Genomic DNA, 51396 nt, shown 5'->3' with positions numbered 1-51396 from the left:
TATACGATCGGTGCGGTGGAGCCCAGTTACGGGGCATGGGCGGATCGCCTCCATCCGGAGGATCGCGTCCGAACCGAAGCGGTGGTTCGCTCCGCGTTGACCGGCGACGGCACGTATCGACACGAGTATCGCATCGTGCGTCCCGACGGCACTATCCTCCGGATTCTGGGGCACGGCAGCCTTTCTTATGATCGCGCGCGAAGGCCGATCCGCTTGATCGGCGCGATGATCGACGTCACCGAACGCCACCATGCGGCGGCATCTCGGAGCATGCTGATCGGCGAGTTGCAGCACCGCGTGCGCAACCTCCTCGCCGTCGTGCGATCGATCTTCGCGAGAACCGTCGAGGCCGGCGGGCCGATCGAGGACATCGCGCTGCACTTCAAGGGTCGCCTGGACGCCTTGGCCCGTACGCATGTGATCGCGACACGCAACCCAGGCGCGACGCTCGACCTGGAAAATCTGTTGCGCGAGGAGTTGCTCGCCGCCGGCTTCGGTAGCGACCCGCGGGTCCTCTTGGACGGTCCCGATGTGGCGCTTGATTCCAGGAGCGCGGAAATCATTGGCCTCGCGCTGCATGAGCTGATCACCAATGCCATCAAATATGGTGCTTTCAAGTTTCCGGCCGCCCGCATAGAAATTCGTTGGTCGATTAACCTGCGATATGGTTCCGAGCCGCATTTGCTCTTTAAGTGGATGGAGCAGGGCGTTCCCATGGTAGGAGTTCTTCCTGGCCATCAGGGATTTGGAAGTGAATTCATTCGTGAAGGCCTTCCATATCGGCTGGGCGCAGAGACGGAGCTTGTCTTCACCGGCGGGGGTGCGCGCTGTACGATTTCCCTGCCGTTGCCGGGCAACCCGGCATGATCCGGCGCGCGATGGAAAGCACCTTTATCATGGATGATACGCTTTCGGGTCTGCGTGTTCTGGTCGTGGAGGACGAGTACTTCATCGCAATGGACGTGGCGCGGGCGATCACCGATGCCGGTGCCCAAGTCGTCGGCCCCGTGCCGCAACTTGATCAGGGATTGGCACTGGCCGATGGCGAGCACCTCGATGCCGCGGTGCTCGACGTCCATCTGGAAGGCGGATTTTCCTATGCTATCGCCGAATCGTTAACGCGGCGTAGCGTGCCCTATCTGCTGTTGACCGGCTACGACACCTGGGCCTTGCCCGAGCAGTTTCGGGACGTTCCCCGACTTACCAAGCCCATCCAGCTTCGTACGCTAACGGCGCACCTCCGCGCGCTCTTGGGAGATGCCTTGTGTCCATGATGTTCGCGAAGCCTGTGTCCACCTTCGATTCGCCGGCTCTCCATCGCCTGTCCCGCATCGCGCCGCTCGGGGATGCCGCGCGTGACCTGATCGCCCTTGCGGTGCGGGAGCCGCGGCGCGTGCCGATGCGGCGTGAACTGCTGATCGAAGGGCGAGCGGTGCCAGAGCCGATGCTGCTTGTCAGCGGATGGGCTGCGCGCGTTCGAATCCTGGCGGACGGCCGTCGCCAGTTCCTGAGCTTTCTGCTTCCGGGCGACCTGATCGGCTTGTGCCGGCATGACCGGCCGCTGGCGGTGTCCACGGTGCAGACCCTGACCGACGCCAAGGTAGCCACCGTGCCCGACGTGGACCTGCCCGAACTTCGGCAGGCATATGCGGCAAGCAATGCCTTGGAGGAGGCCTATCTCCTTGCCCAGATCACGAGGCTGGGGCGGCTCAATGCACTCGATCGCATCTGCGATCTGATGCTGGAAATCCACGAACGGTTGGCGCTTGCCGACTTGGTTCAGGGCGACAGTTTCGAGGTACCGCTGACGCAGGAGATGCTGGCCGACGCGCTCGGCCTGACGCCCGTCCACATCAACCGCATGCTCCAGCAGGCGCGACGAGACGGGGACCTGGAATGGCGCGGCAGCTTGGTGACGCTTCTAGACCCGGCTGCGCTTTCACACCGACTTGGCCGAACGCCCGCTCGCGTGACTGCCTGAACGGTTCGTCGCACGGCCTATACAAGGTAAGCGCGCACGTAGACACCATCAGGCAAGCTCGTCGTCAAGACAAGCGGAGACGATCATGCGCGATATCGATGATTATCATTATGCCCGCGCGGTTGCCGAACTCAACGCCGCGCAGCGGTCTCTTTGCCCGGAGGCGGTGCAGGCGCATTGTGCGCTCGCCGAACTGCATCTCGAGCGATCCAGCGCCGGGCATCCCTCCGATGTGCTGGATCTTCAAGAAGATCCGCGTGCCCCAGCAGCATGGTGTGCCGAGTCACCGGTGATGCGTGGGACCGTCTTGCCGCTGAAAGGGGATCGAAAGGACGATTGAAGGCCGCTTCACTCGGCATGACCTGCTGACGAGAGAGGCATAGGGCGGCCGGCGGGCGGGTAGCGGCTCGCAATGCGCAGCTCGATGTCCGATCAACAGCCTCTGCGGAACATCGCAGACGCCGCCGCGCGCGTCGCTGCTTTGACAACAGGACGCCCCTCCGCCCTTGCCCGCCATGGCGGAAGAGGCGTCGGCACACGGCGTCACTCGGCCGCTACCCTCACCAACTCCGATCCAAAGCCAGGCCCTTTGACGGTTGCTGCGAACCAGTCGAACGTCCTCTGCAGGCCGATCGCGAGCGGTATCTTCGGTTCCCAAGCGAGAAGCTCCCGCGCGCGCGCGATGTCGGGCCGGCGCCGCCGCGGATCATCCGTCGGCAGTGGGCGATACTCCACCGCCCGCGGGGTGCCTGCCATTGCCGCGATGTGTTCCGCCAGCTCGCCAACCGTGATCTCGTGCGGATTTCCAAGATTGACGGGTTCGAGGCCGGTCACGTCGCTGTTCATCAGCAAGATCAGGCCCCGCACCAGATCGGAGACATAGCAGAAGCTGCGGGTCTGGCTGCCATCGCCGTACAGGGTCAGCGGCCTGCCGGACAGCGCCTGGACGATCAGGTTCGATACGACCCGCCCGTCATCGACGTGCATGTGCGGCCCATAGGTGTTGAAGATGCGCGCAACCCGCACCTCGGTCCGGCCTGTGCGGCAGAAATCATAGGTCAGTGCTTCCGCTGCGCGTTTTCCCTCGTCGTAACAGGCGCGGGGCCCTGTGCAGCTTACCCAGCCGCGATATTCCTCGCGCTGGGGATGCGCTTCCGGATCGCCATAGACCTCCGAGGTCGAGGTGAGCAGGAACCGCGCACCAGCTGCGGAGGCCAGGCGCAGCAGGCGATCGGTACCCACCACGTTGGTGAGCATCGTATGCTCCGGATCCACCTGATATTGCGGCGGCGAGGCCGCGCAGGCGAGATTGTAGATCTGCTTGAAGCGGTGGGCGCGTTCCAGAATGCTTGCCGGCAGCGCATCGACGATGTCGCCGCGCACGAACTCGAAGCCGGGCCGGTCTTCCAGCGCACACAGATTGGACAGGTTCGACGTTTGCAGGCTGTCGAGACACACCACCTGTTCGCCCCGATCGAGCAGCGCCGAGCAGAGGTGCGAACCGATGAAGCCGGCGCCTCCGGCGACCAGGATCAGGGACTTTTCTTGTTTCGTCGTCATCGGGGCATTCCTCTCTGGACGCGTGTTGCGGCGGCGCGCCCTCGCTTCGTCGAGATGCGCTTCCAGTTCCGCCGCGCGGTGGGTGGCGTCGTGGCGTTCGAGCAGGCGGCGGCGCGCGGCTTTGCCGATCGCCTCGACGTCGCCATCCAGGGCTGCGAGGGCGTCCGCGGTCGTGTCGGCAAGCAGGATCTCGTCGTCGGGTACGAACAGGCTTTCAATGCCTTCCCAGCGGTCCGAGAGGATCGGCGTGCCGCACGCCGCCGCCTCGAACAGCCGCACCGACGGAGACCAGCCTGCCGCGATCATGTCAGCGCGGGTGACGTTCAGCGTCATGCGCGAGGCGGAATAAAAGCCCGGATGTTCGGCCGGCGGCAAATGTGCGATCCGTTCGACATTGGCCGGCCAGTCGATCTCGTCCGGATATTGCGGGCCCGCCACCGCGAACCGCAAATCCGGGCGGCGGCGGGCGGGTTCCAGCAGCAGCCTCTCCAGCGTCGGCTGACGATCGGGGCTATAGGTGCCGAGATAGGTGAGATCCCAGCGCTTCGGCACCTGCAGCGGGCGGTAGGCCTCGGTGTCGACGGAACAGTAAAGAGCGCGCGCGGCCGTGCTGCCGAACACGCGCTCGATCCGATCCAGTGTCGGGCCGCCGGTGAAGCTCAGATACACGTCATAGCCGGGGATCAGCGCGGGCGTGAGATACTCGAAGTCGCCGCGGGCGAGCTTGGCGAGGGTGACCGGCGTGTCGATATCGTAAAAGGCGGTGGCGCCCTTGGCGATTTTCTGGACGAAGGTTCCGATCTCGACGCCGTCGGGCACATAGGATCCGACCATCACGGCATCGGCCTGCGCGATCTGCGCGCGCCAGCCGTCGAGATCGGCGAGCGTGCGGTAATATTCGAGCCGACAGAAATCGGGATCGACCAGGTCGCGATGCGGACCCGCATACCAGGGCACTTCGCGTTCGAGGAAGAGCACCTCATGGCCCCGCGCGGCAAAGGCGCGGAGCAACGCCCGGAAGGTGGTGGCATGGCCGTTGCCCCAGGAGGAGCCGAGGCTGAGGCCGAGGACGACCAGCTTCATGCGGCCTTCCTTTCGCGAGCTCGGCGCGACTTGAGGATTGCATCGACCTGCGCGCCCCGCAGGTCGTAGCTGTGCTCCGCCAGCACGCGAACCCTCGCCGCGGCGCCGATCGTGCGGGCGCGTTCGGGGGTCAGGGTGGCGAGATGCTCGGCAACGTCCTGCCCGTCGCGGGCGATGAGCACTTCCTGGGGCCTCAGGAACAGTTCGATGCCTTCCCATGCATCGGTGATCAGGCAGGCCGCCGCGCCCGCCGCCTCGAACACGCGGGTGGCGGGGGAGAAGCCGATGGCCGCCATCGAATCGCGGGCGACGTTCAGTACCGCCCGGGGCGCGCTGTTGAAGGCGTTGTGATCGGCGGTTCCGACATGGCCGATCGCGCGGACGTTCGGCGGCATTGCCATGTCATGCCAGCCATTGCCGCCGAGCAGGAAGTTGCGGCGGGGAGCGAGCGCGGCGGCACGGAGGAAGAACTCCTCGATCCGCGCCTCGCGATCGGGCAGGCGGTTGGCGAGCAGCGCCAGATCGGCGGCGAAGCGCGGATCAGCAGGGGCCGGGTGGTGCGTTTCGGGATCGAGCGCGTTGTACACCGGGATGCATTCCCGCGCGCCCATCGCCGCATAGGCATCGATCACAGGCGGGCCGCCGCCATAGGTGAGGACCAGGTCTATTTCGGGAAGCATGGCGCGCACTGGATGGGCCGGATCGCTGCGCATTTCGTCGAGTGTCGCTGCGGCATCGACGTCCCAGAAGATGCGCAGCGCATCGGCGCGCGGGGCGGTGCGCAGCGCCTCGATAAGCTCGCGATCGAAGATGCCGACGCCGCTTGCCTTCACCACCACATCCGCATGGTGCGCCTCGGCGAGGACGCTGCGAAGGCCCTCGTCCGTGGCAGGATAGACGACGACCTTGGCCCAGGCCGGTGGATCAATGTCCCGGTGCTGCTGGCGGTCGAAGGCGTCAGGTTCGTAGAAGCGGATGTCATGGCCGCGTGCAGCCAGTGCCTTCAGGATGCCGCGATAATAGGTCGCGGCGCCGTTCCAGTAGGAAGAGAGCAGGCTGGATCCGTAGAATGCGATCTTCATGCGGCTTCCTCGATGGGTTTGTGGGGCGCTAGCCGGGCGACGATGGCGAGCAGTTCGTCGACGCGGTGCGCGCAGCTGTGGCGGGTGCGGATCGTCTCGAGACCGTTGGCGACCAGCGAGGCGCGGAGACCGGCATCGTCGCGGAGTGCGACGAGGTGGCGGGTCATCTCGGCACCATCGCTGGCAACCAGGTAATCGGCGCCCGGCCGGAACAGCCCTTCGGCATCGTTCCAGGGGGCGGAGACCAGCGGGATGCCGCAGGCGAGCGCCTCGAATACGCGGATGGTCGGGATGCCCGGCAGGATCGTCGCATAATAGCGCCGCGGCACATGAACGGTGGCGAGATGGTGCGCAAAGATCTCGGGCGCGCGGGCATTCGGTGCCCAGCCATGGTACTGCGCGCCGTGCCGGGCGAGCATTGCCCTGGCGTCGTCGGGATAGCGGACACCGTAGATGTCGAGCGGCAGGCCCGCCCCGGCGGCCGGCTCGAACAGGAAGCGCTCCAGCTCCTCGGTCCGTTCGCCATCGCCCCAATTGCCGATCCAGACCAGGCCTTGGCGTTCGCTCTCCTGCGTTGGCGGCCGGAAGCGTCGGAGATCGGCGGCCTCGTGCCACACCCAGACGCGATCGCCCCAGCCCCAGCCGCGATACACCTCGGCTAGCGTCTCGCCAAAGGCTAGTACGCCGTCATAATCGTTCAGGTCATAGGCCCGCATTGCCGTGGGCTCGCTGACCGCGCGGTGGTGGGTGTCGTGAAAGAACAGGGTGAAATTGCCGCCCATCGCGCGGGCATGGCCGATGCGGGAAACCAGCCTGGGATCATTCCACTCATGGACGATCACGAGGTCCGCGTCCCCGATCATCTCTGCGGGTGTGCACATGGGAGTGTAGGTGCGGGACTTCAGCTCGGGATAGGCCTCGCGATAGGCCGCCAGGCCTGGCTGGCCATGATCGGCGAGCAGGTTGTTCAGGCTCCAGGCGTCCTCCGGTTCCCAGACTATCACGTCATGGCCGCGGGCGATCAGTTCGCTGAGTACGCCGCGCAGGAAATGCGCGTTGCCATGGTTCCAGCACGACGCGAGCGAATGGGTGAAATAGACGATCTTCATGCCGCGACCTTTCCGGCGGGCGCGCGCTCGGCGAGGCGCTGGCGATAGAGGGAGAGCATGGCGTCGGCCATGCGGGCGGGCGTGTAGCGGCCCGCCTGCGCAGCAGCGGCATCCCCCAGGCGGCAGCGCAGCGCGAGATCGCCGATCAGCCGTTCGATCGCGCCGTAATATCCGGCCGGGTCACGCGGCGGCACGAACAGGGCGACGCCGTCCCACAGTTCGCGAAACACCGGAATGTCGGCCAGCACCAGGGCGCAACCGGCGGTAGCCGCCTCCAGTACCGCAAGGCCGAACGGTTCGAAGCACGCAGCGGAGACGAACACCGGGCGTGCCGCAAGCCGCCGCGCGAGTGCCGCGCTGTCGAGCTGGCCGAGCAGGTGCAGATGGTGCAATCGTGCCGTCTCGCCATGCGGTCCGGTCGTGGCGCCGGCGGCGTGAAACGGGACCGAGAGTTCTCCTGCAACCCTGTCGAGCAGATCGGCACCCTTCACCGGGTCCCACAGCCGTCCGACCGTGAGCACGCAGTCCTGCACCGGTTCGCGCCGCGGCGTCACCAGCGGCGTTCGGCCGTTGTGCACCACGCTCGGCACTGTCGGCAGCCCGTACTGGCGATGCACGACCTTGGCATACTCGGCCGACGGCGCGATCACCCGGTCGGCGGCGCGCAGCCCCTCTTCGGTCAGCGCGCGATGCCAGGTGAAACCGGAATCCAGCGGCACGCCGGGCCGGGCATGCTGCCACCAGGTGGAAACGCAGCCATGTGTGACCGCCAACACCGGCACGCCCGGCGCCGCCGTCGCGGCGAGCGTGGGCATGTTGCACTGTACAAGATCGGCCCCATGCAGCCGCGCCAGTCGGCCGATCTCCACGCCGGCGGCACGCACCGGGCCGGGCCCGTCGCTCAGCCAATCGAGCGGCAGCCCGGTTTCGACGAGGGTCACGCGGTCGATGGCCTGGGCCTCCGCCCGCTGTGCATCGCTCGGCCGCGGCCCGAGCTGGACCAGCAGCGTGTCCACGCCCTGCTCGGCCAGCGTGGCGGCAAGGTCGATGCTGTACTGCCATACGCCGCCGACCGCGTCGGTGGTGAGCAGCAGTCGCAGCGGCGCCGGGGCGATCACAGCGCGGTTGCCGCCAGCGGCGCCCGCGGCATCGATCGACCGAGGGGCAGTCCGCGTTGCTCGGCCAGCCAGCGCGCGAGGGCGGTAACGCCGTCCCGCCAACCGATCGGGGTGCCCAGTTCCAATAGCGTCCGCGCCCTGCTGGTCTCAGCGACGAAATAGCGCTGGTCGCCCGCGCGCCAGTCGTCGAATCGGAGATCGAGCGGACGATCGGTGATGGCCTCGACATGCCCGAGCAGCGTGCGGAGGCTGACGGCGTTGTCCGGCCCCCCGCCGAGGTTGAACGCCTGTCCCGAAAGCCGACCGATCCGTCGCCATGCGGCGATATAGGCATCGACGGCATCGGACACGTCGAGAATGTCGCGTACCTGGTGTCCGTCGCCATAAAGGGTGATCGGCGCCCCCTCGATCGCGCGGATCAGGAAATGCGCGACCCAGCCTTGATCTTCGGTTCCCATCTGCCGCTGGCCATAGATACAGCTCATCCGCAGCACGGTGGCGGGCAGGCCGTAGCTGCGCGCATAATCGAGCACATATTGGTCGGCGGCGCCCTTGGAGCAGCCATAGGGGGTGTGGAAATCGAGCGGCCGCCCTTCGCCGATGCCGTGCGCCCGCACGCCCGGGTCGACGGGCCGATACCCCTTGTCGTCCAGCGCGAATTGCAGATCGGCAAGGTCGCCATAGACCTTGTTGGTGGAAGCGAAGATCACCGGCGGGGGGGGCGCCGAATCACGGGCGGCTTCGAGCAGCGCGAAGGTCGAGGCGAGGTTGATCTCGAAATCTTCGGTCGGATCGGCGAGACTGGTCGTCACCGCCACCTGCGCCGCGAAGTGGAACACCGCGCGGGCCGAACGGACCGCCTCGGCGAGCTTCGCCGTCTCGCGGATATCCGCGATCACCGGGCGGATGCGGTCGCCATGCTGCCCTTGCAGCCAGGCGAGGTTGCGCTCCACGCCGGGGCGGCGCAGCGCGTCGTAGATCACCACCGTCTCGCCCTGTCGCGCCAGCCGATCGGCGAGGTTCGATCCGATGAAGCCGGCGCCTCCGGTGATCAGAAGCGGCCGCTGGTCCACGTCGTTCATGCGACCAGACCCCGCTTCTCCAGTTCGGCGCGTGCCTGGCCGACCCGGTCCTCCGCAGTCTGCTGTTGTACCCAGTCGGCGAGCTCGGCGAGCCCTGCCTCGAAATCCTGCCGCGCCTCGAAGCCGAGCGTCTCGCGCGCCAGGCTGGTATCGCAAAAACAGTGGCGGATATCGCCGACCCGGGTCTTCCCGACGATCTCCGGCGCGGCGTCGTTGCGACCCATGGCGCGGGCAAGGGCCTCGGCGACCTGCGTGACCGAGCGATCCTTGCCCGAACCGATGTTGAAGGTCTTGCCGGCGGCTTGCGGCAGGGTCAGCGCGTCGGCAAAGGCGCGGGCGACATCGCTGACATGGACGAAGTCGCGGCGCTGCTCGCCATCTTCGAAGATCATCGGCCGCTGGCCGTTGAGTAGCCGCGAGGCGAAGATCGCGAGTACCCCGGTGTACGGGTTCGAAAGCGCCTGACCAGGGCCATAGACGTTGAACAGCCGCAGGCACGTGGTCTCGATGCCATAAGGTGCACCCATGATGTGGGTGGTGCGCTCCTGGACATATTTGTTCAGCGCGTAGATCGAGGCGAGGCTGGGGCGCTTCCATTCGGGCGTGGCGACCGGCGAGAGGGGGCGGCCCTTGACGTCGAGCGGGTTCCATTGCTGCTGGCCGTCGCGGACGATGCCACGCTCGGCATTCTCGACCGTATTGCCGTCTTCGTCGCGATACAGGCCCTCACCATAGATGCTCATCGACGAGGCGGTGACAACCCGGCGCACCGGGGCGTCGATCAGTCGCTCGAACAGCACGGCGGTGCCGACGTCGTTGGCGGACGTATAGCGCTCGACTTCGTACATCGACTGGCCGACGCCGACTTCGGCGGCAAGGTGGATCACACTGTCGACACCTTGCAGCGCGCGGGCGACCGCATCGCCGTCGCGGATATCGCCGCGGACGAGTTCGACCTGCTCGTCCAGCGCCTCGGGGCGCGCGCGCCCCCCGTGCACCTGTTCCAGCAGGGAATCGAGGACACGTACCTGATGTCCCCTTCGCAGGAGCTCGGCAGAGACCTGGCAGCCGATGAATCCCGCGCCGCCCGTTACGAGCACCTTTTCCACCATGTCTTCTCGTTCCCCGCTTGGAGATTAACCTGGGTAAGTTGTTGTGGCGCGGTAAATCGCTACCAAGACTTTCTGGTGATCGATCTAACAGCTTCTTCTTCATCATGTTCCCAATATTGATGTATGTAAGCCCTTATGTGGATCTCGGAATATTTGAATATGATCTATGTTATTTGGAACTGTTATTGAAGGTGGGTTGTTTTTGCAGCATCTAAGTTGATGCTGTGGGTTGCGAACATTCCAATGACTGCAAAAGTGCATTTGATTCGCCACGGCGCTCACGACGAGCTCGGTCGCGTGCTGAGCGGACGCAGTGCCCGATCGCCGCTATCCCCGGCGGGGCGGACACAGGCGGAGTGGCTGGCGGCGCGGTTCGCGCGTGAGGAGCCGATTGCCGCGATCCATTGCAGCCCCCGGGAACGCGCCCGCGCTACGGCGGAAATCATCGGCGGCCGCATCGGGCTGCGCGTCCAAGTGGTTGATGCGCTGGACGAAGTGGCGTTCGGCGCCTGGACCGGCCGCAGCTTCGCCGACCTCGACCACGATCCCGAGTGGCAGGTGTGGAACCGGGAGCGGAGTGCAGCTCGTGCGCCGGAGGGGGAAACCATGGCCGAAGCCACCGCCCGGGCGGTCGGCCATATCGAGGGGCTGGCGCGACGGGGTGCGGGCGGGACCGTGCTCTGCGTCAGCCACTGCGACATCATCAGGGGCGTGGTCGCGCAGTATATCGGCCTCGGGCTCGATCGCCTGCTTGCCTTCGACGTGGACCCCGGATCGGTCAGCACGCTGCTGATCGGCAATTGGGGAGCGCGCCTGCTAACGCTCAACAGGGGACCGGAATGACGAACCTCGCCAAGTCAAGAACCGAACCGACGGACGACCTGCGGCGGTGTGTCGATGCGCTGGGCCCCTGGTTCCAGAACCTCCGCATCAAGGGGGTGGAGACCGCGCCTGATCACTTTCTGGGCGATTATCCCGGCTTCAAGTTCGCACGGTTCGCGGATGCGCTGCCTGCGGATCTTCAGGGACGCTCGGTACTCGATATCGGCTGCAACGCCGGTTTCTACGCGTTCGAGATGAAGCGGCGCGGGGCGGGCGAGGTGCTCGGCATCGACAGCGACGCCCGGTACCTCGCCCAGGCGCGGTTCGCGGCCGAGGCGCTGGGCTTCGAAGACGTCCGGTTCGAGCAATGTTCCGTGTACGACGTGGCGGCGCTGGGGCGCCGGTTCGACATCGTGATTTTCATGGGGGTGCTCTACCATCTGCGCCATCCGCTGCTGGCGCTGGACCTGATCCGCGAACATGTCGCTGGCGCGCACCTGCTTTTTCAGACGATGCAGCAGGGATCCGGTGCGCTTGCGGCCGTGCCGGACGACCATCCCTTCCACATCCCCGGCACCTTCGATCCGCCGGCGTATTTCGACGATCCTGGCTATCCCAAGCTGCATTTCATCGAGCGGCAATTTGCGGGCGACTGGACCAACTGGTGGGCGCCGAACGCGGCAGCCAGCCAGGCGATGCTGCGCGCGGCCGGCTTCACGATCGAGGCCAATCCGGAGCCGGAGGTCTATTGGTGTCGCATCACCGACGTGCCGTTCGGCGAATACGGCCCGACCGCCGTCTATCCCCTGCGGAGCCCGGCGGCATGATCGAGGCGGCGATGCTCTGGAACGAGCCCAACAACAAGTCGCACTGGGATGCGACGGTCGACCCGGACTGGTCGATGCTCGCCGCCCATGTGATCGCAGCCGGTACCGCGATCCGTGCGGTGAACCCCAGCCTGCCGCGCGTGCTGGGCGGCATGTCGCCGATCGACCCGCATTGGCTGCGGCGGATGGAGGCGCATGGCGCGCTGGAGGCGGTGGATGTGGTGGCGGTGCACGGCTTCCCGCTCGACTGGAACCTGTGGCCGCTCGCCGCCTGGCCCGACAAGATCGCGGAGATCCAGGCGGTGACCGACAAGCCGATCTGGGTGACCGAGGTGGGCGTCAGCTCCTTTGGTGACGAAGCGGTGCAAGTCTTCGGCCTGCGCCGAACGGCGGAACTGCTGCGCGGCAGAGCCGAGCGCGTCTTCTGGTATTCGCTGTTCGACCTGCCGACCAGCTGGGGTGCCGAGACCCGACACCGGGAGGCGGAGGGATCCTCCTACTACCGGCATTTCTATCTGGGCCTGATTCGTGAGGACGGCACGGCGAAGCCTGCGCTCGACGTCTATGCGGAGCACGCGGCCGAGATCGGGCTGATGCAGTGGTTTCACTTCCACGATCCCCGACTGGAAGAGGCGGTAGCGTGGATGAAGCGGCTGGGCACCCGGCGCATCCGCACCGGGCTCAGCTGGGCCGACAGCTTCCGCGAGAATGCCGTCGACTGGTTCGATCGTAAGATGGAGGCGCTGGCCGACTTCGATGTCACCGTCACCTTCTGCTTCACACCCGCGCATCTCGGCATCGAGCCGCACCACACCAGCCCGGCGCGCGATCCCCAGGCCTTTGCCGATTTCTGCGCCTGGATGATCGATCGCTACGCCGGCACCGCGACGATCGCGCCGTCGACCGGCCCGGCGGCGCTGGCGGCAGCCCAGCCCGAGCTCAATCCCCTGCTGTTCAACCGCGACGAGCGTCTCGCCGCCGAAAGAAAGTCCGCGTGATGCTCGCCCCAGACCGCCATGCCATCAATGTCGCGCTGGTCGGCGTCGGTAATTGCGCCAGTTCGCTCGTTCAGGGCATCGCGCATTATCGCGCCGGCGCCAACGACATGGTAGGGTTGATGCATCCCGAACTGGGCGGCTATGCCCCGAGCGACATTCGCGTGGTGGCGGCCTGGGACGTCGACGCGCGCAAGGTCGGCCAGGACGTCGCCGAGGCGATCTTTGCCAAGCCGAACTGCACCGCCATGTTCTGCGACGAGGTGCGCCACACCGGCGCCAAGGTGCGGATGGGCCGGGTGCTGGACGGCGTCGCCGATCATATGGCCGATTATCCGGAAGACCGCACCTTCCTCCGCGCCGACGCTGCGGAACCGAGCAAGGACGACGTCGTCCGGGCACTGCGCGATACCCATGCCCACGTGCTGATGAACTATCTTCCGGTCGGATCCCAGGCGGCGACCGAATTCTACGCCGAATGCGCGCTGGAGGCCGGGGTGGCGTTCGTCAATAACATCCCCGTATTCATCGCCAGCGACCCTGCCTGGGCGACACGGTTCGCGTCGGCGGGCGTGCCGATCATCGGGGACGACATCAAGGCGCAGCTCGGCGCCACCATCGTGCACCGCGTGCTGACCGATCTGTTCCGCAAGCGCGGCGTCACGCTCGAGCGGACCTACCAGCTCAACACCGGCGGCAACACCGATTTCCTGAACATGCTCAATCGCGCGCGGCTGGCCTCCAAGAAGGAGTCCAAGACCGAAGCGGTGCAGTCTGTCGCCGAAACCCGGCTGGCGGATGAGAACATCCATGTCGGCCCCAGCGACTATGTCGCCTGGCAGAACGACAACAAGATCTGCTTCCTGCGGATGGAAGGCCGGATGTTCGGCGGGGTGGCGATGAACCTGGAACTGCGTCTGTCGGTGGAGGACAGTCCGAACAGCGCGGGCGTTGCGATCGACATGATCCGCTGCGCCAAGCTCGCCCTGGACCGCGGATTGTCCGGGGCGATCCTCCCGGCGGCGGCATGGTTCTGCAAGCACCCGCCCGAGCAGATGCCGGACGACGTGGCATATGCGGCGGTGCAAGCCTTCATTGCGGGGAAATGAGGGTGGGTCACCGGTCGATCCCCTTTTCCTTGCGGCTCTCGTCCAGCGCGTCGAGCACCTGCACGGGCTGCACATCGGCATGGATCTCGGCGAAGGCGGGATCGTCCGGGCGGACCTCCAGCTTTTCCGCGATCCGTTCGACGAGCCCGGCCAGCTTTGTCAACTCGTGCTCGGTAAGCAGGCTGATGTGCACGTCCAAGTCCGCGCGGCGATCCGCGATGGCGGCCATGCGGTTCTGGCTGATCAGGACGAAGGTCGAAAGAAAGATCGCTTCCACCGACGCGACCATCGCCAGCGCGACGAAGGTCGGGTCGAAGCGCGGCAGCACCGGGAGCACCCCCAGATTTACCGAAATCCAAACGCCGAAGAGGACCAGATGCAGGGCCACGAACATCATCGATCCCGTGAATCGGGTGATCCGATCCGCCAGCTTGTCACTGAACGTCGCGCGCTCCGCGTCCTCGCGTTGCCGCGACGTGAGATCGTCGATGTTCTGGCGGAGCGTGGCCCCCATGCCCTGGTGTGGTTCGATCATCGTTCGATAACAGCAGGCAAAGTCCATTGGTTGCAGGGAGCCGGCGCATGATGCGCGCCGCGATCCTTGAAGGACCGGAGACGGTTCGGATCGAGAACGCGACGCTTCCGGTGCCCGGCCCGGGCGAGGTGCGCATCCGCCTGGAGGGCTGCGGCGTCTGTGCGTCCAATGTCGAACCCTGGCAGGGACAAGCCTGGAGCCGTTTTCCGGGCGATCCCGGCGGCCTGGGCCATGAGGGCTGGGGGGAGATCGACGTGGTAGGCGCCGGCGTGGAAGGCCTGTCGCCGGGCGATCGGGTGGCATCGCTCTCCTTCCGCAGCTTCGCCGATTACGACGTTGCGAGGGCCGACATGGTGGTGCGGCTCCCCGACGCCCTTTCCGGCGAGCCCTTTCCGGGCGAGCCCCTGGGCTGTGCATTCAACATCTTTCGACGCAGCGATATCGGGCCCGGCCAGACGGTGGCGATTATCGGTATCGGATTTCTCGGCGCGGTACTGACGAGGCTCGCCAGCGATGCGGGTGCGCGGGTGATCGCGATTTCGCGGCGGCAGGAGTCGCTCGATCTCGCCCGTCGTTACGGTGCGGCGGAGACAATTCCGATGCAGGATCATCATGCGATCATCGATGCCGTGAAGGCGCTGACCGGCGAGGGGATGTGCGACCGCGTCATCGAAGCGGTCGGCAAGCAATGGCCGCTGGACCTGGCGGGCGAACTGATCGGATTTGGCGGCAGGCTGGTCGTCGCGGGCTATCATCAGGACGGGCCACGCCAGGTCAATCTCCAGAACTGGAACTGGAAGGGCATCGACGTGATCAATGCGCACGAGCGCGATCCCGCCGTGCAGATGCAGGGGTTGCGCGCGGCGGTTGATGCGGTCGCGGGCGGCCGGCTGGATCCGGCGCCGCTCTATACCCATCGATACACGCTCGAACAGCTGGGCGAGGCGCTGGCCGCGACGCGGGACAAGCCGGGGCATTTCGTGAAGGCGCTGGTGATGCTGCGATGAAGCCCCGTGTCGGGTTCCTCGGCACCGGTTGGATCGGCTGTCACCGGATGGAAGCGATGCTCGCCGCCGGTGCCATCGAGGCGGTCGTATTCGCCGATCCATCGGCTGCGTGCGCGGCGCAGGCACGCACCCTCGCGCCTGGGGCACAACAGGTCGAGGGGCTGGAGGCGATGCTGGCGCTTGGCCTGGACGGCATCGTCATCGCCACGCCGAGTGCAATGCATGCCACGCAGAGCATCCGCGCGCTGGAAGCCGGCATCGCCGTGTTCTGCCAGAAGCCGCTGGGCCGCACCGCCGCCGAAGTGCGGGCGGTGGTCGCCGCCGCGCGCGCGGCAGATCGGTTGCTCGGCGTGGACCTTTCCTATCGCCATACCCAAGGGATGCGAGCAATCTTCGAGCTGGTGCGGGGCGGGGCGCTTGGCCATGTCTTCGCGGCCGATCTGGTCTTCCACAATGCATACGGGCCGGACAAGCCATGGTTCTATGATCCAGCCCAGTCTGGTGGTGGTTGCGTGATCGACCTTGGCGTGCATCTGGTCGACCTTGCGCTTTGGACCTTGGGGTTTCCCGAGGTGGGAGGGGTCACAGCGTCTCTTCGTGCGAGCGGGGGGCCCGTCGCGACCGGACAGGTCGAGGATTTTGCCTTGGCGGCCTTTCGTGCCGGCGGCACCGATGTGCGGCTTGCCTGTTCCTGGAATCTGCATGCGGGCGCGGACGCGGAGATTGCCGCCGTCTTCTACGGGACGGAAAGCGGTGCGGCGTTTCGCAACACCGGCGGTAGCTTCTATGACTTTGTCGCCGAACGGTTCAGCGGTACCGCGAGGACACCGATCGCGCTGCCTCCGGACGCCTGGGGCGCGCGCGCCGCTGCCCAATGGGCAGAGCAACTGGCGCGTTCGCCACGGTTCGATCCTGAGGCGAAGCATTTCACCTGCTCCGCCGAAGTTCTAGATAAAATATATGGTCGGGGGACCATTCTTGTTTGAGCCTCGTCGCGGAGAGGCTGACGTCAGACCGCCGCCGGCTCGTGCGCACCCGGGACCGGTTGGGGCGTGCTCGTGACGAAAATGTCCGACCATCGCAGAATGAGTGCGCGACCCGCCCGAATGCACACCGCGATTTGCGCTCCATCCTTAAGCGCCAGCGCCGCATGGCGGCCGAAGTGGAGGTGAATGACGCGGACAGGCCGGGGCGGGCGGAGGCGCAGACCGCGGCGCAGGAGCGCGAGCGGCAGCTTGCCGAGCTGAAGGCAGCACGCGCATCGGGACTGCTGGTGCAGAACCAGAGCAGTCCATCGGCGCCGGTGTCAGCGGAGATCGCTGCTCCGCCGACACCCGTGACCACGGAGGCGCCAACGCTGGCAATCGACCCGGAGCGATCCCAATGCGCAGAGCCGCAAGGCCCAGTTCATGGCCACGCGGAACACATTGGCTGACACCAATCCGCACAGGCTGGAAGCCGCGCGGCCCCCCTATCTCCTGTTCGCCGGCAGTGTGATCCCGGCGAGCCTGATGTCCGGTCTGCGGTCCGATCTGCCCGGCCTGGTCACGGCACAGGTGACAGCGAGTGTGTTTGACAGTCCCACCGGGCGCATCCTGCTCATCCCACAAGGCGCGCGGCTCGTTGGAAGCTACGACTCGGAGCGAACCGATGATATGAACATGGCTCGGCTTCAACGCTTCTACCCCGAACACTGCTCTGGCGGAAAGCTTTCGAATGCTGAGTTCGTCTGCCCACCCACCGTCTTTTCGAAGATGACATGTCTACGGATCATCCTTCCATCAAAAGATCTGCAAACGGATCATTCGGGTTGCCGTCGCGGACCATTTCAGAGCTGATCCAGACGGTAGCTTGCGTCCATGCCCGTTAGCGACAGTTGCCGAAGCGGGAAGTCGTTCTGCTGGCATCCTTGATCGCTTAGATGCGCATGTGAGGCTGATAACCTTATCCTTATGGAACGCGGCAAGGCCCGACCTAACCAGCGCCGTGCCGCGCGGTCAGCGGTCGACCGACTCCGCCTTGCGCTTCTCCTCCTTGAACAGGAATGAGGGCAATAGATGGTTGATAGACCCACCCGTAAGAGTGCCGCGACTCGGGTCTAAAAAGTACCAAATTGGTTCATCGAGCGAGGGTTCGTGTCCGGGCTTCGGACCAGATTTTTTGGTGGGCCACGAAGGGGCCACGGATCTCAGGCCCTGGAAGAACTGACGATTTTCTGCGGGTTTCAGCGTTAGATATGAGTCCTGTAAGCAAAATGAGAAAACACGGGACTGTCAACCGCGATTTTATCGCAGCTTTCCGCAGATTTCCACAATGTTCTCAATATGCACTGGTGCCCTGACCGGACTCACATCCACCTCCAGAAATCGCAGAAAACCGCCACTCTTCGAATTTCCGAAATGCCGTGGCCCACTCGTGGCCCACCAAAAATTTCGGTCCGAAACCCGGACACGAACCCTCGCCGGACGAACCATTTTAGTACTTCCTGAAGCATGATCCGCGGTCGATTCTCGATTTCCTGATCGAAAGGGGCCCATCTGTCTTCAAGCGCGTTCAAGCAGTGCGGCAAGTTCCAGAAGCTTGACCCGCACCAAGTTCAACTCCAGCGAAATCCGCAAGTCTCCTCGACCCGCCGCCACAAGAATGGCGCCGAGAACCTGATCGGAGTGCCGTACCAGCGACACAAGATGATTGCCCTGTGGCACGTGGGTCGCCGCCAGCCAGTGTTTGACCGTCCGCTCGCTTGCCCCTGTCCACCCCATCGCCGTCTTCGTTGCCCGGTGGCTTGCACCCAGTTCTGCCAATAGCGCCCGCGAAATCAGTAGCGCCAGATCGGCCTCGTCGCTGCTGGAATGTAAATTGCTGCCCGTTTTCGGAAACACCTTTCCATTCCTTTCCCGCTATGTCGTCACACGTGCGGGATCAGTCCTGCGTTCAACCAACCCGGGAATCGTCAGGCACCGCGCCGCACGACGAACAGTGAGGTCCAGTGCGTGGAGAGTTGGCTAGTCCCGCAGACCCAGCATTCAGACGAACCGACCGGTATGCGGGCTGCCGAGTATGTCCGGATGTCGACGGACCATCAGCGCTACTCCACGGAAAACCAAGCGGAGGCCATCCGCCACTATGCCGCCGCTCGAGGCTTCTCCATCGTTCGAACCTATGCGGACGAAGGCAAGAGCGGTCTCCGCATCGATGGTCGCGACGCACTTAAGCGCCTCATCGATGATGTCAGCGCCGGTGTCGCAGACTACCAAGCAATACTCGTCTACGACGTCAGCCGGTGGGGCCGTTTTCAGGATGCCGATGAGAGCGCCTATTACGAGTATATTTGCCGCCGCGCTGGGATCGCCGTCCACTATTGCGCCGAGCAGTTCGAGAATGACGGCAGTCCAATCTCGACGATAGTAAAAGGCGTCAAACGAGCCATGGCGGGCGAGTACAGCAGGGAGCTATCGACCAAAGTTTTCGCCGGCCAGTGCAGGTTGATCGAACTCGGTTTTCGGCAAGGGGGCCCAGCAGGCTTCGGGCTGCGCCGGATGCTCGTCGACCAATCCGGCGCCATCAAGGGGGCGCTCGAGCGCGGCGAGCAGAAAAGCATCCAGACCGACCGCGTGGTGCTGGCCCCCGGTCCGGATAACGAATCCGCGATCATCCGCGAAATCTACCGAGCCTTCGTGCATGATCGACAGGGCGAACGCGATATCGCTGCGGCTCTGAACGAGCGGGGCTTCGTCACGGATCTCGGCCGCCCCTGGACCCGCGGCGCCGTCCACCAGATACTCATCAATGAAAAGTACATCGGCAACAATGTCTGGAACCGCGTTTCCTTCAAGCTGAAGAAGAAGCGGGTCCGCAACGATCCAACCATGTGGATTCGCGCCGAAGATGCGTTCCCGGCTTTGATCGACAGGGATCTGTTCGAGGCGGCACAGGCGATCATCAGGGCACGTGCGTTCCGGCTTAGCGACGAAGAGATGCTGGAGGGCCTTCGAAGCCTGTTCCAATCCGAGAACCTGCTGTCCGGGATGATCATCGACGAAGCTGACGGTTTGCCGTCCAGCAGCAGCTATCGTTCGCGGTTCGGAAGCCTGCTGAGAGCATATAGCCTGGTCGGGTATCGGCCGAGACGCGACTATCGTTACATCGCCATCAACCAGGCCCTCAGGCGAATGCACCCGCAGGTCATCGACGAAGTCGTCGATGGATTCGCAGCCGTTGGAGCACCAGTGTCCCGCGTGTCAGCCGACGGGCTCCTTACGGTGCATAACGAGATGTCCGTCTCGATCCTCATCGCGCGCTGCAGGCGAACCCAGGCGGGGTCGCTGCGGTGGAATATCCGCTTCGACACGGGCGTTGCACCCGACATCACCGTTGCGATCCGGATGGACGCCCGCAACGAAGGCCCTCTCGATTTTTATCTTTTCCCCCGCATCGACAAGGTCAGTGCAGACGTGCGCCTTGCTGAGGAAAATGGGCTGTCGCTCGACGCCTATCGCTTTGAGACGCTCGCCCCCCTTTATGAACTCGCCAGGCGCATCCGTCTTCCGGTGGCGGCATGACCGTTCCCAGCCATGCGCAGCGCATCGCATCGATACCGATCGATCGGATCAACGTGCTCAATCCAAGGGTCCGCAACCGGCGGCAGCATCGCGAGATCGTCGACAATATCGACGCGATCGGCCTCAAGCGGCCCGTGACGGTCCGGCGCAATCCGACCGGCAACGGCGACACGTTCGATCTGATCTGCGGGGAAGGCCGACTGGAAGCACTGCGGATGCTCGGCGCGTCGGAAATTCCGGCGGTCGTCATCGACGCCGAAGAAGACGAATGCCTGGTCATGAGCCTGGTCGAAAACATTGCGCGACGGCAGCATCGACCGATCGACATCATGCACGAGATCGGCTCCTTGCGTCGCCGCGGGTACAACGATGTGCAGATTGCGGAGAAGATCGGTTGCACGCCGAGCTGGGCGAACATGATCGGTCAGCTTCTGGAACGTGGGGAGGAGCGGCTGTTGGCGGCCGTGGAGACCGGTCTGATCCCGGTGAGCCTGGCGATCGACATAGCCCGGGCCCAGTCCGAAGATGCCCAGGGCCTGCTGCTCGAAGCCTATGAAGGCGGCAAGCTGAAAGGCAAGAAGCTGAGCGCCGTTCGCCGAATGCTCGATCAGCGACTGCGACAGCGCCGGGGCGTTCCCGACAGCGGCTTGGGAAGGCGCACCGCACGGCGGCGTATCACCGCGACGGAAATGGTGCGCCTCTATCAACAGGAGGCGGAGAAGCAGCGTGTCCTGGTCAAGAAGTCGGATTTTACCCAGGCGCGCCTGCTGTTCGTCATCGAAGCGCTGAAGGATCTCGTCAGCGAGCAAAGCTTCGGGACGTTGCTGAGGGCTGAAGGACTGGACACGATGCCTAGGGCGTTGGCGGCACGTGTATATGGAAAGAGCCTCTCATGACCTCGCGCCACCCGATCAAGCTTTCCTTCCAGGGCGAAACCAAGCGGATCCTGTTGTCAGACCTGATCCCGCTCAAAGCGCTCCGCCCAGGCGTGAAGGAAAGCAAGAAGTACGCACAGATTATGAGCTCGGTCCGCGCGATCGGGCTTGTCGAGGCGCCGGTGGTTGCTCCCAACCCTACCCAGAGCGGCCAGTTCTTGCTGCTCGACGGTCATCTACGTATCGAAGCACTGCGGGATCTTGGAGTGCTCGAGGTGGATTGCATCATCTCGACGGATGATGAGAGCTACACCTACAACAAGCGAATAAATCGTCTGGCGGCAATCCAGGAACATCGCATGGTCCGACGCGCGATCGAGCGCGGCGTACCGGAAGCGAAGATCGCGGAAGCGCTTGGACTCGAGGTTGCATCGATCCATCGGCGCTCGCGGATGCTCAATGGGATCTGCACCGAGGTCATTGACATCCTGAAAGACGCGCCCTGTCCGATAGCCGTCTTCGACGTCCTGCGGCGCATGTCCCCGATACGGCAGATCGAGGCCGCGGAGCTCATGACGGGACAACAGAACTTCACGGTCGTGTTCGCCAAGGCAATGCTCGCGGCCACACCGGAAGATCAGTTGGTGCACGTTCCCGCAAAGCGGCCCGCGTCGGTTTCCAGCGAACAGATGGCCCGAATGGAGCGAGAGCTTGTCGGCCTCCAGATGCAGGTCAAGTCTGTCGAAGATCGATACGGCGTCGACACGCTGCATCTTACAGTGGCGCGTGCCTATGTCCGCACGCTGCTCGGGAACGACCGCATCGTGCGGTGGATCGCCCAGCACCGGCCCGAATACTTGAAGGAACTCCAAACGATCGGGGAAATCGACACGATCGCGCCCGTAGCTGAGGCGGCGGAGTAGCGGGATGATGGGGACCCGGACCCGATAAGCGCGGGGACCGCCGGAGACGCCGCACGGTGGGGCGGATCGAGGGCGGTGGCGGGGATGACGGCGAACCCGTACGGAGCCCGCCAGGCTGGCAGTCATAGGCCGGCCGACGCGGAGGGGCGCGTCCATACGCGCCCCTCCGCTCCTTTCGACAAACGTTCTTATGGGATCGGACACTCTCGCGAGATCGGCTCCGCTTCCGGCAGAGCCGAAAATCGCAAGCTGGCCAGCAACCAGCCTTCCACCGCTTGGTCCGGATGTCACCGGCTGGCTCCACGCCTCCGCAGGAACCCCCGATCGCTATCGAGGAAGGACGCCAGCACGGCCGGGATTAGATCCGTTATCTCCTCCTTCTGCCCATAAGTGTCGGCATATAGCGCAGCATAGTCCTGCAGCCGCTGGTGCAGGTCGGGAGTGATGAGGATCGCCAGCTTGACGGGCTTTCGATCCGGTAGCTTTGCCAGTTTCAAATCAGGCATGTCGGCCTCCTATCCGCGCCAGGGCGCGAGGACCAGGTCCTTGTGGACCACGAGCAGCACGTTGGTGCCGGGGCGAATTGTGAGCGTCGGCTGGATGTTCAGATTACGCGAGGTGATCTGGTCGCCCGCGCGTGCGACATTCTGCTGCGTCGACTGCCGGATCGCGCGAACCAGATCGCTGTCACCGGAAACCGTAAGCTCCGAGCCCACGCCGAGCAGGGTCGATAGCGCCACACCCTTAAGCAGTGTCCAGGTGTGGAAGTCGACCTTGTCCTGCAGGCCGGCATAGCCCGAAGCGCCTCGAGAATCAGCAGTTCGCCGATCATCCCGCGCTGCCGTTCCTCGGACAGGCCTTCGACTGGAACGCGCTCGAACAGGCCCTGCCACAGGCAGATCCGATCGATGCGCCGCCGAAGGGCAGCAGCTACTGTCGACTCGCTCGCCGCGGTCGCAATCAGATCCGCGGATAGTACGGCGAAGATGTCGAGCAGCCTGTCGTCCTCGAGGATTATGCGCAGGACGGTGCGCTCCGGCGGGCCCGCAACAACCTCGTGGACCGTCCGCACCCCGCGGCACGTCGGAATGCGGTCACCGGCCGGCCGATAGGCCCCATCGCCTTCGATCAGCAGGCCCGGGCGGCCGGCTGGCCAGAAGACGCAGGCGAACAGATCGGCTGCAGCTTCCGTGTCGAGCCGCACGCGCTGGATTCCGGCAGGATGGGCGGTTTCCTGCCCGAGACTCTCCCACGCTTCCATCATTCGCTCGGGCGTCATTCGAACATGCTCTCGAGCTGCTTCACGCTGTTCTCTGCATAGTCGAGCAGTGGCGCACCGGCATCGAACGGGAAGCTGACGGCAAAGCCCATCAGCGGCAGATCGCCGGGGAGTCCGGCGTCGATCGGATAGACGATGAGCAGACCCCGATCGTGGCTTCGCTGGCGGCGGATGAACGGACCGCTGGCTGTCTTCGGACGATCCTTTTTGGGCTCGGGTTTCTTCTCCCAGGCATCGATCGTGTGCTGCATTGCCCGTTCCTGCGCCGTACGGTCGAGATCGGCCACCTCGTCGGCGGGACTGACCAGGCGCCCGATGGTGATCCTGCCGTCGCCGCCGTGCCGGTCGGGTTCGCGGTCGGTCAGCGTAACCTCATAGGGGCCAATGAGACGCGAGACCTTCGACCGGCCATTGCCGGCTAGGATCACGGTCCACGTCTTCAGCCTCCCCGCGGCAACTCGGTTCCCGACATATTCGGCTAGCGCGCGGCTGTTGGCCTTCCACGAGTCGCGGGACGTCTCGACCTGCCGAAGCAGGGTGACGATTTCCCTGCCATCGACCTCGTCCCAAACCTGCCTTCCCTTGCCGCTCTGCGCAGGAAGGCGCCGGAAGAATGCTTCGAAGGCGTCAAAGTTGGATTTGGCCTGTCCTTCCTCGAACGACACGGTCTCGGAGATCGTCCCCGAAAATCCGGCGCGCACGCGTGTGCCGGCGCGCATCTTGTTCGCCGCCGTGATGAGGAGTCCGTCCGGATGAGTACGGACCCGATGCCCGAACTGGAGCGGTGTCTGTCCGGTGCTGAAGGCTAGATCGAATTCCTCGCGCAGCTCCGCCGTAGCCGTCGCGATATGGCGATACCAGCGCACCAAGACAGGGGAAGTATAGAGCCGGCAGAGATCTGCGTAGCGCGGTCGATAGCCAAACCAGCGGCCCATCTGCATCAGCGTGTCGTACATCTTGGTCGTGCGGATGAAGTAGCTGCACCGCGCGATCGTGCAGCGCCCGACGCGCCTGCAGCGCCGCGCCGACCGCCTGGCGATAGTGGATGGTCCTGAATCGCTCCGCCTCGTCGAAGCCAAACGGCGCCCATTCCTCGCTCGGATAGCAGGCGTCGTAGATCGCACGCGCAGCAGCGCGCAACTGGAGGTCGTGCTCCATGCCGAAGCTCCCAATGATATCGAATCGCCGCATCGGCAGCGGAGCGCTAGCTAGAACAAAGTGGGAACGAAGGGCAAGGACGCAAAGTCTCTGACTTGTGCCATGCAGGCTCAGGTGCGCTGCGACCTCGTCGGTGACACCCTTGGGCAGACGGACCGCTCGCACAACCGGCGATCCCAGTCGATGTACATACCAGCCTGCACCAAACAGCGCCATTTCAGCCCCAGACGAGCCCTTCTGCCGGCAAGCCGTTCGGGTCCATCTTGTGTCGAAACCCTCCACCACCCCCCGAACGATGCAAGGTGATAGCAATGCACTCCAACGCCACGGACCGCATCCTCCGGCTCAAGGCCGTCCTCGCTCTAACAGGCCTCACCCGTTCTACCCTTTACCGGAAGATGGAAGCAGGCACCTTCCCCGCTAGCACGCAGATTAGCACCCGCTGTATCGGCTGGCGCGAGTCTGCTGTTACCTGCTGGCTTGATGATCCGATGACATATGAGGCTGCTCCGACCCCGGAGCGATGAGGCAACGATTGACCGGGTGTGGGACGAAGCGGTCGTTCCGAAACAGCTTGCTAAACGACGGTCTCTGACAACAGCCGCCGTTCGTGTACTGGGCCTTAATCGGTTCGCTTCCGGTCAACAGCGGGCCTCTTGCTATTGGCGAGATGACCCGTCCTGGCCATTCACCGCGGCGGAAGCGGTCGTTCGTTCAGGTGCTGCTTGGCGCTCGAAACTTGGCCGTTGGTTGGCAATCCGCGCGCTTGGAGCCGAGGTGAAAAACTACAGCTCCACTCGATATCGGTGGCGTTTACTGAGCCGCAGGCTCAACGGGAGCGGCCGTTCGCATCCGCTGATGGGAACGGCTTGAGTTGGTCAGGAGCTTCGTTAGTCGACAGCGCTACGTCGCCTGAGCGTTGCGGGAGCAGTGAAAATGCCTCATCCCCACCGAGCCTGTACGAACCGGCATATATCGACCGCCAGCTGATCGTCCTCCGGCGTGTTGCCCTGGAACCCTCCGTGCGGCATCGCCTCGAACACGTGCAGTTCGGCGGCCACGTTTGCCTGACGCAGCGCCCGGTGCATTCGTACCGCATTGGACAGGAACAGGTCGCGGGTGCCGGATTGGACGAAGGCCGGCGGAAAGTCCGTCAAGTCTCCGAACAGGGGCGAGAGATAGGGGTCCGACAGATCCGCCCCACCGGCATAGAGTTCATTGTTCCGCATCAGCGACGTGGGCAGCACCACATCGACCATCTGATTGACCTGGAAGCTGTCGCCGGATTCGGTCAGATCCACCTGCGGGGAAAGCAGGATCAACCCGGCAGGCATGGGAAACCCTTCCTCTTTGGCGCGAAGGAGCATCGCGGCGGCGAGGTTGCCGCCCGCAGACCGTCCGCCCACGACGATGCGCGACGGCGGGTGCCGGTCCAGCACATAGCGATACGCAGCTAACGCGTCGTCCAAGCCTGCAGGATAGGGATGCTCGGGCGGCATCCGATAGTCGACGCCGTAGCAGATCGCCTGATGTTGATCCGCCTGCATCTGCGCTTGCATCCGACAGGCCTCGCCGCCGCCCAACACGAATGCTCCGCCATGGAAATCGACATAGGCACGATGTGGCACACCCAGGGTTTCGGGCGTCGCGACATGGATCGTGGCCGTACCGGTTCGAACGGTCTCGACGGTGGCGCGCAAGGTGCCGGCAAGCCCCTTCACCGCTGCCGCATAGTGACCTTCCGCGGCGGCCTTGAGCTGCATCCAGCCGGCATGGTCGTCCGGTGATGGCATGGTGTAGCGCGCATTCAGCGGAACGCCGTCCTCGTCTACCTGCCGCTCGAGACGGACCCGCGCTTCCTTGCTTACCGACGAGGGGAACGGGATCCGCCGGGCTTGAACCAGTACGCCGTTTTTCTGGTCGCTCATGTCGTTACGCTACTCGCCATGCTTGCCGGGTCGCTGGTACACCGTCCTGCTGACCTTCGTGGGCCTGCTGCTGTAGCGCGCCCTCCCCGATATCCGCAAACGAACCACGCCTTGGAGACGGCCCTCCCTCTGATCCAGAGGGAAGGCCGCCCAGGTTCGGTCGCTCAGACGCCTTGCTGATAATCGGTTGAGCGCGTCACCGTTTCCCAGCGATCGATCTCGTCGATCACCGCGTCGAGTTTCTCGCGGGCGCGCCGCAGCGCGTCGCTCCCGAGCAGCAGGTGCAGCGGCGGGTTGGGCGCGTCGACCAGCTCGAGGATTGCCGCGGCCGCCTTGTCCGGATCGCCGATCTGGCGCCCGGCCATCGCATCCAGCCGTGCGATCCCCGACCCGACGCTTTCCGCATAATGCGCGCCGGCGCCCTGGCTGCGCCGGATCGAGTGATTGCTGAGAAAGTCGGTACGGAAAGCACCGGGCGCGATTGCCGTGGCCTTGAGACCGAAGGGCGCGATTTCCTGCGCCAGGCTCTGCGTCAGCCCTTCGAGCGCCGACTTGGTCGCGGAATAGAGGCCGGACGACCCCGCCGGGGCACGCCCCGCGATCGAGGTGATGCTGAGGATGTGACCGCTGCCCTGCCGGCGCAGTGCCGGAAGTGCTGCCCGGATCACCGCGAAAGGCGCGAAGACGTTGACCGCGAAGAGCCGCTGGAACTCCGCATCGGTCGCCTCCTCCAGCGCGCCGAGCAGGCCGTAGCCGGCATTGTTGACCAGCACGTCAATGCGCCCGGCCTTGTCGAAGGCGGCTTGCACTACCGGCGCGATCGCCGCCGCGTCGGTGAGGTCGACGGGAATGACATGCAGCGTGCCGCTGCCTGCATCGAGGTACGGGGCGCCATCGCGCACCGTACCGACGACGGTATCGCCGCGCGCCAGCGCAGCCTGCGCGAGAGCCTTGCCGAGCCCGCGGGAAATGCCGGTAATGAACCATGTCTTCATTGCTGTTCTCCTTCGCCGCCGGATGTAGCCCTTCCGTTGGACCGCATAATCGGCCAGCTGCTACCCGGGCTTGTAAGGCCAGCTTCACAATGCTGAGATGCGCCGCATGATCCATCCCAGCGAGTTCGGCGCCCTGCGCGCCTTTGCGGCCGTGGCCGAGCAGCGCAGTTTCAGCCGGGCGGCGGAGCAGCTGGGGGTTTCCTCCTCGGCGCTAAGCCAGTTGATCCGCGGGCTGGAGGAACGGCTGGGAATCCGGTTGCTCCATCGGACCACCCGCAGCGTCTCGCTCACCGAAGCCGGCACCGCCCTGCTTGCCGAGGTCGCGCCGGCGATCGACAGCCTCGCCGGCGCGCTGGAACAGGCCCGCAGTGCCGCCCGGCAGCCGACCGGCACCGTGCGCCTGCACTGCTTTCATGCCGCCGCCGACCGGTTCGTGGTGCCGATCCTGCCGAAACTGGCGTGCGCCTTCCCCGACATCACGCTGGACCTCACCATCGACGACATGGTCGTCGATCTCGTCGGCAGCGGCTATGACGCCGGGATCCGCATCGGCGAACTGATCGAGCGCGACATGGTCGCACTCCGGCTCGGCGGCGACATTCGGCAGCTGGCGGTCGCGGCGCCGGCCTATCTCGCCGAGCACGGGGTTCCGCAAACGCCGAAGGACCTGCTGCAGCATCGCTGCATTCGCTGGCGCTGGCCGGGGCAGCCGGGGCCCTATGCGTGGGAGTTCTTCGAGAAGGGGCACTGGTTCTCGGTCGCCGTGGAAGGTCCGCTGATCACCACCAGCCGAGCGGTGATGGTGGACGCGGCGCTGGCCGGGGTCGGCATCGCTTTCCTCAAGGAGGAGTCCGTTGTCGACGCCTTCGCGCGGGGCGAACTCGTCCCACTGTTGACGGACTGGTCGGTCCCCTTTCCAGGCTATTATCTCTGCTACCCCCAGCAGCGGCAGATGGCGCCGGCCCTGCGCGCGGTGATCGACACGATCCACGCGGCTGCGCCCAATTAACAACAGCGCGCTTGGTCGTGGGCTTCGTCGACCGCTTGATTTGACTGCCGAGCCCTTCCCGCCCGAGCCCTTCAGATGCCACGCCCCTCCCTCGCAGAAGTCTTCTTGGCGCAGACATGTTGCGTCGATCCCGCCAAGCCTTTATGCGCTGCCACATTCGCAAGGACCCGGTGAAATTCCGGGTGGCTATTCCGGCCGCCGATCCGCCGGACAACAACACGCACCAATCCTGTCGGCGCTGCTTGGCGCCGCGTGCCCTGTTGTGGATTTTCAATGACTTTCGACTTTACCGCGTACCGCCGCCAGTGGTTCACTGACGGCATCACCGCTCGCCGGGATCTGCTGGCCGGCATCGTCGTCGCTTTGGCGCTGATCCCCGAGGCGATCGGCTTTTCCATCATCGCCGGGGTCGACCCGCGCGTGGGGCTCTACGCTTCCGTGGCGATCGCGATGACCGTCGCGCTGATCGGGGGACGTCCCGGCATGATTTCGGCCGCGACGGCGGCGGTCGCCGTCCTCGTCGGGCCGCTCGTGCGCGAACACGGCGTCGAATACCTCTTTGCGGCAACGATCCTGATGGGCCTGATCCAGATCGTCGCGGGCATGCTCCGGCTCGACCTGGTCATGCAGTTCGTCTCGCGCTCGGTCATCACCGGCTTCGTCAACGCCCTCGCCATCCTGATCTTCCTGGCGCAGCTGCCGCAGCTGACCAATGTCGGCTGGCAGACCTATGCGATGGTCGCCGCCGGCCTCGCGATCCTCTACGGCTTCCCCCGCATCACCAAGGCGGTCCCCTCGCCGCTGGTCGCCATACTCTTGCTGAGCGCGGTCAGCATCGCGTGTGCGCTGCCGGTCCATACGGTGGGCGACATGGGCAAGCTGCCGCAGGGCTTGCCGAGCTTCGCCCTGCCGCGCGTCCCGCTCACCCTGGAGACGCTGCGGATCATCCTACCCTATGCGCTCACCATGGCAGCGGTGGGCCTGCTGGAATCACTGCTCACCGCGCAGATCGTGGACGACATGACCGACACCGACAGCGACAAGCGCCGGGAATGTGGCGGCCAAGGGGGCGCGAACATCGTCGCGGCCCTGTTCGGCGGCATGGGCGGCTGCGCGATGATCGGGCAGTCCGTCATTAACGTCACGTCCGGTGGCCGAGGCCGCCTGTCCACCTTCGTCGCGGGCGCCTTCCTGCTCTTCCTCCTCGCCGTGCTGGGCCCCTATGTCGGACGCATCCCGATGCCGGCGCTGGTGGCGGTGATGATCATGGTGTCGATCGGCACCTCAGCTGGAACTCGATCGCGAACCTGCGCCGGCACCCGCCGACCTCCTCCGTCGTGATGCTGACCACGGTCGTGGTGGTGGTCGCGACTCACGACCTGTCGCTGGGCGTCCTTGCCGGCGTCCTGCTTTCCGGGATCTTTTTCGCGGGCAAGGTGCAGCGCATGTTCTCGGTGAAGCGCGACCTTTCCGCAGACGGTACGCGCGCCGCCTACCGGGTCTCGGGCGAGATCTTCTTCGCGTCCGTCAACCGCTTCTCCCGCGCCTTCCAAGGGGAGGATCGCGCGGACCAAGTGGTGATCGACGTGACGGCGGCCCATTTCTGGGACATCTCCGGCGTCGCCGCGCTGGACAAGATCGTCGCGCGGCTGCGCCGCGACGGCCGTGCCGTTGAGGTGATCGGCTATAATCGTGCGAGCGCGGACCTCGTCGATCGCTTCGCGCTCCACGACAAGACCGGCGTCGAACTGGGGCTGGCGCCGCACTGAACCCCCAGGTGGCGCGCGACGGCAGTTGCGGCCACCTTTTCGCCCGATCGGCGTTCAGCCGTGCAACTATGCTGAAAAGTGCAATCAACCCCCGCGTATTCTGGGGCGCCTCGGCGCTCATCCTGGCGCTGCTCGGCGTCACCATCGCGATGCCCGGCAGCGCCGACCTCGCCTTCAAGGCGGCGCAGGCCTGGACCATCGACACGTTCGGCTGGTTCTACATCGCCGCCGTCGCGGTGTTCCTGGTCGTCGTCCTCGCGCTCGGCTTCGGCCCGGCGGGGAAGCTCAAGCTGGGGCCGGACGATGCAGAGCCGGACTTCCCCTATCTCTCCTGGCTGGCGATGCTGTTCGCCGCCGGGATGGGCATCGGGCTGATGTATTTTGCCGTCGCCGAGCCGATCCAGCACTATATCTCGCCCCCGGAAGCCAAGAGCGGCACGATCGACGCAGCGCGGGAGGCGATGGCGATCACCTTCCACCATTACGGCGTCCATGCCTGGGCGATCTACGCGCTGGTCGGGCTGAGCCTCGCCTATTTCACCTATCGCAAGGATCTGCCGCTCACCCTGCGCTCGGGGCTGGCGCCGATCCTGGGCAAGCGCATCCACGGGCCGCTCGGCGACGCGATCGACATCTTCGCGGTGTGCGGCACGGTGTTTGGCGTCGCCACCTCGCTGGGCTTCGGCGTGTCACAGATGACCGCGGGCCTCGCCTATATCTATGCGCTTCCCGACACGCTGACGACCAAGATCGTCGTCATCGTGCTGGTGATGGGGGCGGCGACGCTGTCGGTGCTGAGCGGCGCGGATCGCGGCATCCGGCGGCTGTCCGAGCTCAATCTCACGGTTGCCGTGCTGCTGATGCTGTTCGTGCTGGTGCTTGGCCCGACCCTGTTCCTGCTCCGCGCGCTGGTGCAGAATTTCGGCCTGTACCTCGATCACTTCGTGATGCGTACCTTCACCCTCTACGCCTATGAGCCGCGCGCCTGGATGGCGGACTGGACGCTGTTCTACTGGGCCTGGTGGATCGCCTGGTCGCCCTTCGTCGGGATGTTCATCGCCCGCATCTCGCGCGGGCGGACGATCCGCGAGTTCGTCACCGGCGTGCTGTTCGTGCCCACCGCCTTCACCTTCCTGTGGATGACGGTGTTCGGCAACACCGCGATCTCGCTTGATCTGGGCGTGGCATCGGGCGGGATCGCCCAGGCGGTGCAGGCGAATCTCTCGACCGCGTTGTTCAAGTTCCTGGAGTATCTGCCGGCGGCGAGCGTCACCTCCACCCTGGCCATTCTGCTCGTGGCGGTGTTTTTCGTCACATCCGCAGACTCCGGCGCGCTGGTGATCGACACGCTGGCCTCTGGCGGCAAGGAAGACACCCCGCGCTGGCAGCGGATGTACTGGTGCGTGCTGCTGGGCGCGACGGCGACGCTGCTGCTCGTCGCAGGCGGGCTCGGCGCGCTCCAGGCGGCGACGCTGCTGGCGGCGCTGCCCTTCTGCTTCATCATGCTGCTGCTCGCCTATGGGCTGGTGAGACAAACCAACGCCGACTTGGCCGGCGTAGCGATCCCCGACGAAGCGCCTGCGATCAGCGAACGCCTGAAGCGGCTGGTGCTGCCTGCGCGAAGGTCCGACATTCTCGAACAGCTACATCGCAACGGCGAACCCGCGCTACGCGCCGTGTACGCGGCGATGCAGGCCGAGGGCTGGACCGACCTGCTGCTGGAGATCGAAGAAGGCCAGGTGGCGCTTATCGTCGGCAGCCAGAGCGAACGACCGTTCACCTATCGCCTGTTGCCGCGCGCTCGCCCCCTGGCCGCCTATACGGCGCTCGAGGCGTCTGAAGGTCGCCGCAGCATCGGCTGGTCGCTTGCCGTGGAAACGCTTCCGCCCGTCAAGTCGCGCGACCTCACCGGGTTCTCCACTCGGCAGATTACCGGCGACGTCCTCAGCGCGCTGGAGCGATGGAAGGCGCGCTGATCGCCTTACGATCGTCGAAGCCGGAGATCGCTCCACCGCAGATGACAGCCCTCCAGCACTGCAATTCGGGCATTAATCCTTTTCCACGGAACATGATCGGGTACGACCCGTTGCCCTAGAGACCGCCACGACATCGCTGCAGCATTAGCGAGCGCCCGATCGGGGCGCCACGGGCGGCGCGTTCAGGGAACGCCCAAAGGGACCATCCACCATCCGAAAGGAGATGCCCAATGGCAGACAACAACACGCTCGATCGCAATGAAACCCAGGACATGATCTCGTCCGCCAAGGTCGAGGGAACCGCCGTCTATGGCCGCGACGGAGAGAAGATCGGCTCGATCCACCACCTCATGCTCGGCAAGCGTGACGGCAAGGTTCGCCATGCCGTGGTGAGCTATGGCGGCTTCCTCGGCATGGGCGAGGACTATTTCCCGCTGCCGTGGAACGAGCTCAGCTATGACGAGGAGCGCTCGGGCTATGTCGTCCAGCGTGACGCGGACCAGTTGCGCGGTGGACCGCATTATGCGCGGGACCACGAGCCGGTCTGGGATCGCGCCTACGAGGCGCAGGTCACCGGCTATTACGCCTGACGACGCAAAGGGTGCGGCGGCGATCGCCGCACCCACCCCTCCAGCGGATAGGAACACACCATGATCAAATGGGCCCTCATCTTCGCCATTCTTGCCGCCGTGCTGGGCGTGCTTGGCTTCGGCGGACCCGCGGCCGCAGCCTGGGGCATCGCCAAGCTTCTGTTCTGGATCGCGCTCGTGGTTGCGCTGGTGCTCTTCGTGCTAGGCTTCACGGTCTACAAGAAGGTGACCTGATCACTCCGCATCATATTTCTGCGTGAAGGGGCCGCTTAACAGCAGGAGGAGCAGCACCGACGAGGCCAGGATGACGGCAAGCCAGAGCATGCCGATGCCGCACAGAATGCCGATCACGCCCGCCGCCCAAATCGACGCGGCGGACCCCGCCCCCTTCACGTAATTCTCCTCCCGGAACATCGCGCCGGCCCCAAGGAAGCCGATCCCGGTGATCACGCCCGCGAAGACCCGGCCGGGGCCTACGTCCAGTTGCGGATCCCGCGTCCGCACCGCCAGTTCCAGGATCGCCAGCGAGAGCGCGCAGGCCCCCAGCGATACGATCACGAACGGACGATAGTCGATCGGCTTGCGGCGGAGGAACCGCTCCAGCCCGATCAGCAGCGGCAGGAGCAGCGAGGCGCCGATCCGCAGCAGCGCCTCGCCCCAAGCAATGTGGATCGGATAGAAGGTGCCTGGCTCCATCCATGTGAAACGGATGGTCCCCCGCGGGGTTGCGCCGCGCTATGGGAGGGCAAGCACCACCGCCGCCGTTCCGACGACCAGCACGACCATCAGTCCCCCCATTCGCGCATAGTCCGTAAACCGATACCCGCCCGGCCCCATCACCAGGAGATTGTTCTGGTGGCCGATCGGCGTGAGGAAGTCTGCCGACGTGCCGATCAGCACCGCCAGCAGTGCGGCATCGGGGGCGATCCCAAGCACCCGCGCGGCATCGATGGCGAGCGGGCCCATGATGATCGCCGTTGCGACGTTGTTGAGGAAGATCGACAACAAGAGGGTCATGCCGCACAGGGCGCCGATCACCGCCACGGGCGGCAGCCCCGCAAGCGTCGTGCCCAGCCACTGGGCCGCGACGGCGGCGGCACCACTCGTCTCGAAGCTGTGGCCCACCGGGATCATCGCCGCGAGCAGCACGATCACGCTCCAGTCGATCGCCTGGTACACATCGTCGGCGCCGATCAGCCGCGTCGCGACCAGCACGACGGCAGCGGCAAGAAAGGCGAGCGCCGGCGGCGCCCCGAACCCGACGATCGCGAGAATTGCGACGAGGAAGATCGCCACAATCGGCGCCGCACGGCGGCGGGCCACCGGTAGGCGATCGACCCGGTCGATCTCGAGCAGCCGTGCGCTGCCTACAAAGTCGGCAAGATCCGCCGGGCGGCCGCGCACGAACAGCTGGTCGCCGGCCTCGATCCGCAGTGAGGGCAGCGGCGCGCGCCGTCGCGCGGCCCGCGGTCCCACGGCAACCACCGTCAGCGTATCGCCGCTGCGGATACGAACCGCTTCATGGCTGAGCCCGATGAGGAACGAGCCGTGTGCCACGACCACGCGGGCCGTGACGCTGTCGTCGTCCGCCACATGGAGGTCGGCCGCGAGCCCGGCCGCGTCGGCAGCGTCCCATTGCTGGCGGCGCGACACGACCAGCAGGCGGTCGCCGGCTTCCAGCTGCACCTCGGGATGCACGCGATGCCCCTCCCGGAAGACGGCAAGCAGACGGACTGCCGCCGCCCGCAGACGGGGAAGCAGAGTTGCGAACGGCAGCGCCTCTCGGGCGGTCAGCTCGTACACACGCCAGGGCGGCCGCACCGGTCGGTCCATCCCCTGCCGCACCGGCAGCAGCCGCCAGCCGACCAGCACGAGGTACAGCAGCCCCACCGCGGACACGGCCACCCCCACCGGCGCCATTTGGAAGAAGCCGAAGCCCGTGCCCAGCTCCTTGGCGCGCACCGAGGACAGAATGAGGTTGGCGGGCGTCCCGATCAGCGTCGTCATGCCGCCCAGGATGGTGGCGAAGGCAAGCGGCATCAGCGTCGCGGCAGGCGGCCGCTTCGCCTCCCGCGCCACCTGCGCGGCGATCGGCATCGTCACGACCAGCGCGGCGATATTGTTCATGAAGGCGGAGAGAAACGCGCCTACCACCAGCAACACTGCCAGCCGGACAGTGAAGCCCGCACGCGCCGGCATCAGCACCCGGGACAGGCTGGCGGCCACGCCCGACAGCTCGATCGCGCGGCCGATCACCAGCACCGCCGCCACCGCGATCACCGCAGGATCGGCGAAACCGGCAAAGGCCTCACCCGGCGGCGTGAGGCCGAGCAGCACGCAGGCGAGCAGCGCCAGCAGCGCGACGAGATCGTGGCGCACCCGTTCGGAGACGAACAGTATCAGTGCGCCCAGCAGCACGGCGGCGCTGAGAATTGCTGGCGTCACCGCCAAAATGCCCGTCCAGACGAGGCGCAGGCGCGATGGACCGATCGGTGGCGTGGATGCGTTTGCAAGGACATGACTGCTTCAAACCTTCGATTTCGTTGCATGGTTGCAGCCTCCCTGCTTCTGTCGACCACGCTTCCCGCCGCCGCCGCCATTTCCCAGCGTTCGGGCGTTCCAACCTCCGCCGGCGATGCCGCGCCGACGCTCCGATCGCTCGCCAACACGCCCGAACTGCAGCGCTTCTACGAGCGCGTGGGGTGGCGCCTCGTCTGGAACGAGGCGGCGTCGCGTGCGCTCGAAGACGTCATCGCCCGCCGTGCCGACCATGGGCTCGATCGGCTGCCCTTCCTGCCTTCGATCGAGGCCGGCGAGACGCCGATCGCCCGTGACGTGGCGCTTACCCGCGCCGCGCTCCGCTATGCCCGAGCACTGGCGACGGGCGTGGTGGATCCGGCGACGCTGCACGCGGTCTACACCCTGCCGCGCCCGGACATCGATGTCGTGGCAGGGCTGGCGAGCGCACTCGACCGCGGCGAGCTCACGAGCTGGCTTGCAGGCCTCGCCCCGCAGGACGCGGACTATCGCCAGCTTTCCGAAGCCTATCGCGCCGCGGTGGCCGAGCAGCAGCGCGATAGCGGCGGCGCGCCCCGGATCGCCGCCGCCGGCCTGATCCGCCCCGGCGATCAGGACGACCGCGTGCCGGCCATCGCCAAGCAGCTCGCGGCCGAAGGCTATCTCCTCACCCCCGGCTCGACCGCGCCTGTCCGCCCCGCCCCCTCGCGCCTCTACACCAGCGACATCGCCGATGCGGTCCGCGCGTTGCAGCGCGACTATGGCCTTGCCGAGGACGGGGTCGTCGGTCCGCGCACGATCGAAGTGCTCAACCTCAGCCCCGCCGACCGGGCGCGGGCGATCGCCGTCGCGCTGGAGCGGCTGCGCTGGCTGGCGCGCAATCCGCCGGCGACGCGGATCGACGTCAATATCGCCGCCGCGCGCCTCGCTTATTACCGCGACGGCATGCTGGTCGACAGCCGCAAGGTGATCGTCGGCAAGCCAGGGCGCGAGACGCCGCTGCTCTCCTCGCCGATCTACCGGCTGGTCGCCAACCCGACCTGGACGATCCCCAAGTCGATCGAGAATACCGAGCTGGCGCATGTCGGCCCGGACTATCTCGCCAGCCACAACATGGTGCGCCGGGGCGGCTATATCGTCCAGCAGCCTGGGCCGGACAATGCGCTGGGGATGGTCAAGTTCGACATGATCAACGACCAGGCGATCTACCTCCACGATACCAGCGCGCCGGGCCTGTTCGAGCGCAGCCAGCGGCACCTAAGCCATGGTTGCGTCCGGGTGGAGGACGCGCTGGGCTTTGCGCAACTGCTCGCCGAGGATGAAGGGGTGGCCGATCGATGGCAGGCGGCGAGCGGCAGCGGCGCGCAGACCTTCGTGCCGCTGCCGGTACGCATCCCGGTGCGGCTGCTCTACCAGAATGCCTTTGTCGACGAGACCGGCCGGGTGACGGTCCGCACCGATCCCTATGACTGGAACGGCCCGGTCGCGCGGGCGCTCGGCTTCGACGATGGTGCGCACACCAGAACGCAGGCCGACGCCATTGACATCGGCCCCTGACTCAATGCTCGGCGTCCGCCGAGTCAGTCAGCTTCCAGCGACGGAGCAGCGGCGGCATCGTAAGGCCCTGGGCGAAGATCGAGAAGGCGACGACGCCGAAGGTGACGACGACGATCGCCCCGCGCTCGGCCACGTTCGCCGGCACCGCCAGCGCCAGCGCGAGCCCCACCGCCCCGCGCAGCCCGCCCCAGACGAGCACATGCTGATAGGTTGCCGGCAGCCTCAGCCCCGTGCGCGCGAACAGCGCCGCCAGCGGATAGACCGCCGCCGCGCGGCCGAGCAGCGTCAGCAGGATCCCCGCGATCAGGGCGCCGCTCACCAGCGCGATCGGCTGGTGCGCCTCATGGCTGCCGATCAGCAGGAACAGGCAGGAATTGGCGAGGAAGGCGGCATAGGCCCAGAAATCCTGGACATGCTGGCGCCCGGCAACCGAGATCGAGCCGCGCGGGCCGATCGCCCCGACGATGATCCCGGCAGCGAGCGCGGCGAACACGCCCGAGGCATGGACATGCTCGGCGAGGAGAAAGCTCGCCCAGGCGATCACGGTGGTCAGCGTCACCTCGACCAGATGGTCCTCGGTCCGCCCCGCCACCGTCAGCACGACGAAGGCAATCGCGCCGCCGATCGCCACGCCGCCGAACACCGTCCAGAGCAGCGACGTGGCGATGCCGCCGACGCTGAGCCCACCGCCCTCGCCAACCGCGATCAGGATCGCGAACCCCACGGCGGCCACACCGTCGTTGAGCAGGCTTTCCGATTCCACCACCATGCTCAGCCGCGGCTCGGCCTTCATTTCCTTGAAGGCCGCGATCACCGAGACCGGATCGGTCGCGGCGATCAGCACCCCGAAGAAGGCCGCGCCCAGCCAGCTCCAGCCGAGCAGCCAGTGCATGCCCGCCGTAACCAGCAGCGCCGAAATCGCGACTCCGAGGAACGCCAGCACGACGGTGAGCGGCAATTCCTCGCGAAAACGCCGCCACCGCAGCTGCAACGCCGCCTCGAAGATCAGCGGCGGCAGGAACACGTTGAAGATCAGCTCGCGCGACAGCGGCAGGTTGGCACCCACCGGCAGGAAAGCGAGCGCGATCCCGGCCAGCACCAGCCCGGCGGTATAGGGCAGCCCGATCCGCCGCGAGATCATCGCCACCAGCGACGCGACGATCAGCAGCATGCCGAGTTCGGGAAGACCGATTTCGTTCAAGGCGGGCACTCCTGTTGCGGCTGGGCGGGAGAAAACTCCTAGGGCAGAACCGGCGCGGGCACGAGCGCAAAGCGCTGCCCGGCGGGCGGGGCCGCGCTTGCGGCGAGGCCCGCACGGCGCAACTGCTCGGCAATGGCGAGGGCGCGTCGCTGCGTGAGGTTGGGTTTCGCTGGCGTAGTACCCGCGGGCAGACCCGGCACGCCGAGGGCTGCGATATTCCAGCGCCTCGCTGCCCAGATCGACGCAGCGACGGCCTCGATCGCCCGCGCGTCGAGGGTATCGACATTGTCCGCGAAGTCGATCTCCGGCAGCGGCCCCTGGGGCGGAACGATCGCCACCGTCCAGTCGCCCGCGCGCTGCGCCGCCCGCGTCTCTAGCATGCGATAGGTCTCGATCCCTGCTCCCGGCAGCGGCATCGCGGCGGCGGTAGCGCGATGATGGTCGCGATCGACGGTGACGTCATCCGGTTTCAGGCCGGCGATCAGCGCCACCATCTGCGCGATTTCGGTCGCGCGCTGCGTCTCCTGATTGGACGCCTCCCCTGCCCGCCGCAGCTCCTCGCGCTGCGCCGCCAGCGCGTCGGCACCGGCGCCGAGCAGCACCTGATCGAGATTGAGGCGAACGGGGCGACCGAGCTGCGCCGCCAACGCCTTCTGGATGGTCGCGGTCTTCTGCATCGCATCCTGGGGCGTGATCACCACGGCGCGGACGACGATCGGCTCGGCAGTGAAGTCGAGGTCGAGCTGCGTGACCCGCGCCTTGGCGCCGAACCGCTCGGTGAGCAGCGTCCGCGCCTGGGTGACCGCCACCGCCTCGCGACCGATGCGGTTGAGCGCAATGCCGAGCGGGATCGCCATCGCGACGAAGACGAGGATCAGGATCGCCGTCTGAGTCCAGGTCTGTCGGCTCGAGAGATGATGGCCGAAGCCGTAGAAACGCGCCATCGCCGTGGCGGAGAGCGCAATGGTGATGAAGTTGGTGACGAACAACGCCAGCGCGCCCATCCCCACCGGCGCGTTCCAGGTGGCGATGCCATAGCCGACGACCGCCAGGGGCGGCATCAATGCGGTGGCGATGGCCACGCCGACGATCGTCTCGCCGCGCCCGCGGATGATGGCGTAGGTACCCGCCAGCGCCGCGAACAGCGCGACGGCCAGGTCGAACAGATTGGGCCGGGTGCGCGCGACGATCTCCGAGGTCGGCGCCTGCAGCGGGGAAATGGTAACGATCAGCGCCGTGAAGGCGACGGCGGCAAAGGCGCCGATCGCCAGCGCCTTGAGCGACCGCCGCAGCTCGACGAAATCGAACAGCGCGAGGCTGAAGCCGAAGCCAAGGATGGGGTTCATCAACGGCGAGATCAGCATCGCGCCGATCACCACCGCCGGCGAGGACAGCAGCAGCCCCAGCACCGCAATGCCGGCGGACATCATCGTCATGAAGGCGAAGCGGCCAGACCAGCCGCTGTCCTCCACGATCCGGGCGACCACCGCCTCGTGGTCGATCGGCGCGACCACCGACTGGCGCCACCAGCGATACAGGGCAAGGTGCAACAGGCGCTCGCGCATGCGAGCACGGCGATCCGTTGCTTCGATGGCGTCGTCCAAGGCGATCCTCGTCCCTTTTTCTGTTCGTTGAACGCAGGTTAGGCGATTTCCACCCGGAAAGCGAAGACGTGCCTCATTCCGCCGTGCGGATCACCGCGCGGGTGACGTCACCCATCAGCCGCATTCGCACCGGGATTGGCTGGCGGGTGCTCGCGATCATCACCGCCACCGCATAGCGGTGCCCGTCGGGTGCCGTGAGCAGGCCGACATCGTTATAGCCGGTGGCGAGATTGCCGAGTTCCTGCCCGGTGCCGGTCTTGTGCGCCATTTTCCAGCCGGGCTGCAGGCCGGACTTCAGCCGCAAGGGGCCTGTCTTGCTCGCCAGCATGATCCGGAACAGGCGATCGGTGGAGGCGCGGTCGAGCAGCCTGTTCTGCGCGAGCAGCGACAGCCCGAGCGTCACGCCATTGGCGGTCGCGCCGTCATAGGGCGCGGCCAGATAGCGATCGAGTGCCTTGCGGCGTTCGGCAGCAGGCATCGCCGCGCGGGCCTGGAGAAAGCCCCAGCCGCCTGCCCACTCCTTCCGCCAGACCAGACCCGCGGTCTTCGCCTGGAGTTCGCGCTCGCCGGGGCCGAACCCGACGCCGTCGATGCCTTTCTCCTTCAGCATGCGGCGGATGGCGGCGGGACCGCCGACCTTCCACAGCAGAACGTCGTTGCAGGTATTGTCGCTGCGGGTCAGCGCGCATTCGAGCAGCGCGCCGACCGTGGTGCGATAGCCGTTCGGTCCGATGAGCGGGCGGATAGGCTGATGGAAGACGGTTAGATCGGCACGGGTAACCGTCACCGGGGTGGCAAGCGACAGGCGCTGGTGATCGATCGCGTCGAACACGGCGATCGCCACCCACAGCTTGCTGACGCTCTGCTGCGGATGCGGCCGGTCACCGTTCCATGCGACCATCCAGCCGCGGTCGATATCCCGCACCGAGATCGCCACCTGCCCCTGGAATCCTGCGCCGAGGGCCTGCACCGCATTGAGCAAGGCGGCCGGCGGCTCGTCGGACCGCCTGGGCCTCGGGGCCGCGGAGGTTGCGTCGATCGGCGGCGCGACCAGCGTGGGGCGTGCAATGGGCGGCGGTGTCGGTGCCTTTACAGCGACAGGGGGTACGGCGGGAACACAGGCGGCGAGCAGGACGACCGGCGCAAGGCGTATGCCAGCACGGGCGGCAGTGACGATGAACGGCAAACAACTCTCCCTTTGCCAACCGCTTACAGCGGAAGGCTGCAAGATGCAGGACGATATGCTTCGGTTCGTCGTGCGTGCGCCGTCATTCGTCGTCGTTGACGAGGGACCGGCGGACAGCCGCCGCCATGTCCGACACGCGCCGCGCATCATGATCTGCGAGGGCGTCACCGGCCCTCCGCGCCATCCGCTCCACCCATTGTGCCAAGAGCGCGCGGCGATCGGCATTGTCGCAGTCCGCGGCAATCTCGCCCAGCGTGTGCAGGTAATGGATCGCCGCGATGGTGCTGGTCCCCGCATGCTGGAGCAGGGCACCGAAGGATCGTTCCAGCAGCGCTTCGAAGTCGAGCGGTTGCGCAATCACGCGCACCGCTCCGCCCTCGTCCCGACGCAGCGGCTCCGGCAGCTTCCTGCGGCAGAGATCCGAGAGCGCCGCCCCGAGCCAGTCCATGCAAGTGACCGCAGTGAAGGGATCATTGATGCCGGGCGAGAGCGCCCGGTCGGCAATCTCGACAAGTTCGTCGATCAGAAAGCGCAGGTCCTGCAACGCGGTACGCTGGGCGCCGAGCGCGAACGCGCCTTGCAATTGGCCTATGCACGCATCGTCGCACCGCTCTGCCGGCCACAGTTCCAGCAGCGTTCGACCTTCATGCACGAAATCGCCCGGGCGGTAGCGGATGCGGCACACCAGATCGGAATCCGTAGCGGCCCGCATCAGCAGATCCTCGTCGATCAGCTGGATATAGCCGGTGCCCCGCGCCCCGACCGCGCGCGGGCTGCCGTCCGGCTCCAGGCGATCGCTCGCTTCCGCCTCGACGGCATCGGGGTCGGCGGTACCGATCACGCTCGGGAAGCGGCGGTCCACTTCGTGCAGCAAGCGGCGGCCGATGTCCTCGATCACGCTGTTGATGTGGATGCGCTGCGGCACGTGGTGGATGAAGAAGATCAGCACGCCCACGGAACATACAGCAAGCAGCAACGCCACCAGCACCGCGAGATTCGGCACGAACGCGGCGGCACCGGACTCCTCCGGGGATCGCACCGTCCGCAGCACGATGATGCAATAGAGGAAGGTGGCGATAAAGGTGCCAAGCGTGATCTGGTTGCCCCGATCGCGCATGAAATTGCTGAGCAGTCGCGGCCCATATTCGCCAGAAGCGTAGACGACCGCCGCGATCGTCACCGAGAAGACGGTGCCGGCCACGGTGATCATCGATCCGCCGATCGCGGAGAGCAGTTGCCGCGCGCCGCTGGGTCGCGAGGCATGCAGCCAGGCAAAGCGGTCCATCCAGCCGGATCCGTCCTGCCCGTCCAGCCACACCATGCCGCCGGCCAGCAGTACCGCCGCCAGCGTCATCACCGTCGGGATGAACCAGTAGCTCTGGCGGAGCTGATCGGCGAGGCGGACCAAGGCGGCCTTCATGCGAGACCTTCACCGAGTGCCGGTGCAGCGAACAGCATGCTCGTTTCTCCTTCCCGAGCCCAAACGCATCGACCCGCCGGAAGGCCCCGAAGCAGCGGCCTATGCCTGCGCCGCCTCGCGCATCCTGTCTTCGAGCCGAAGCCGCTCATGCGCCAAGGCGGCCTGCGCAACCAGGGTCTGCAGCAGCAGTTTCTGCACCGCATTCACCGGATCCCGTCCGTCGTCGCGCGCAAGGCCCAGCACGGCCAGCGTGCCCAGCGAGGTTTTCAACGGGTGGAACTGCCAATCCGCTGCACCCAGCACAGCGGTTCCCACACCGGCAGCCTCCCCCCGCGTCCAGGCCCAGTCGAGCGCTGCCTGGTTTACTGGCCCGAGCCGGACCTCGCCAGGGATCGATGCCACATGGCAAAGCACACCGTCGACTTCGCGGTACATCGTCGTCTGCACGCCGAACAGGCGGTGGACATGTTCGCAGACGGTCCGCGCCGTCGTATCCCAATCGGCGTCCCGCGTCAGCTTCTGCGCGAGCGTGGCGATGCTCGCATTCTCCTGCGCGCTACGGTCGCTGAGCACCAGCCGGCCGCGCAGCCGTGCGGTGATCGTGCTGGTATAGACCGCCACCGCCCCAAGGACCCCGCCCATCACCAGATTGAGCGGGGCGTGCAGGCTGAAAGCATTCAGCGGGCGCAGCAGGAAATAGTTATAGCCGAGCACGGAAAGGACGACCGCAAGCAATGCCGGGCCAAGCCCGAGCCGGGCGGCCGCCGCGATCACCGGGAACAGGAACAGCAGATCCAGCGGCCGGAGCCCGACAAAGGCTTGCAACAGGCCCGCAACCACCAACGTCAGCGCAACCGCAGCCGCGGATAGCAGGTAATGGCGAACGGGCACCGACGAGGCCGGCCGCGCGCTGCTGATCCGTCGGCCGTGGTCCTTCTCGCGCGCATGGGTGAAGCGATGGACCGCCAAATCCTCTTCCTCTGCAAGCAGGCGGTCGGCAATTCCGGGATTGCGGAACCAGTGGCGGTGCCCTTCCGCGGTGTGGCCGAGCACGAGGTGCCGGATGAGCGTGGTGCGAAGATGCGCACGGATGCCGTCGGCAGCGGATGCTGCCGGCACCCGCGCGATCGTGGCTCCCAATCTGGCCGCCATTGCAAGCGCCGCCGCGGCCCGAAGGCCTCGTGGCGAATCGCGGTCGGCGGCGGGCGTCTCGACATGCAGCGCTTCCCAAGGGACGCGCAGCCGCGTCGCAAGTGCTTCCGCCTGCTCAACCAGCCATTCGGAGTGCGACGAGCCACTGACCGCAACGGTAAGCATCCCTGCTCCGTCCGCATGTTGGGATCCAGCCTCGGAAGCGATAGGACGCGCTGTCATGTCGTATGCCCACCATGCACCTTGATAGCCATCTGGTAGCGCAGTGGTCGCACGCTTGCAGCGCGCAGCGTCAGGAAGGCAGGATAGGCGTGTCGCCGAGCCGCTCCGCGCCGGAAAACAGGCCCTCCAGCCTGCGCCGAAGATGCGCCGCGAATGCTGCATCGTGCCGGCGCGCGGGGGCGGCCTGCTCCATCAGCTCGTTGAACATCGCGTCGCGCACGCGATCGATTGCTGAAGGTGGCAGGAGCTTTGCCGCTTCGAGTTCGCGGCACAACCGCAACAGGCCGGCGGCCGTCGCCAGCGCACGGAAACCCGCAAGATTTAGCGAGTGGTGCAATTCGGTCTTGGAATCCTCTGCCATGGCGCTTCCCGGTTCTATGCCGTGGATGATCGTACGGCCCTGCGGTCGCGGAAGGCATGGTCTCCCGGATGCGGACCGACGCAACACTACACCCGCCAACCGATTGATTCCATTGCAGTAGATACAATCGCGAATGTGCATTGCGAAAGTCGTGGTCTCCCAAACGGCGCAGGTCTCCTGCCGAGGACGTCTCGCAGCGATCGATCACATTCTCTCCTTCAACCCGGCTTCGATCAGCCACCAGTTCACCGGATAGCTGGCGACGAAGCCGGCCAGCATCGCCAGCTGCATGGCAAACCAGAATTCGGGCGTGGCGACCGCAGCGGTTCCCCCATAGGCCGGGGTGAACCAGAGGAACTGGATCGCCGCCATCAAACCGTACATGCCGATCTGCCACGCCGTGATGGACAGAACGTCCGCCTTGAGCGCGGCGAGAATCCCCTGCAGCGGACGGAGCCCGCGCATCGGCTGTATCGTGAAATACTGGAAAGCCACGCCGAACAGGAACGCCAGGAGGAAGTCCCGATCCACACGGCGAACAGCTTCTCGTGAAAAAGGCTATGCCAACCAAACCAGGTCGCGACGACCGGAAACGCAAAGGCCGTCCACTCCGCAACGATGTCGCCGAGGGCACAACCGGCGCCGCAATGGCTCGATCCTTTCAGCACCATCGCCGCAAAAGGCGGGTCGGCGGCGTCCCCGCGCCCCCAGAAATAGTAGGCGGCGAGCCATAATGGCCCGCCGAACAAGGTGGTCAGCGGCCAGACCAGTGCCATGATGGCCATTTTCTGCGGTCGGCGCAGCACGTCTACTGCAATGACGGCGGCGCAGACTCCAGCGATCGCCAGCGATGCGATGGCCAGGCTGTGCAGCCAAACGGGGAACGCCGTGTTGGTCTCCATCTACCGGCCACCTCGCCTCAAGAGGGCAGCGCATAGGCCACCACTTCGTCCCCGATCGGCGTCTTCATGAAGTGATGGCCGCCCGCATAGATCACCAGATACTGCCTGCCGCCGATCTCGTAGGTGATCGGCGTCGCCTGGCCGCCGGCCGGCAGCACATCCTTCCACAGTGTCTTGCCGGTACGCAGGTCGATCGCCCGGATCAGGTTGTCGGTCGCCGCCGCCACGAAGATAAGCCCGCCCGCGGTCACTACCGATCCCCCATTGTTCGGCGTACCGATGGTGATCGGCAGCATCGAGGGAATACCGAACGGCCCGTTGGTCCGCGCCTCGCCCAGCGGGCGGTCCCAGATCGTCTTGCCCGTCGCCATATCGATCGCGCGAATGCCGCCATAGGGGGGCTGCTTGCAGAGCATGCCGGTGAAGGGTAGCTGCCAGCCCGCATTGACGTCGATCGCATAGGGCGTGTTGGCCTGGGGATCGCCCGCGCCTTCCGCCCCTCCGATCTTGCCGCGGGCCTGGTCGCGCGGTTGCCAGCCGCGCTTGTTCGCCTCGGCGCGCGGCACCAGCCGGACATAGTTGGGCATGTCGTTATAATTGGCGACGATCACGCCGCGTTGCGGGTCGACCGCGATGCCGCCCCAGTCGGTGCCGCCATTGTACCCGGGATATTCGATCGAATGGCGGTCGGCCTCGGGGGGCGTGAAGAAGCCCTTGTAGCTCGCCCGGCGGAACTGGATGCGGCACACCATCTGGTCGATCGGCGACATGCCCCACATGTCGCGCTCGGTCAGGTCGCGCTTACGCAACGTGTGCCAGAGCGACACCGGCTGGGTGGCCGCGCGCTGCTGCGGCTCGACGCCAATCTGAGGCGCCTTGATTTCGCCAACGGGCGTCAGCGGGCGGCCGGTGCGACGGTCGAGAATGTAGATATCGCCCTGCTTGGAGGGCAGCACCATCGCCGGCACGCCCTTGTACTCGACCAGCGTTGCTTGCGCACCGAAATCATAGTCCCAAACATCCTTGCGCACCGCCTGGAAGCGCCAGCGCGGCTTGCCGGTGGTCACGTCCAGCGCGACCAGCGAGGTGGCGAACTGGTTCTCCTCCGGCCGACGCAGGCTCGAATAATAGTCCGCCGCCGCATTGCCCATCGGCAAGTAGACCAGACCGAGCTGCTCGTCGCCGCTGGCCATGGTCCACATGTTCGGCGTGCCGCGCGCCCATTCCTGCCCCGCGAGCGGATAGCCGTTCCACTCCGGGTGCATCATGTCCCACGCCCAGCGCAGCTTGCCGGTGCGCGCGTCGAAGCCCTGGATCACGCCCGAGGGCGCCCAGCGGTCCTGCCCGTCGAGCACCTGATGGCCAACGACGAGCACGCCGCGCACCAGCGTCGGCGGCGAACTGATCGAGACATAGCCCGCCGGTACCTGCCCCATGCCCTGCTTGATATCCGCCTGGCCATTGCTGCCGAAATCGGCACAGGGCCGGCCGCTGCGCGCATCCACCGCGACCAGCCGCGCATCGAGCGTGCCTTCGATCACGCGCGTCGCACAGGGCTGGTCCGCCGCCATGCCGGGTACAGCATAATAGACCACGCCCCGGCACGCGGCCGTGTACGGGATCGCCTTATCCGGCACATTGGGGTCGTAGCGCCAGCGCTGCTCGCCCGTGGCGGCATCGAGCGCGATCAGGATGTTCTTCGGCGTGCAGAGATACAGGCTGTCGCCGATCTTCAGCGGCGTGTTCTCGGCGCCATAGGTCTTGGCGATCCTGGGCGAGTTGGGCATGTCGCCGGTGTGGATCAGCCAGGCGCGCTTGAGGCTGCCGACGTTGGACGCGTTGATCTGCGCGAGCGGGGAATAGCGCCTCGCGCTGCCGGTACCGCCATAGCTCGGCCAGTCGGCGCCGGTCTGCTGGCCCGAGGGATCGGCCATGCCCTGCGTACCCGGCGCGGGCAGCGCGCCCTGCACCCACCCGGGCTGACCGCCGGCGGCTACCGCAAGATCCAAGCCGGTGATCGCCACCGCGGCCAGCACGCCAGCCAGCGTGAACCGCCACCGCGCACGTCGGACGCTCATCGTCGCCATCGCCGCGAGCACCGCCACCAGCAGCACGACGGGCGCGATGATCCGCGGCACCTGCGCCCAGGCATTGGCGCCGACTTCCCACCAGGCCCAGACGAAGGTGAGGGCAACGATCGCGAGATAGATCCAGCCGCCGAGCGTCCGCCCGCGCACCAGCAACACCCCTGCCCCAACCATCGCGACGCCGGTGACGAGATAGTAGAGCGACCCGCCGAGCACCGCCAGCCAGGCGCCGCCGATCGCCAGCACCAGCCCGATCAACGCCAGCACCGCACCGACCACGCGCCCGGTCCACGTCGGATGGGGAGGTCCGCCAAAGAGAGCGCGGCTGCTTGCTGGGACGTCGGACATCATGGGGTCTCCCGAGAGCGCAGGACGGCCACGGCGCAACCGTTCGGCCTGCGAAGGCAACAGGTTCAGACCCCAAGCGAATCCTTGGTAGCAATGTTCCGTAACAGTCGAAAAAGCGCCGAATGGCTGCGGTTGCCTCGCGATGCGACACCGCGCTAAACCCCCGGGCGATGGCCCGGCGCAATCCTCGTCGACGGATCGGAGAAGCGCCCGTCCTGCGCCATCGTGGGCGTACGCCCGCCTGGGTGTCGCTGGGCTGGCGGATGGCGCTGGCACTTGCGCTGATCGGGGTCGCACTTGCCGGCCACTGGGTCGATCGCGACGGGCTGCGCGACAATACCGACGGCAAGGTCAGCTTCGTCGATGTGGTGTACTTCACCATGATCACCGTGACGACGGTGGGCTATGGGGACATCGTGCCAGTGACGGACCGGGCGCGGATGTTCGATACGTTCGTCGTCACCCCCGTGCGGCTGTTCGTCTGGCTGATTTTTCTCGGCACGGCCTATGATTTCGTGCTGCGCGGGGTCTGGGAGAAGTGGCGAATGCGAAACCTGCAGCGCGATCTGAATGGCCATGTCATCGTCGCCGGCCATGGAACGAGCGGCACGGAGGCGGTGGCCGAACTGCTCCGCCGGGGCAAGCCGCACGATGCCATCGTGGTGATCGATCCGCACGCCGACGCGGTGGCCCGTGCCGAGGCCGAAGGCGTGATGGTGCTGGAAGGCGATGCCAGCCGCAACGCCACGCTCGACGCCGTGAAGGTGGCAAATGCCAGCGCCATGATCGTCGCGGCGGGGCGCGACGACACGTCCATCCTGATCGTGCTGACCGCGCGACGCCTGGCCCCCGCGCTTCCGATCAGCGTCGTCATCCGATCGGAAGACAATGAAGCTTTGGCCGTGCAGGCCGGCGCCACCACCGTGATCAATCCGGCAAGCTTCGCCGGATTGCTGTTGGCGGGATCGACGACCGGCCCGCATCTCGCCGAGTATATGATGGACCTGGCCGGGCTCCACGGCGCCGTCTCGCTCCGTGAACGCGCGGTGGCCGCGAGCGAGATCGGATCGCCGCTGTCCGCCATCACCACCGGCGCAGGCCTGCGCCTGTATCGCGGCGGCCAGCGTTACGGCTTCTGGCAAGCCGAGGCACGGTCGCTCCAGCCCGGCGACACGATCATCGAGGTCGTCCCCTCAGACGATGCTTAAGCGGGCGGGCCTTCCTTCGTCTTCCACTTCACCGGGATGCGCAGATAGGTGACGCCATTTGCCTCGGCCTGGTGGAAATGCCCGGCGCGAATGTTGACCTGGATCGAGGGCAGCAACAGCTTGGGCACCGGCAGCCCGGCATCGCGCCGCTCGCGCATCGCCACGAACGCATCTTCGCTTACACCGTCATGGATATGGACGCTCGATCGGCGCTGTTCGCCAACCGTCGTCTCCCAGCGATAGTCGTCGCGCCCGGGCGCCTTGTAGTCGTGGCACAGAAACAGCCGCGTTTCGTCGGGAAGCGCGAGCAGGCGGCGGATCGAGCGGTACAGCGTGCGCGCATCGCCGCCAGGGAAGTCGGCGCGCGCGGTGCCATAATCCGGCATGAACAGCGTGTCGCCGACGAAGACCGCATCGCCGATCCGGTAGGCCAGATCGGCGGGCGTGTGGCCGGGCACGTGCAGCACCTCCACCGCCAGCGTGCCGATCGCGAAGCGGTCCCCGTCCTCGAACAACCGGTCGAAATCCGACCCGTCGGTCTTCAGGTCATCCATCGCGAAGACCGGACGGAAGATCTTCTGCACATCGCGGATATGCACGCCGATACCGACCCAGGCCCCGGTCTGCGCTGCGAGAAATGGCGCGGCCGACAGGTGGTCGGCATGGGCATGCGTCTCCAGCACCATTGCGATCCGCCAGCCGTGATCGCGTGCGAAGGCAAGGATCGCCTCGGCCGAGCGCGTATCGGCGATGCCGCTCGCCGGATCGAAGTCGAGCACCGGGTCGATCACCGCGGCCACGCGCGTGGCGGGATCGCCGACGAGGTAGCTGATCGTGTAGGTGGCATCGTCGAAGAACGCTTCGATGCAGGGCTGCGTCATGATTTCCTCCGTTGGCACTTGCTAATATATTAGAGGATGCTACATAAGCAAGTACTAATGGAGTTCACATGATGCTCAAACCGCCGATGGACCTGGCGACATTCGAGACAAAGGCCGGCGAGGTTGCCGACACGCTGAAGGCGATCGGCAACGCGCGGCGGCTGATGCTGCTGTGCAAGCTTGTCGAGCATGGCGAGAGGACGGTCGGCGATCTCGCCCGCGAGGTGGGGCTGTCGCAATCGGCATGTTCGCAGCACCTCGCCAAGATGCGCGACGAGGGCCTCGTTACCTATCGGCGCGAAAGCCAGACGCTCTGGTACGCCATCGCCGACCCGCGCGTCGAAACGCTGCTCGCCACGCTGTACCAGCTCTACTGCAAGGATTGATGCGATGACGCTTGCCCCCCTCTCCCCAGCCGACACCCGCGCCGCGATCGAGGCCGGCGCGCGACTGGTCGACATCCGCGGCACCGACGAACATGCACGCGCGCGCATCCCCGGCGCGTTGAACGTCCCGCTCGAGCGGATCGGTGAGTTGCCCCGCGACGGGCGCCAGGTCATCTTCCACTGCCGTTCCGGCATGCGCACCGCAGCGAACGCGGCACAGCTACGCGCGGCGGCAGGCGACGCCCCGTCCTATGTCCTCGCAGGCGGCATCGATGCATGGCGGACGGCAGGCCATCCCGTGATCGCCGACCCTTCGCAGCCGATCGAGATCATGCGCCAGGTGCAGATCACGGCAGGCGCGCTGGTGCTGACCGGGGTGCTGCTCAGCCTCTTCGTCGCCCCGGGATTTGTGGGCCTGTCCGCCTTTGTCGGCGCGGGGCTGATGTTCGCCGGCAGTACCGGCTGGTGCGGGATGGCAAACCTGTTGCGGTTGATGCCATGGAATCGGCGCGCAGGCGCTTGAGGCGCGCATGGACACCGCCACGCTTTTCGCCACGCTCGCATCCGGCGGCGTGATCGGTCTGGTCCTCGGCCTGGTCGGCGGAGGAGGATCCATCCTCGCCGTACCGCTGCTGGTCTATGTCGTCGGCATCGGATCGCCGCACGCCGCGATCGGCACCGCTGCCGTTGCCGTCACGGTCAACGCGCTCGCCAGCCTTCTCGGCCATGCCCGGGCCGGACGCGTGAAATGGCGATGCGCCGGCGTCTTCGCAGTCTCTGGCATGATCGGGGCGGCCTTGGGCGCAGAACTCGGCAAGACGTTCGACGGCAAGCGGCTGCTTGTCCTGTTCGGGCTGCTGATGATCGGCGTCGGCCTGTCCATGCTACGCAAGCGCCGCGCAACCGAGGCTCCCGACGTCCGCCTCACCCGCAGCAGCGCCGCGAAGCTGCTGCCCCGGCTTGTACCGATCGGCCTCGCCGTCGGGCTGGCGGCCGGCTTCTTCGGGATCGGCGGCGGATTTCTGATCGTGCCCGGGCTGATCCTCGCGACGGCCATGCCCCTCCCCTTCGCGATCGGCACATCGCTGGTCGTGGTCAGCGCGCTCGGCCTCACGACGGCAACCTCCTACGCCCTGTCCGGTCTGGTCGACTGGAGCGTAACGGCGGTGCTGATCATGGGCGGGGTTGGCGGGACGCTGGCAGGAATATCGCTGGGCAAGGCGCTCAGCGCCAGGAAGGGGCTATTAGAACGTGGATTCGCTGCCGTCGTGATCAGTGTTGGCGGCTACGTCATCGCCTCTGCGTTATAAAATGCGCTTCTCAGTCCAATACAGAAGCAGTGTCCCGCGAATAATTTACCATGCACAAAGCAAAAAATACTCAAGATCCGCTGACGCAATGGATAAAGACCTAAACTTCGCCGTATCATCGTCAGATCCGAGCCACCGAAATGCACGCGCGCCGCCTCGATGCACGCGCGCACGTTGACCGAAGCGCGTCGGGTTTCGTCGCCTGCCTATCCGTCATGACCGGCACACTTGCGACGGCGGAGAGTGGCGTGTTCCTGTTGACTCAGGCCGCGATAGAGACGCTGCCGTTGCCACGTCGATCGCCAAACGACGCATTCTGGTCGAGGCTACCGAGCGATCATGGGACATCTCCGACGTTCGTGGTTGCCCAACCCGATCACGTTTGTGCTTCGAACCCGATTTACGAAGACGCGAGTGGGGCCTGACCCCTGGGGCCCCGTTTTTGCTGCAGCGCGGTAAGTACTTGTTTTGATGTGTGCATGATGACCCTTTCGGGTCGTGTCCGTCAACGTGGTGTAATTTCGGGTGTGGCCCCGGGCCGCATCGTTCAGGCGGCCTTGGGTGCTGG

The 51396-nt window shown here is 65.9% G+C and carries 49 protein-coding genes, 3 pseudogenes and 1 other annotated feature; of the genes and pseudogenes, 26 read left to right on the top strand and 26 right to left on the bottom strand.

Annotation, left to right across the window (positions count from 1 at the left end):
• From DD559_RS08390 to DD559_RS08375, 4 genes are all read left to right on the top strand, one after another.
• Window positions 1–867, top strand: an 867-nt coding sequence (locus DD559_RS08390) for a sensor histidine kinase (protein WP_116468772.1), incomplete at its 5' end; no start/stop codon positions are given.
• Window positions 864–1274: a response regulator gene (locus DD559_RS08385; protein WP_206364480.1), complete on the top strand. Its 411-nt coding sequence runs from the start codon at window positions 864–866 to the stop codon at window positions 1272–1274. The genes DD559_RS08390 and DD559_RS08385, both read left to right, overlap by 4 nt.
• Window positions 1271–1981 (top strand): Crp/Fnr family transcriptional regulator, encoded by a 711-nt coding sequence (locus DD559_RS08380; RefSeq protein WP_116468771.1) that lies wholly within the window; start codon window positions 1271–1273, stop codon window positions 1979–1981. Before DD559_RS08385 ends, DD559_RS08380 begins: the two co-directional genes overlap by 4 nt.
• Before the next feature lie 85 nt (window positions 1982–2066).
• Window positions 2067–2321, top strand: a complete 255-nt coding sequence (locus DD559_RS08375) for a hypothetical protein (protein ID WP_116468770.1) — start codon at window positions 2067–2069, stop codon at window positions 2319–2321.
• Between the two features lie 203 nt (window positions 2322–2524).
• Here the strand turns inward: DD559_RS08375 and DD559_RS20375 are convergent, their stop codons facing one another.
• The 6 genes from DD559_RS20375 to DD559_RS08345 are packed head-to-tail and all read right to left on the bottom strand — an operon-like array spanning window position 2525 to window position 10124.
• Complete coding sequence (locus DD559_RS20375; protein WP_116468769.1) at window positions 2525–4624, bottom strand: bifunctional glycosyltransferase/UDP-glucuronate decarboxylase; 2100 nt, start codon at window positions 4622–4624, stop codon at window positions 2525–2527.
• A complete protein-coding gene (locus DD559_RS08365) occupies window positions 4621–5706 on the bottom strand; it encodes a CgeB family protein (RefSeq protein WP_116468768.1) in 1086 nt (361 codons plus the stop codon). Before DD559_RS08365 ends, DD559_RS20375 begins: the two co-directional genes overlap by 4 nt.
• Entirely contained in the window at window positions 5703–6815 is a 1113-nt protein-coding gene (locus DD559_RS08360) for a CgeB family protein (RefSeq protein WP_116468767.1), read from the bottom strand. Before DD559_RS08360 ends, DD559_RS08365 begins: the two co-directional genes overlap by 4 nt.
• Window positions 6812–7933: a glycosyltransferase family 4 protein gene (locus DD559_RS08355; protein ID WP_240610175.1), complete on the bottom strand. Its 1122-nt coding sequence runs from the start codon at window positions 7931–7933 to the stop codon at window positions 6812–6814. Before DD559_RS08355 ends, DD559_RS08360 begins: the two co-directional genes overlap by 4 nt.
• Window positions 7930–9015, bottom strand: coding sequence for an NAD-dependent epimerase/dehydratase family protein (locus tag DD559_RS08350; RefSeq protein ID WP_116468766.1), 1086 nt, complete (start codon window positions 9013–9015; stop codon window positions 7930–7932). The genes DD559_RS08355 and DD559_RS08350 overlap by 4 nt, the downstream gene beginning before the upstream one ends.
• Window positions 9012–10124, bottom strand: a complete 1113-nt coding sequence (locus tag DD559_RS08345) for an NAD-dependent epimerase/dehydratase family protein (protein ID WP_116470805.1) — start codon at window positions 10122–10124, stop codon at window positions 9012–9014. The genes DD559_RS08350 and DD559_RS08345 overlap by 4 nt, the downstream gene beginning before the upstream one ends.
• 246 nt (window positions 10125–10370) lie before the next feature.
• Between DD559_RS08345 and DD559_RS08340 the strand changes: the two genes are divergently transcribed.
• Genes DD559_RS08340 through DD559_RS08325 form a run of 4 tightly spaced genes read left to right on the top strand, consistent with a single transcriptional unit; the run spans window position 10371 to window position 13880 of the window.
• Entirely contained in the window at window positions 10371–10970 is a 600-nt protein-coding gene (locus DD559_RS08340; RefSeq protein WP_116468765.1) for a histidine phosphatase family protein, read from the top strand.
• Window positions 10967–11776 carry a TIGR04290 family methyltransferase gene (locus DD559_RS08335; RefSeq protein ID WP_116468764.1) on the top strand — a complete coding sequence of 270 codons (810 nt, stop codon included), beginning with the start codon at window positions 10967–10969 and terminating at the stop codon, window positions 11774–11776. The genes DD559_RS08340 and DD559_RS08335 overlap by 4 nt, the downstream gene beginning before the upstream one ends.
• Window positions 11773–12774, top strand: coding sequence for a glycosyl hydrolase (locus DD559_RS08330; RefSeq protein WP_116468763.1), 1002 nt, complete (start codon window positions 11773–11775; stop codon window positions 12772–12774). The genes DD559_RS08335 and DD559_RS08330 overlap by 4 nt, the downstream gene beginning before the upstream one ends.
• On the top strand, window positions 12774–13880 hold the full coding sequence (locus tag DD559_RS08325; RefSeq protein ID WP_116468762.1) for an inositol-3-phosphate synthase: 1107 nt from the start codon (window positions 12774–12776) through the stop codon (window positions 13878–13880). Before DD559_RS08330 ends, DD559_RS08325 begins: the two co-directional genes overlap by 1 nt.
• 7 nt (window positions 13881–13887) lie before the next feature.
• On the opposite strand, the gene DD559_RS08320 is transcribed toward DD559_RS08325, so the two are convergent.
• Window positions 13888–14415, bottom strand: a complete 528-nt coding sequence (locus tag DD559_RS08320) for a DUF1003 domain-containing protein (RefSeq protein ID WP_116470804.1) — start codon at window positions 14413–14415, stop codon at window positions 13888–13890.
• A gap of 47 nt (window positions 14416–14462) precedes the next feature.
• On the opposite strand from DD559_RS08320, the gene DD559_RS08315 reads away from it, so the two are divergent.
• The 4 genes from DD559_RS08315 to DD559_RS08300 all read left to right on the top strand — a co-directional run bounded on the left by DD559_RS08315 (window position 14463) and on the right by DD559_RS08300 (window position 17260).
• The gene (locus DD559_RS08315; protein WP_116468761.1) at window positions 14463–15422 is read left to right on the top strand and encodes an MDR/zinc-dependent alcohol dehydrogenase-like family protein; all 960 of its coding nucleotides are present in this window, start codon (window positions 14463–14465) and stop codon (window positions 15420–15422) included.
• The gene (locus DD559_RS08310) at window positions 15419–16408 is read left to right on the top strand and encodes a Gfo/Idh/MocA family protein (RefSeq protein WP_116468760.1); all 990 of its coding nucleotides are present in this window, start codon (window positions 15419–15421) and stop codon (window positions 16406–16408) included. The genes DD559_RS08315 and DD559_RS08310 overlap by 4 nt, the downstream gene beginning before the upstream one ends.
• Window positions 16409–16542: 134 nt before the next feature.
• Complete coding sequence (locus DD559_RS08305) at window positions 16543–16857, top strand: hypothetical protein (RefSeq protein WP_165831056.1); 315 nt, start codon at window positions 16543–16545, stop codon at window positions 16855–16857.
• Window positions 16850–17260 (top strand): TrbI/VirB10 family protein, encoded by a 411-nt coding sequence (locus DD559_RS08300; protein ID WP_240610173.1) that lies wholly within the window; start codon window positions 16850–16852, stop codon window positions 17258–17260. Before DD559_RS08305 ends, DD559_RS08300 begins: the two co-directional genes overlap by 8 nt.
• A 705-nt stretch (window positions 17261–17965) precedes the next feature.
• Here DD559_RS08300 and DD559_RS08295 read toward each other — a convergent pair.
• The gene (locus tag DD559_RS08295) at window positions 17966–18304 is read right to left on the bottom strand and encodes a hypothetical protein (protein WP_206364479.1); all 339 of its coding nucleotides are present in this window, start codon (window positions 18302–18304) and stop codon (window positions 17966–17968) included.
• A gap of 186 nt (window positions 18305–18490) precedes the next feature.
• Between DD559_RS08295 and DD559_RS08290 the strand changes: the two genes are divergently transcribed.
• The 3 genes from DD559_RS08290 to DD559_RS08280 are packed head-to-tail and all read left to right on the top strand — an operon-like array spanning window position 18491 to window position 21782.
• Window positions 18491–19984, top strand: a complete 1494-nt coding sequence (locus DD559_RS08290) for a recombinase family protein (RefSeq protein ID WP_116470803.1) — start codon at window positions 18491–18493, stop codon at window positions 19982–19984.
• On the top strand, window positions 19981–20880 hold the full coding sequence (locus tag DD559_RS08285) for a plasmid partitioning protein RepB C-terminal domain-containing protein (protein ID WP_116468757.1): 900 nt from the start codon (window positions 19981–19983) through the stop codon (window positions 20878–20880). The genes DD559_RS08290 and DD559_RS08285 overlap by 4 nt, the downstream gene beginning before the upstream one ends.
• A complete protein-coding gene (locus DD559_RS08280; protein WP_116468756.1) occupies window positions 20877–21782 on the top strand; it encodes a plasmid partitioning protein RepB C-terminal domain-containing protein in 906 nt (301 codons plus the stop codon). Before DD559_RS08285 ends, DD559_RS08280 begins: the two co-directional genes overlap by 4 nt.
• Window positions 21783–22069: 287 nt before the next feature.
• Here the strand turns inward: DD559_RS08280 and DD559_RS08275 are convergent, their stop codons facing one another.
• The 4 genes and pseudogenes from DD559_RS08275 to DD559_RS08260 form a co-directional block, all read right to left on the bottom strand.
• On the bottom strand, window positions 22070–22288 hold the full coding sequence (locus tag DD559_RS08275) for a DUF2274 domain-containing protein (protein WP_116468755.1): 219 nt from the start codon (window positions 22286–22288) through the stop codon (window positions 22070–22072).
• A gap of 9 nt (window positions 22289–22297) precedes the next feature.
• Window positions 22298–22582: pseudogene (locus tag DD559_RS08270) on the bottom strand (TraB/TrbI/VirB10 family type IV secretion system protein); the annotation flags it as partial.
• 59 nt (window positions 22583–22641) lie between these two features.
• A pseudogene (locus tag DD559_RS20370) lies at window positions 22642–23043 on the bottom strand (PD-(D/E)XK motif protein); the annotation flags it as partial.
• Window positions 23044–23057: 14 nt separating this feature from the next.
• On the bottom strand, window positions 23058–24017 hold the full coding sequence (locus DD559_RS08260) for a Z1 domain-containing protein (protein ID WP_116468753.1): 960 nt from the start codon (window positions 24015–24017) through the stop codon (window positions 23058–23060).
• Between the two features lie 513 nt (window positions 24018–24530).
• Here DD559_RS08260 and DD559_RS08255 point away from each other — a divergent pair.
• Window positions 24531–24746 (top strand): helix-turn-helix transcriptional regulator, encoded by a 216-nt coding sequence (locus DD559_RS08255; protein ID WP_116468752.1) that lies wholly within the window; start codon window positions 24531–24533, stop codon window positions 24744–24746.
• Between the two features lie 414 nt (window positions 24747–25160).
• On the opposite strand, the gene DD559_RS08250 is transcribed toward DD559_RS08255, so the two are convergent.
• Window positions 25161–26147, bottom strand: coding sequence for an alpha/beta hydrolase (locus DD559_RS08250; protein WP_116468751.1), 987 nt, complete (start codon window positions 26145–26147; stop codon window positions 25161–25163).
• Between the two features lie 164 nt (window positions 26148–26311).
• A complete protein-coding gene (locus tag DD559_RS08245; RefSeq protein ID WP_116468750.1) occupies window positions 26312–27142 on the bottom strand; it encodes an oxidoreductase in 831 nt (276 codons plus the stop codon).
• 106 nt (window positions 27143–27248) lie between these two features.
• Here DD559_RS08245 and DD559_RS08240 point away from each other — a divergent pair, with 106 nt between their 5' ends.
• From DD559_RS08240 to DD559_RS08220, 5 genes and pseudogenes are all read left to right on the top strand, one after another.
• Entirely contained in the window at window positions 27249–28151 is a 903-nt protein-coding gene (locus DD559_RS08240; protein WP_206364478.1) for a LysR family transcriptional regulator, read from the top strand.
• Between the two features lie 160 nt (window positions 28152–28311).
• Window positions 28312–28367, top strand: a sequence feature (sul1 is cis-regulatory element that is thought to sense ions involved in sulfur or methionine metabolism; They are found in Alphaproteobacteria).
• Between the two features lie 57 nt (window positions 28368–28424).
• Window positions 28425–29920: pseudogene (locus tag DD559_RS08235) on the top strand (SulP family inorganic anion transporter).
• 68 nt (window positions 29921–29988) lie between these two features.
• Entirely contained in the window at window positions 29989–31896 is a 1908-nt protein-coding gene (locus DD559_RS08230) for a BCCT family transporter (protein WP_116468748.1), read from the top strand.
• A 230-nt stretch (window positions 31897–32126) separates the two neighbouring features.
• On the top strand, window positions 32127–32486 hold the full coding sequence (locus tag DD559_RS08225) for a PRC-barrel domain-containing protein (RefSeq protein ID WP_116468747.1): 360 nt from the start codon (window positions 32127–32129) through the stop codon (window positions 32484–32486).
• Between the two features lie 60 nt (window positions 32487–32546).
• Complete coding sequence (locus tag DD559_RS08220) at window positions 32547–32720, top strand: DUF1328 domain-containing protein (RefSeq protein WP_116468746.1); 174 nt, start codon at window positions 32547–32549, stop codon at window positions 32718–32720.
• On the opposite strand, the gene DD559_RS08215 is transcribed toward DD559_RS08220, so the two are convergent.
• Both DD559_RS08215 and DD559_RS08210 read right to left on the bottom strand, forming a co-directional pair.
• Window positions 32721–33182 (bottom strand): MgtC/SapB family protein, encoded by a 462-nt coding sequence (locus tag DD559_RS08215; protein WP_116468745.1) that lies wholly within the window; start codon window positions 33180–33182, stop codon window positions 32721–32723.
• 39 nt (window positions 33183–33221) lie between these two features.
• Window positions 33222–34931, bottom strand: coding sequence for an SLC13 family permease (locus DD559_RS08210; RefSeq protein WP_116470802.1), 1710 nt, complete (start codon window positions 34929–34931; stop codon window positions 33222–33224).
• A 102-nt stretch (window positions 34932–35033) separates the two neighbouring features.
• Between DD559_RS08210 and DD559_RS08205 the strand changes: the two genes are divergently transcribed.
• Entirely contained in the window at window positions 35034–36560 is a 1527-nt protein-coding gene (locus tag DD559_RS08205; RefSeq protein WP_240610172.1) for a L,D-transpeptidase family protein, read from the top strand.
• A 1-nt stretch (window position 36561) separates the two neighbouring features.
• Here DD559_RS08205 and DD559_RS08200 read toward each other — a convergent pair whose 3' ends face one another.
• The 9 genes from DD559_RS08200 to DD559_RS08165 form a co-directional block, all read right to left on the bottom strand.
• Window positions 36562–37770: a cation:proton antiporter gene (locus DD559_RS08200; protein ID WP_240610171.1), complete on the bottom strand. Its 1209-nt coding sequence runs from the start codon at window positions 37768–37770 to the stop codon at window positions 36562–36564.
• A gap of 29 nt (window positions 37771–37799) precedes the next feature.
• The gene (locus tag DD559_RS08195) at window positions 37800–39326 is read right to left on the bottom strand and encodes a DUF389 domain-containing protein (RefSeq protein ID WP_116470800.1); all 1527 of its coding nucleotides are present in this window, start codon (window positions 39324–39326) and stop codon (window positions 37800–37802) included.
• A gap of 112 nt (window positions 39327–39438) precedes the next feature.
• The gene (locus DD559_RS08190) at window positions 39439–40419 is read right to left on the bottom strand and encodes a serine hydrolase (protein ID WP_116470799.1); all 981 of its coding nucleotides are present in this window, start codon (window positions 40417–40419) and stop codon (window positions 39439–39441) included.
• A gap of 214 nt (window positions 40420–40633) precedes the next feature.
• Window positions 40634–41971, bottom strand: coding sequence for a DUF2254 domain-containing protein (locus DD559_RS08185; RefSeq protein WP_116468743.1), 1338 nt, complete (start codon window positions 41969–41971; stop codon window positions 40634–40636).
• 99 nt (window positions 41972–42070) lie between these two features.
• Window positions 42071–43288 (bottom strand): DUF4118 domain-containing protein, encoded by a 1218-nt coding sequence (locus DD559_RS08180; RefSeq protein ID WP_165831055.1) that lies wholly within the window; start codon window positions 43286–43288, stop codon window positions 42071–42073.
• Between the two features lie 127 nt (window positions 43289–43415).
• On the bottom strand, window positions 43416–43706 hold the full coding sequence (locus DD559_RS08175; RefSeq protein ID WP_116468741.1) for a hypothetical protein: 291 nt from the start codon (window positions 43704–43706) through the stop codon (window positions 43416–43418).
• A 204-nt stretch (window positions 43707–43910) separates the two neighbouring features.
• Window positions 43911–44171, bottom strand: coding sequence for a DUF4396 domain-containing protein (locus DD559_RS20115; protein WP_240610381.1), 261 nt, complete (start codon window positions 44169–44171; stop codon window positions 43911–43913).
• A complete protein-coding gene (locus tag DD559_RS08170) occupies window positions 44078–44608 on the bottom strand; it encodes a DUF4396 domain-containing protein (RefSeq protein ID WP_240610414.1) in 531 nt (176 codons plus the stop codon). Before DD559_RS08170 ends, DD559_RS20115 begins: the two co-directional genes overlap by 94 nt.
• 17 nt (window positions 44609–44625) lie before the next feature.
• The gene (locus tag DD559_RS08165; protein WP_116470798.1) at window positions 44626–47043 is read right to left on the bottom strand and encodes a membrane-bound PQQ-dependent dehydrogenase, glucose/quinate/shikimate family; all 2418 of its coding nucleotides are present in this window, start codon (window positions 47041–47043) and stop codon (window positions 44626–44628) included.
• A gap of 170 nt (window positions 47044–47213) precedes the next feature.
• On the opposite strand from DD559_RS08165, the gene DD559_RS08160 reads away from it, so the two are divergent.
• Entirely contained in the window at window positions 47214–48251 is a 1038-nt protein-coding gene (locus DD559_RS08160; protein WP_116468740.1) for a potassium channel family protein, read from the top strand.
• Here DD559_RS08160 and DD559_RS08155 read toward each other — a convergent pair.
• Complete coding sequence (locus DD559_RS08155) at window positions 48248–49132, bottom strand: MBL fold metallo-hydrolase (RefSeq protein ID WP_116468739.1); 885 nt, start codon at window positions 49130–49132, stop codon at window positions 48248–48250. The two genes, DD559_RS08160 and DD559_RS08155, sit on opposite strands and share 4 nt — an antisense overlap.
• Window positions 49133–49200: 68 nt before the next feature.
• Between DD559_RS08155 and DD559_RS08150 the strand changes: the two genes are divergently transcribed.
• Genes DD559_RS08150 through DD559_RS08140 form a run of 3 tightly spaced genes read left to right on the top strand, consistent with a single transcriptional unit; the run spans window position 49201 to window position 50828 of the window.
• Window positions 49201–49518 (top strand): ArsR/SmtB family transcription factor, encoded by a 318-nt coding sequence (locus DD559_RS08150; protein WP_116468738.1) that lies wholly within the window; start codon window positions 49201–49203, stop codon window positions 49516–49518.
• Window positions 49519–49522: 4 nt separating this feature from the next.
• A complete protein-coding gene (locus DD559_RS08145; RefSeq protein ID WP_116468737.1) occupies window positions 49523–50041 on the top strand; it encodes a rhodanese family protein in 519 nt (172 codons plus the stop codon).
• 7 nt (window positions 50042–50048) lie between these two features.
• Window positions 50049–50828 carry a sulfite exporter TauE/SafE family protein gene (locus DD559_RS08140; protein WP_116468736.1) on the top strand — a complete coding sequence of 260 codons (780 nt, stop codon included), beginning with the start codon at window positions 50049–50051 and terminating at the stop codon, window positions 50826–50828.
• Window positions 50829–51396: the final 568 nt, after the last annotated feature.

The organism is Sphingomonas pokkalii, from assembly GCF_003096275.1.
In the GTDB taxonomy this organism is placed as follows: domain Bacteria; phylum Pseudomonadota; class Alphaproteobacteria; order Sphingomonadales; family Sphingomonadaceae; genus Sphingomonas; species Sphingomonas pokkalii.
Note: the sequence above shows the minus strand (reverse complement) of the source record. Positions and strands in the feature narration are given on the sequence as shown.

What these genes read in the sequence shown, in the direction of transcription:
- DD559_RS08385 (WP_206364480.1), top strand. Translation starts at nt 864, where the DNA reads ATGATCCGGCGCGCGATGGAAAGCACCTTTATCATGGATGATACGCTT.
- DD559_RS08380 (WP_116468771.1), top strand. Translation starts at nt 1,271, where the DNA reads ATGATGTTCGCGAAGCCTGTGTCCACCTTCGATTCGCCGGCTCTCCAT.
- DD559_RS08375 (WP_116468770.1), top strand. Translation starts at nt 2,067, where the DNA reads ATGCGCGATATCGATGATTATCATTATGCCCGCGCGGTTGCCGAACTC.
- DD559_RS20375 (WP_116468769.1), bottom strand. Translation starts at nt 4,624, where the DNA reads ATGAAGCTGGTCGTCCTCGGCCTCAGCCTCGGCTCCTCCTGGGGCAAC.
- DD559_RS08365 (WP_116468768.1), bottom strand. Translation starts at nt 5,706, where the DNA reads ATGAAGATCGCATTCTACGGATCCAGCCTGCTCTCTTCCTACTGGAAC.
- DD559_RS08360 (WP_116468767.1), bottom strand. Translation starts at nt 6,815, where the DNA reads ATGAAGATCGTCTATTTCACCCATTCGCTCGCGTCGTGCTGGAACCAT.
- DD559_RS08350 (WP_116468766.1), bottom strand. Translation starts at nt 9,015, where the DNA reads ATGAACGACGTGGACCAGCGGCCGCTTCTGATCACCGGAGGCGCCGGC.
- DD559_RS08340 (WP_116468765.1), top strand. Translation starts at nt 10,371, where the DNA reads ATGACTGCAAAAGTGCATTTGATTCGCCACGGCGCTCACGACGAGCTC.
- DD559_RS08335 (WP_116468764.1), top strand. Translation starts at nt 10,967, where the DNA reads ATGACGAACCTCGCCAAGTCAAGAACCGAACCGACGGACGACCTGCGG.
- DD559_RS08330 (WP_116468763.1), top strand. Translation starts at nt 11,773, where the DNA reads ATGATCGAGGCGGCGATGCTCTGGAACGAGCCCAACAACAAGTCGCAC.
- DD559_RS08325 (WP_116468762.1), top strand. Translation starts at nt 12,774, where the DNA reads ATGCTCGCCCCAGACCGCCATGCCATCAATGTCGCGCTGGTCGGCGTC.
- DD559_RS08320 (WP_116470804.1), bottom strand. Translation starts at nt 14,415, where the DNA reads ATGATCGAACCACACCAGGGCATGGGGGCCACGCTCCGCCAGAACATC.
- DD559_RS08315 (WP_116468761.1), top strand. Translation starts at nt 14,463, where the DNA reads ATGATGCGCGCCGCGATCCTTGAAGGACCGGAGACGGTTCGGATCGAG.
- DD559_RS08310 (WP_116468760.1), top strand. Translation starts at nt 15,419, where the DNA reads ATGAAGCCCCGTGTCGGGTTCCTCGGCACCGGTTGGATCGGCTGTCAC.
- DD559_RS08290 (WP_116470803.1), top strand. Translation starts at nt 18,491, where the DNA reads ATGTCGACGGACCATCAGCGCTACTCCACGGAAAACCAAGCGGAGGCC.
- DD559_RS08285 (WP_116468757.1), top strand. Translation starts at nt 19,981, where the DNA reads ATGACCGTTCCCAGCCATGCGCAGCGCATCGCATCGATACCGATCGAT.
- DD559_RS08280 (WP_116468756.1), top strand. Translation starts at nt 20,877, where the DNA reads ATGACCTCGCGCCACCCGATCAAGCTTTCCTTCCAGGGCGAAACCAAG.
- DD559_RS08275 (WP_116468755.1), bottom strand. Translation starts at nt 22,288, where the DNA reads ATGCCTGATTTGAAACTGGCAAAGCTACCGGATCGAAAGCCCGTCAAG.
- DD559_RS08260 (WP_116468753.1), bottom strand. Translation starts at nt 24,017, where the DNA reads ATGTACGACACGCTGATGCAGATGGGCCGCTGGTTTGGCTATCGACCG.
- DD559_RS08255 (WP_116468752.1), top strand. Translation starts at nt 24,531, where the DNA reads ATGCACTCCAACGCCACGGACCGCATCCTCCGGCTCAAGGCCGTCCTC.
- DD559_RS08250 (WP_116468751.1), bottom strand. Translation starts at nt 26,147, where the DNA reads ATGAGCGACCAGAAAAACGGCGTACTGGTTCAAGCCCGGCGGATCCCG.
- DD559_RS08245 (WP_116468750.1), bottom strand. Translation starts at nt 27,142, where the DNA reads ATGAAGACATGGTTCATTACCGGCATTTCCCGCGGGCTCGGCAAGGCT.
- DD559_RS08240 (WP_206364478.1), top strand. Translation starts at nt 27,249, where the DNA reads ATGATCCATCCCAGCGAGTTCGGCGCCCTGCGCGCCTTTGCGGCCGTG.
- DD559_RS08230 (WP_116468748.1), top strand. Translation starts at nt 29,989, where the DNA reads ATGCTGAAAAGTGCAATCAACCCCCGCGTATTCTGGGGCGCCTCGGCG.
- DD559_RS08225 (WP_116468747.1), top strand. Translation starts at nt 32,127, where the DNA reads ATGGCAGACAACAACACGCTCGATCGCAATGAAACCCAGGACATGATC.
- DD559_RS08220 (WP_116468746.1), top strand. Translation starts at nt 32,547, where the DNA reads ATGATCAAATGGGCCCTCATCTTCGCCATTCTTGCCGCCGTGCTGGGC.
- DD559_RS08215 (WP_116468745.1), bottom strand. Translation starts at nt 33,182, where the DNA reads ATGGAGCCAGGCACCTTCTATCCGATCCACATTGCTTGGGGCGAGGCG.
- DD559_RS08205 (WP_240610172.1), top strand. Translation starts at nt 35,034, where the DNA reads ATGGTTGCAGCCTCCCTGCTTCTGTCGACCACGCTTCCCGCCGCCGCC.
- DD559_RS08195 (WP_116470800.1), bottom strand. Translation starts at nt 39,326, where the DNA reads ATGCGCGAGCGCCTGTTGCACCTTGCCCTGTATCGCTGGTGGCGCCAG.
- DD559_RS08185 (WP_116468743.1), bottom strand. Translation starts at nt 41,971, where the DNA reads ATGAAGGCCGCCTTGGTCCGCCTCGCCGATCAGCTCCGCCAGAGCTAC.
- DD559_RS08180 (WP_165831055.1), bottom strand. Translation starts at nt 43,288, where the DNA reads ATGCTTACCGTTGCGGTCAGTGGCTCGTCGCACTCCGAATGGCTGGTT.
- DD559_RS08175 (WP_116468741.1), bottom strand. Translation starts at nt 43,706, where the DNA reads ATGGCAGAGGATTCCAAGACCGAATTGCACCACTCGCTAAATCTTGCG.
- DD559_RS20115 (WP_240610381.1), bottom strand. Translation starts at nt 44,171, where the DNA reads ATGCGCGGGCTCCGTCCGCTGCAGGGGATTCTCGCCGCGCTCAAGGCG.
- DD559_RS08170 (WP_240610414.1), bottom strand. Translation starts at nt 44,608, where the DNA reads ATGGAGACCAACACGGCGTTCCCCGTTTGGCTGCACAGCCTGGCCATC.
- DD559_RS08165 (WP_116470798.1), bottom strand. Translation starts at nt 47,043, where the DNA reads ATGTCCGACGTCCCAGCAAGCAGCCGCGCTCTCTTTGGCGGACCTCCC.
- DD559_RS08160 (WP_116468740.1), top strand. Translation starts at nt 47,214, where the DNA reads ATGGCCCGGCGCAATCCTCGTCGACGGATCGGAGAAGCGCCCGTCCTG.
- DD559_RS08155 (WP_116468739.1), bottom strand. Translation starts at nt 49,132, where the DNA reads ATGACGCAGCCCTGCATCGAAGCGTTCTTCGACGATGCCACCTACACG.
- DD559_RS08150 (WP_116468738.1), top strand. Translation starts at nt 49,201, where the DNA reads ATGATGCTCAAACCGCCGATGGACCTGGCGACATTCGAGACAAAGGCC.
- DD559_RS08145 (WP_116468737.1), top strand. Translation starts at nt 49,523, where the DNA reads ATGACGCTTGCCCCCCTCTCCCCAGCCGACACCCGCGCCGCGATCGAG.
- DD559_RS08140 (WP_116468736.1), top strand. Translation starts at nt 50,049, where the DNA reads ATGGACACCGCCACGCTTTTCGCCACGCTCGCATCCGGCGGCGTGATC.